General features: G+C 60.6%; 54 protein-coding genes and 2 pseudogenes (1 of these 56 running past the window's edge). 22 read left to right on the top strand and 34 right to left on the bottom strand.

All coding sequences use genetic code 11. The annotated features are described in order from the left end of the window. Positions 1 to 104 precede the first annotated feature (104 nt). Positions 105 to 1,295, top strand: coding sequence for an IS4 family transposase (locus BFP92_RS25275; RefSeq protein WP_065931622.1), 1,191 nt, complete (start codon positions 105 to 107; stop codon positions 1,293 to 1,295). 225 nt (positions 1,296 to 1,520) lie between these two features. On the opposite strand, the gene BFP92_RS25270 is transcribed toward BFP92_RS25275, so the two are convergent. The 3 genes from BFP92_RS25270 to BFP92_RS25260 all read right to left on the bottom strand — a co-directional run bounded on the left by BFP92_RS25270 (position 1,521) and on the right by BFP92_RS25260 (position 3,440). Beyond that, positions 1,521 to 1,727 carry a hypothetical protein gene (locus BFP92_RS25270; RefSeq protein WP_065931621.1) on the bottom strand — a complete coding sequence of 69 codons (207 nt, stop codon included), beginning with the start codon at positions 1,725 to 1,727 and terminating at the stop codon, positions 1,521 to 1,523. Between the two features lie 286 nt (positions 1,728 to 2,013). After that, positions 2,014 to 2,901 carry a YghX family hydrolase gene (gene yghX, locus BFP92_RS25265; protein ID WP_065931620.1) on the bottom strand — a complete coding sequence of 296 codons (888 nt, stop codon included), beginning with the start codon at positions 2,899 to 2,901 and terminating at the stop codon, positions 2,014 to 2,016. A 44-nt stretch (positions 2,902 to 2,945) separates the two neighbouring features. After that, positions 2,946 to 3,440 (bottom strand): PaaI family thioesterase, encoded by a 495-nt coding sequence (locus BFP92_RS25260; protein WP_065931619.1) that lies wholly within the window; start codon positions 3,438 to 3,440, stop codon positions 2,946 to 2,948. A 124-nt stretch (positions 3,441 to 3,564) separates the two neighbouring features. Between BFP92_RS25260 and BFP92_RS25255 the strand changes: the two genes are divergently transcribed. Beyond that, on the top strand, positions 3,565 to 4,125 hold the full coding sequence (locus BFP92_RS25255) for a YceI family protein (RefSeq protein ID WP_065931618.1): 561 nt from the start codon (positions 3,565 to 3,567) through the stop codon (positions 4,123 to 4,125). Here BFP92_RS25255 and BFP92_RS25250 read toward each other — a convergent pair. Then, a complete protein-coding gene (locus tag BFP92_RS25250; RefSeq protein WP_065931617.1) occupies positions 4,122 to 5,012 on the bottom strand; it encodes a DMT family transporter in 891 nt (296 codons plus the stop codon). The genes BFP92_RS25255 and BFP92_RS25250 overlap by 4 nt on opposite strands. An 88-nt stretch (positions 5,013 to 5,100) precedes the next feature. Between BFP92_RS25250 and BFP92_RS25245 the strand changes: the two genes are divergently transcribed. After that, entirely contained in the window at positions 5,101 to 6,426 is a 1,326-nt protein-coding gene (locus BFP92_RS25245; RefSeq protein WP_065931616.1) for an aminotransferase-like domain-containing protein, read from the top strand. Between the two features lie 16 nt (positions 6,427 to 6,442). Here the strand turns inward: BFP92_RS25245 and BFP92_RS25240 are convergent, their stop codons facing one another. Next, positions 6,443 to 6,874: a nuclear transport factor 2 family protein gene (locus BFP92_RS25240; protein WP_056860201.1), complete on the bottom strand. Its 432-nt coding sequence runs from the start codon at positions 6,872 to 6,874 to the stop codon at positions 6,443 to 6,445. Between the two features lie 258 nt (positions 6,875 to 7,132). Here BFP92_RS25240 and BFP92_RS25235 point away from each other — a divergent pair, with 258 nt between their 5' ends. Genes BFP92_RS25235 through BFP92_RS25225 form a run of 3 tightly spaced genes read left to right on the top strand, consistent with a single transcriptional unit; the run spans position 7,133 to position 8,563 of the window. Next, positions 7,133 to 7,351 (top strand): DUF6434 domain-containing protein, encoded by a 219-nt coding sequence (locus BFP92_RS25235; protein WP_056860200.1) that lies wholly within the window; start codon positions 7,133 to 7,135, stop codon positions 7,349 to 7,351. Beyond that, positions 7,348 to 7,818, top strand: coding sequence for a RidA family protein (locus BFP92_RS25230; protein WP_065931615.1), 471 nt, complete (start codon positions 7,348 to 7,350; stop codon positions 7,816 to 7,818). Before BFP92_RS25235 ends, BFP92_RS25230 begins: the two co-directional genes overlap by 4 nt. Before the next feature lie 7 nt (positions 7,819 to 7,825). Beyond that, a complete protein-coding gene (locus BFP92_RS25225) occupies positions 7,826 to 8,563 on the top strand; it encodes a CPBP family intramembrane glutamic endopeptidase (protein ID WP_065931614.1) in 738 nt (245 codons plus the stop codon). Between the two features lie 205 nt (positions 8,564 to 8,768). Here BFP92_RS25225 and BFP92_RS25220 read toward each other — a convergent pair whose 3' ends face one another. After that, a complete protein-coding gene (locus tag BFP92_RS25220) occupies positions 8,769 to 10,469 on the bottom strand; it encodes an amidase (RefSeq protein WP_170875871.1) in 1,701 nt (566 codons plus the stop codon). Between the two features lie 55 nt (positions 10,470 to 10,524). Further along, positions 10,525 to 11,307, bottom strand: a complete 783-nt coding sequence (locus tag BFP92_RS25215) for an MmyB family transcriptional regulator (protein ID WP_065931612.1) — start codon at positions 11,305 to 11,307, stop codon at positions 10,525 to 10,527. A gap of 83 nt (positions 11,308 to 11,390) precedes the next feature. Between BFP92_RS25215 and BFP92_RS25210 the strand changes: the two genes are divergently transcribed. Continuing rightward, complete coding sequence (locus BFP92_RS25210; protein ID WP_065931629.1) at positions 11,391 to 11,705, top strand: DUF2834 domain-containing protein; 315 nt, start codon at positions 11,391 to 11,393, stop codon at positions 11,703 to 11,705. A gap of 47 nt (positions 11,706 to 11,752) precedes the next feature. On the opposite strand, the gene BFP92_RS25205 is transcribed toward BFP92_RS25210, so the two are convergent. The 3 genes from BFP92_RS25205 to BFP92_RS25195 are packed head-to-tail and all read right to left on the bottom strand — an operon-like array spanning position 11,753 to position 14,688. Continuing rightward, positions 11,753 to 12,676, bottom strand: a complete 924-nt coding sequence (locus BFP92_RS25205) for a sugar ABC transporter substrate-binding protein (RefSeq protein WP_065931611.1) — start codon at positions 12,674 to 12,676, stop codon at positions 11,753 to 11,755. Between the two features lie 42 nt (positions 12,677 to 12,718). Continuing rightward, positions 12,719 to 13,843, bottom strand: a complete 1,125-nt coding sequence (locus BFP92_RS25200; protein WP_065931610.1) for a phytanoyl-CoA dioxygenase family protein — start codon at positions 13,841 to 13,843, stop codon at positions 12,719 to 12,721. After that, the gene (locus BFP92_RS25195) at positions 13,843 to 14,688 is read right to left on the bottom strand and encodes an SDR family oxidoreductase (RefSeq protein WP_065931609.1); all 846 of its coding nucleotides are present in this window, start codon (positions 14,686 to 14,688) and stop codon (positions 13,843 to 13,845) included. Before BFP92_RS25195 ends, BFP92_RS25200 begins: the two co-directional genes overlap by 1 nt. A gap of 123 nt (positions 14,689 to 14,811) precedes the next feature. Between BFP92_RS25195 and BFP92_RS25190 the strand changes: the two genes are divergently transcribed. After that, the gene (locus BFP92_RS25190) at positions 14,812 to 15,837 is read left to right on the top strand and encodes a LacI family DNA-binding transcriptional regulator (RefSeq protein WP_065931608.1); all 1,026 of its coding nucleotides are present in this window, start codon (positions 14,812 to 14,814) and stop codon (positions 15,835 to 15,837) included. Positions 15,838 to 15,870: 33 nt separating this feature from the next. Beyond that, entirely contained in the window at positions 15,871 to 16,875 is a 1,005-nt protein-coding gene (iolG, locus tag BFP92_RS25185) for an inositol 2-dehydrogenase (RefSeq protein ID WP_065931607.1), read from the top strand. A 150-nt stretch (positions 16,876 to 17,025) separates the two neighbouring features. Here iolG and BFP92_RS25180 read toward each other — a convergent pair whose 3' ends face one another. Together BFP92_RS25180 and BFP92_RS25175 are read right to left on the bottom strand one after the other, a co-directional pair. Continuing rightward, the gene (locus BFP92_RS25180) at positions 17,026 to 17,775 is read right to left on the bottom strand and encodes a M12 family metallopeptidase (RefSeq protein WP_065931606.1); all 750 of its coding nucleotides are present in this window, start codon (positions 17,773 to 17,775) and stop codon (positions 17,026 to 17,028) included. A gap of 161 nt (positions 17,776 to 17,936) precedes the next feature. Next, positions 17,937 to 19,148, bottom strand: a complete 1,212-nt coding sequence (locus tag BFP92_RS25175; protein WP_017138958.1) for an MFS transporter — start codon at positions 19,146 to 19,148, stop codon at positions 17,937 to 17,939. Between the two features lie 97 nt (positions 19,149 to 19,245). On the opposite strand from BFP92_RS25175, the gene BFP92_RS25170 reads away from it, so the two are divergent. Genes BFP92_RS25170 through BFP92_RS25160 form a run of 3 tightly spaced genes read left to right on the top strand, consistent with a single transcriptional unit; the run spans position 19,246 to position 21,853 of the window. After that, positions 19,246 to 20,067 (top strand): AraC family transcriptional regulator, encoded by an 822-nt coding sequence (locus BFP92_RS25170; RefSeq protein ID WP_065931628.1) that lies wholly within the window; start codon positions 19,246 to 19,248, stop codon positions 20,065 to 20,067. Positions 20,068 to 20,109: 42 nt separating this feature from the next. Beyond that, complete coding sequence (locus BFP92_RS25165) at positions 20,110 to 21,102, top strand: ComEC/Rec2 family competence protein (protein WP_163005518.1); 993 nt, start codon at positions 20,110 to 20,112, stop codon at positions 21,100 to 21,102. A 7-nt stretch (positions 21,103 to 21,109) separates the two neighbouring features. After that, positions 21,110 to 21,853, top strand: a complete 744-nt coding sequence (locus BFP92_RS25160; protein WP_065931604.1) for a hypothetical protein — start codon at positions 21,110 to 21,112, stop codon at positions 21,851 to 21,853. Positions 21,854 to 21,889: 36 nt separating this feature from the next. On the opposite strand, the gene BFP92_RS25155 is transcribed toward BFP92_RS25160, so the two are convergent. Together BFP92_RS25155 and proP are read right to left on the bottom strand one after the other, a co-directional pair. Further along, a complete protein-coding gene (locus BFP92_RS25155) occupies positions 21,890 to 22,396 on the bottom strand; it encodes a GAF domain-containing protein (protein WP_065931603.1) in 507 nt (168 codons plus the stop codon). 52 nt (positions 22,397 to 22,448) lie between these two features. After that, positions 22,449 to 23,951: a glycine betaine/L-proline transporter ProP gene (gene proP / locus BFP92_RS25150; RefSeq protein WP_065931602.1), complete on the bottom strand. Its 1,503-nt coding sequence runs from the start codon at positions 23,949 to 23,951 to the stop codon at positions 22,449 to 22,451. Positions 23,952 to 24,104: 153 nt separating this feature from the next. On the opposite strand from proP, the gene BFP92_RS25145 reads away from it, so the two are divergent. Both BFP92_RS25145 and BFP92_RS25140 read left to right on the top strand, forming a co-directional pair. Further along, positions 24,105 to 24,635 carry a GNAT family N-acetyltransferase gene (locus tag BFP92_RS25145; RefSeq protein WP_065931601.1) on the top strand — a complete coding sequence of 177 codons (531 nt, stop codon included), beginning with the start codon at positions 24,105 to 24,107 and terminating at the stop codon, positions 24,633 to 24,635. Between the two features lie 143 nt (positions 24,636 to 24,778). Next, positions 24,779 to 26,182 (top strand): MFS transporter, encoded by a 1,404-nt coding sequence (locus BFP92_RS25140; RefSeq protein ID WP_065931600.1) that lies wholly within the window; start codon positions 24,779 to 24,781, stop codon positions 26,180 to 26,182. Positions 26,183 to 26,313: 131 nt separating this feature from the next. Here the strand turns inward: BFP92_RS25140 and BFP92_RS25135 are convergent, their stop codons facing one another. Further along, on the bottom strand, positions 26,314 to 27,606 hold the full coding sequence (locus BFP92_RS25135; RefSeq protein WP_065931599.1) for a PQQ-dependent sugar dehydrogenase: 1,293 nt from the start codon (positions 27,604 to 27,606) through the stop codon (positions 26,314 to 26,316). Continuing rightward, on the bottom strand, positions 27,603 to 28,028 hold the full coding sequence (locus BFP92_RS25130) for a DUF2231 domain-containing protein (protein WP_058420446.1): 426 nt from the start codon (positions 28,026 to 28,028) through the stop codon (positions 27,603 to 27,605). Before BFP92_RS25130 ends, BFP92_RS25135 begins: the two co-directional genes overlap by 4 nt. A gap of 307 nt (positions 28,029 to 28,335) precedes the next feature. Between BFP92_RS25130 and BFP92_RS25125 the strand changes: the two genes are divergently transcribed. Both BFP92_RS25125 and BFP92_RS25120 read left to right on the top strand, forming a co-directional pair. Further along, positions 28,336 to 28,815: a P-loop nucleotide/nucleoside kinase family protein gene (locus BFP92_RS25125; protein WP_065931598.1), complete on the top strand. Its 480-nt coding sequence runs from the start codon at positions 28,336 to 28,338 to the stop codon at positions 28,813 to 28,815. After that, complete coding sequence (locus BFP92_RS25120; RefSeq protein ID WP_065931597.1) at positions 28,812 to 29,573, top strand: nucleotidyltransferase domain-containing protein; 762 nt, start codon at positions 28,812 to 28,814, stop codon at positions 29,571 to 29,573. The genes BFP92_RS25125 and BFP92_RS25120 overlap by 4 nt, the downstream gene beginning before the upstream one ends. A gap of 58 nt (positions 29,574 to 29,631) precedes the next feature. Here the strand turns inward: BFP92_RS25120 and BFP92_RS25115 are convergent, their stop codons facing one another. Continuing rightward, a complete protein-coding gene (locus BFP92_RS25115) occupies positions 29,632 to 31,572 on the bottom strand; it encodes a methyl-accepting chemotaxis protein (RefSeq protein WP_065931596.1) in 1,941 nt (646 codons plus the stop codon). A gap of 215 nt (positions 31,573 to 31,787) precedes the next feature. Here BFP92_RS25115 and BFP92_RS25110 point away from each other — a divergent pair. The 3 genes and pseudogenes from BFP92_RS25110 to BFP92_RS25100 all read left to right on the top strand — a co-directional run bounded on the left by BFP92_RS25110 (position 31,788) and on the right by BFP92_RS25100 (position 32,961). Then, positions 31,788 to 32,091, top strand: a pseudogene (locus BFP92_RS25110) (hypothetical protein). Next, entirely contained in the window at positions 32,088 to 32,519 is a 432-nt protein-coding gene (locus BFP92_RS25105) for a bleomycin resistance protein (protein WP_065931595.1), read from the top strand. Before BFP92_RS25110 ends, BFP92_RS25105 begins: the two are co-directional and overlap by 4 nt. Further along, positions 32,512 to 32,961, top strand: coding sequence for an NUDIX hydrolase (locus BFP92_RS25100; RefSeq protein ID WP_065931594.1), 450 nt, complete (start codon positions 32,512 to 32,514; stop codon positions 32,959 to 32,961). The genes BFP92_RS25105 and BFP92_RS25100 overlap by 8 nt, the downstream gene beginning before the upstream one ends. Here the strand turns inward: BFP92_RS25100 and BFP92_RS25095 are convergent. Together BFP92_RS25095 and BFP92_RS25090 are read right to left on the bottom strand one after the other, a co-directional pair. Then, complete coding sequence (locus BFP92_RS25095; protein WP_065931593.1) at positions 32,958 to 33,518, bottom strand: cysteine hydrolase family protein; 561 nt, start codon at positions 33,516 to 33,518, stop codon at positions 32,958 to 32,960. The genes BFP92_RS25100 and BFP92_RS25095 overlap by 4 nt on opposite strands. A gap of 266 nt (positions 33,519 to 33,784) precedes the next feature. Next, positions 33,785 to 34,417: a TetR/AcrR family transcriptional regulator gene (locus BFP92_RS25090; protein ID WP_065931592.1), complete on the bottom strand. Its 633-nt coding sequence runs from the start codon at positions 34,415 to 34,417 to the stop codon at positions 33,785 to 33,787. Between the two features lie 129 nt (positions 34,418 to 34,546). Between BFP92_RS25090 and BFP92_RS25085 the strand changes: the two genes are divergently transcribed. Continuing rightward, on the top strand, positions 34,547 to 35,203 hold the full coding sequence (locus BFP92_RS25085) for an O-methyltransferase (RefSeq protein WP_065931627.1): 657 nt from the start codon (positions 34,547 to 34,549) through the stop codon (positions 35,201 to 35,203). 103 nt (positions 35,204 to 35,306) lie between these two features. Beyond that, the gene (locus tag BFP92_RS25080) at positions 35,307 to 37,505 is read left to right on the top strand and encodes an OsmC domain/YcaO domain-containing protein (RefSeq protein WP_065931591.1); all 2,199 of its coding nucleotides are present in this window, start codon (positions 35,307 to 35,309) and stop codon (positions 37,503 to 37,505) included. 124 nt (positions 37,506 to 37,629) lie between these two features. Here the strand turns inward: BFP92_RS25080 and BFP92_RS25075 are convergent, their stop codons facing one another. From BFP92_RS25075 to BFP92_RS31525, 6 genes and pseudogenes are all read right to left on the bottom strand, one after another. Next, positions 37,630 to 38,796: a cystathionine gamma-synthase gene (locus BFP92_RS25075; protein WP_065931590.1), complete on the bottom strand. Its 1,167-nt coding sequence runs from the start codon at positions 38,794 to 38,796 to the stop codon at positions 37,630 to 37,632. Continuing rightward, positions 38,793 to 40,169 carry a pyridoxal-phosphate dependent enzyme gene (locus tag BFP92_RS25070; RefSeq protein ID WP_065931589.1) on the bottom strand — a complete coding sequence of 459 codons (1,377 nt, stop codon included), beginning with the start codon at positions 40,167 to 40,169 and terminating at the stop codon, positions 38,793 to 38,795. Before BFP92_RS25070 ends, BFP92_RS25075 begins: the two co-directional genes overlap by 4 nt. 139 nt (positions 40,170 to 40,308) lie before the next feature. Continuing rightward, on the bottom strand, positions 40,309 to 41,160 hold the full coding sequence (gene dapA, locus BFP92_RS25065; RefSeq protein ID WP_065931588.1) for a 4-hydroxy-tetrahydrodipicolinate synthase: 852 nt from the start codon (positions 41,158 to 41,160) through the stop codon (positions 40,309 to 40,311). A 285-nt stretch (positions 41,161 to 41,445) separates the two neighbouring features. After that, a complete protein-coding gene (locus tag BFP92_RS25060; protein WP_065931587.1) occupies positions 41,446 to 42,420 on the bottom strand; it encodes an alpha/beta hydrolase in 975 nt (324 codons plus the stop codon). Between the two features lie 194 nt (positions 42,421 to 42,614). After that, on the bottom strand, positions 42,615 to 43,094 hold the full coding sequence (locus BFP92_RS25055) for a VOC family protein (protein ID WP_065931586.1): 480 nt from the start codon (positions 43,092 to 43,094) through the stop codon (positions 42,615 to 42,617). 135 nt (positions 43,095 to 43,229) lie between these two features. Then, a pseudogene (locus tag BFP92_RS31525) lies at positions 43,230 to 43,307 on the bottom strand (LysE family translocator); the annotation flags it as partial. A gap of 236 nt (positions 43,308 to 43,543) precedes the next feature. Here BFP92_RS31525 and BFP92_RS25045 point away from each other — a divergent pair. Further along, a complete protein-coding gene (locus BFP92_RS25045) occupies positions 43,544 to 44,032 on the top strand; it encodes a DUF2867 domain-containing protein (protein ID WP_065931584.1) in 489 nt (162 codons plus the stop codon). Between the two features lie 154 nt (positions 44,033 to 44,186). Here the strand turns inward: BFP92_RS25045 and BFP92_RS25040 are convergent, their stop codons facing one another. From BFP92_RS25040 to BFP92_RS25000, 9 genes are all read right to left on the bottom strand, one after another. Next, on the bottom strand, positions 44,187 to 45,680 hold the full coding sequence (locus BFP92_RS25040; protein WP_065931583.1) for a methyl-accepting chemotaxis protein: 1,494 nt from the start codon (positions 45,678 to 45,680) through the stop codon (positions 44,187 to 44,189). A 185-nt stretch (positions 45,681 to 45,865) separates the two neighbouring features. Next, a complete protein-coding gene (locus tag BFP92_RS25035) occupies positions 45,866 to 48,028 on the bottom strand; it encodes a TonB-dependent siderophore receptor (RefSeq protein ID WP_065931582.1) in 2,163 nt (720 codons plus the stop codon). Between the two features lie 158 nt (positions 48,029 to 48,186). Further along, entirely contained in the window at positions 48,187 to 49,206 is a 1,020-nt protein-coding gene (locus BFP92_RS25030) for an alpha/beta fold hydrolase (RefSeq protein WP_065931581.1), read from the bottom strand. A 139-nt stretch (positions 49,207 to 49,345) separates the two neighbouring features. Continuing rightward, positions 49,346 to 51,895 carry an autotransporter family protein gene (locus BFP92_RS25025; protein ID WP_065931580.1) on the bottom strand — a complete coding sequence of 850 codons (2,550 nt, stop codon included), beginning with the start codon at positions 51,893 to 51,895 and terminating at the stop codon, positions 49,346 to 49,348. A 245-nt stretch (positions 51,896 to 52,140) separates the two neighbouring features. Beyond that, positions 52,141 to 52,902: a PIG-L deacetylase family protein gene (locus BFP92_RS25020; protein WP_065931579.1), complete on the bottom strand. Its 762-nt coding sequence runs from the start codon at positions 52,900 to 52,902 to the stop codon at positions 52,141 to 52,143. Between the two features lie 177 nt (positions 52,903 to 53,079). Then, positions 53,080 to 53,739, bottom strand: a complete 660-nt coding sequence (locus BFP92_RS25015; RefSeq protein WP_065931578.1) for a glycosyltransferase family 2 protein — start codon at positions 53,737 to 53,739, stop codon at positions 53,080 to 53,082. Next, on the bottom strand, positions 53,736 to 54,335 hold the full coding sequence (locus BFP92_RS25010; RefSeq protein WP_065931577.1) for an SAM-dependent methyltransferase: 600 nt from the start codon (positions 54,333 to 54,335) through the stop codon (positions 53,736 to 53,738). Before BFP92_RS25010 ends, BFP92_RS25015 begins: the two co-directional genes overlap by 4 nt. Then, positions 54,332 to 55,090 (bottom strand): PIG-L deacetylase family protein, encoded by a 759-nt coding sequence (locus BFP92_RS25005; protein ID WP_065931576.1) that lies wholly within the window; start codon positions 55,088 to 55,090, stop codon positions 54,332 to 54,334. The genes BFP92_RS25010 and BFP92_RS25005 overlap by 4 nt, the downstream gene beginning before the upstream one ends. Further along, on the bottom strand, positions 55,087 to 55,481 hold the 3' end of the coding sequence (locus BFP92_RS25000; protein ID WP_065931575.1) for an acyl-CoA dehydrogenase family protein. The gene runs 604 nt beyond the window's last position; the window shows 395 of its 999 coding nt (coding positions 605-999); the start codon falls outside the window, past its right edge — the gene reads right to left on this strand; its stop codon occupies positions 55,087 to 55,089. The genes BFP92_RS25005 and BFP92_RS25000 overlap by 4 nt, the downstream gene beginning before the upstream one ends.

Genomic DNA, 55,481 nt, shown 5'->3' with positions numbered 1-55,481 from the left:
ATCCCCGATTTTTCTTACGAAAAATCAAGAAGTTGGAATTATTGAAGAAGCCTGCATGAGTCGGCAACTTGGTTTGCACCACACAAAAACAAGATCCCCGACCCATGCAAGCCATCCGATTTTTACACAGAGCGCTCGCTCAAGCACTGCCTTCAATCCATTCTCGTCGCCTGACAACACTGATGAGTTGTGTCAGTTCGTTACTGCAAGGCCGCCGCCTGACGCTGACAGCACTCGGACGTTTTATGCCAGGTCAGGCGTACCCCAAACATGCAATCAAGCGGGTCGATCGGTTGCTGGGCAATCAACACCTCAGAGCAGAGCGCCCGCTGTTCTACTGGGTGATCCTGCGGGCATTGCTGGGGTCGGTGAAGCACCCATTAATCTTGGTTGACTGGTCACGAATTGATGCTCCCGGTAATGCTTTTTTGTTGAGAGCCGCGATACCGCTGGCGGGGCGCTCATTTCCAATTTATGAAAGTGTTCATGAGCGCGAGGGTTGCCCCAAATATCAAAACCGCCTGCTCAAAACACTGGCTGAACTACTGCCCGATGGATGTGTTCCAGTGATGGTTACTGATGCAGGTTTCCGGCGACCATGGATGAAAGCAGTGGCTGCGCAGGGCTGGTACTACGTGGCTCGCATACGAAATCGTGAGCTATATCGTGGTGACGAAAATGAGTGGCTGCCCGTGAAAAACTTGTATGCGTTGGCCACCTCGTCACCCAAGTCGATTGGCCGGGTCGAGATGACACGTAGCGCTCCGCACTTGATCGATTTGTACTGCGTGCGACATTCAGCCAAGGGCCGCAAGCATCAACGAGTTACCGGCTCAATCGCCAAAAGTAAGCTCAGCCGGCAGTCAGCCAGGCGTGAACGGGAGCCTTGGTTGCTTTCCAGCAATCTGAAGCAAGACGAATGGAATCCAGCAAAGATCGTAGCGATTTATAAGCGCCGCATGCAGATCGAAGAAGGCTTTCGAGATGTAAAAAATGAGCACCTGGGATTGGGCCTTAATCTGCATCGAAGCCATTGTCCAAAGCGTATTGAGGTGTTGTTGATTGCTGCTTTGGCCAACTACCTTCTGTTTTTGACAGGGCTGCAGGCACGAGAAAGCGGTTTGGAACGACGCTACCAGAGCAACAGCATCAAAGAAAAGCGAGTTCTCTCATTGTGGCGACTAGGCTTGGAATACTGGCGAAGCTGCACAGGTTTTGGGGGCCGAGGACACTTGGAAATATTGGAGCGGGCTCTGCGTGATGAGGTAAGCCATCAAGCGCAGAGTTTAGGGTAAATTTGTGGGGATCCCTCAGGGCCGGATCCTGAGGGATCCCCGATTTTTCTTACGAAAAATCAATAAGTTGGAATTATTGAAGAAGCCTGCATGAGTCGGCAACTTGGATAGTTAGGGAAAGTGCTCATCTCGGCTTGCTGGCTACGACGGTGTATCAGTCAGTAATCCGCCACTAACACACCGCCTTCGCAGGCAAGCCAGCTCCCACAGTTGGTTTGTGGTGTGTCAGCAGGTTTTGGGTTGCAGGCACTCCAGTGCACGGTCGGCCAGGGTTCGGGCCATGTCGATCAGGTGTTCGGTGGCGCCGGCCATGTGGCGTTGATCGCCTGTCAGGCCTTGGGTGGTGTCGGCAGCGGTGGCGGGTTGCAGGTAGTGGCTCAGGGCGCGTTCAAATATTTCGCGGCTGGGGGTGAAGCGCGTTGTATTGCTCATGCATAAGCTCCTGATAAGGGGCCTACTTGTTTCAGGTTTCCACACCTGTTCGCTGATAGGCAGCGACAGCACACAATGCATGTCGATCAGGCAACACCGATCAAAGCTGAGAGGCGGGATGTTGTGGCGAGCGGGCTTGCCCCGCGTTGGGCTGCGCAGCAGCCCCAGGAGAGTCAACGCGGTTTTCCAGATGTATCGCGTCGTGAGGTGTCAGGGCCGCTTCGCGCCCCAACGCGGGGCAAGCCCGCTCGCCACAAGAAGTTAGCTCCCACAGTTCTGAACGTGTTCAGACCAGGTATTTGCGGAACCAGCCCAACGTGCGCTCCCACGCCAGATTCGCCGCTGCCTCGTCATATCTCGGCGTCGAATCATTATGAAAGCCATGATTGGCGCCCTTATAAATAAACGCCTCATAGGTCGTGCCTGCGGCCTTCAACGCCTGTTCATACACCGGCCAACCCTCGTTGATGCGCGTGTCCAGCTCGCCATAGTGCAGCATGATCGGCGCCTTGATACGTGGCACATCCTTCGCATCCGGCTGCCTGCCGTAGAACGACACCGCTGCGCCCAGTTCCGGATACGCCACCGCCGCCGCATTGGTCACGCCGCCGCCATAGCAGAAGCCGGTAATCCCGACTTTGCCGGTGCTGCTGTCGTGGTGCATCAACCATTCGATGGCGGCGAAGAAGTCGTTCATGAGTTTGGTGGGGTCGACTTTTTGTTGCAGTTCCACGCCTTTTTCATCGTTGCCGGGGTAGCCGCCCACGGAGGTGAGGCCGTCGGGTGCCAGGGCGATGAAGCCGGCTTTGGCCAGGCGCCGGGCGACGTCTTCGATGTAGGGGTTAAGGCCACGGTTTTCGTGCACCACCACCACGGCGGGCAGTTTGCCGCTGGCCTTGGCCGGGCGTACGAGGTAGCCGCGCACGGTGCCGTTGCCTTTGGGCGAGGGGTAGGTGATGTAGTCGGCGACGATGTCCGGGTCGGTGAATTTGACCTGTTCGGCCAGCGCGTAGTTGGGGCTCAGGGCTGCCAGCAGCGCTGAAGCAGTGAGGCCGCCGAAGGTGAACAGCGCGGCGCGGTCGAGGAATTCGCGGCGGTTGAGCTTGCCGTGGGCGTAGCCGTCGTAGAGTTCCAGCAGTTCGGGGGCGAAGTCTTTCGCGGTGAGACGAGTCATCGGAGCAGTCCTCGATTAGCGGTGGTCATCACTGTAGACCAGGATCAACGTTCGCGGCCATGGGCGGAATCCGACAATTGCCGGGTATCGACGCGCACGAACACCGAGTCGCCGAGGGCGGTGAGCACGTCACCGGCGTACACCTCGCAGACCACGCGGCTTTTACGCCCCACGTCGCCTTCAACCCGCGCGCGCAGGGTCAGCGTGACGCCCATGGGCGTGGGCTTGATGAATTTGATCCCCAGGTTACCGGTCACGCAGTCGATACGCGGCAGGCTGCCGGGCTCGCGCAGTTCGTTGCGGTAGTGGTAGGCCATGGCGGTCCAGTTGGAGTGGCAATCGACCAGCATGGCGATCAGGCCGCCGTAGACCAGGTCCGGCCAGCCGCTGTATTGAGCTTCAGGCAGGTGCTCGGCGATCACATGGATACCATCGGCATCCCAACGGCTTTTGATGTGCAGGCCATGGGGGTTGCTGCCGCCGCAGCCGTAGCAGATGCCTTCGGGCGCGGTGATGTCCTGCAGGGAAGGGGTGTGCATGCAAAGTCCTTATTGTTTGTTTTGGCGACTACTCTGTTTAGCAGGGCACGCTGCGAAAGGGAATAAAACCATGGCATGGCGTGTTAGCTCGGCACATCTATTCATTTGTCTTGCGGAGTGTTGCATGAAGCGTGGTATCTACTTGTTGGTGGTCCTCCTTGGTGTGTTTCTCGGCAGCGCGCAGGCGGTGGAATACAAGGACGTCAACCGCACCGCCAGCCAGATCAGTTTTACCTTCCAGCAATTCGGGCAGCGGGTGTATGGCACTTTCAGCGACTTTGAAGGCACCCTGACCTTTGACACGCAAAAGCCCGAGGCGGCCCATGCGTTGCTCAAGATCCGGCTCGCCAGCATCGACGCCGGCAGCCAGGACGCCAATACTCAATTGCAGCAACCGGCGTGGTTCGACACCGCGGCCTATCCGGTGGGCGTGTATGAGTCCAACGGCGCCACGGCGCTGGGCGATAATCGCTACAAAATCAGCGGCAACCTGACGATCAGGGGCATCACGCGGCCGGTGGATATTGATGTGCAGCTCAAGGAGCAAAGTGGCATCGGCGTGTTTGACGGCGCGTTCATCCTCAAGCGCAGCGACTTCAAGATTGGTGAGGGTGAATGGGCGGGCAACAGCGTGGTGTCCAATGACATCAACATCAAATTCAAGATGGTTGCGCCGCAGCGCTAACGGGCAAACTGCTTGGCCCCGGCCACACAGCCGATCACCGCAACCGTCACCAGCAGCATGCCCAGGCTGACCTGCTCATGCAGCAGGCCCGCCGCCAGCGCCAGGCCGAAAAACGGTTGCAGCAACTGCAACTGGCCGACCGCAGCGATGCCACCCTGGGCCAGGCCGCGATACCAGAACACAAAGCCGATCAGCATGCTGAACAGCGACACATAGCCCAGGCTCAGCCACGCCGGCAGGCTGATGCCCGAGAGGGTAGCCGGCGCCAGCATCACGCTCAACGGCGCCACCACCGGCAACGACATCACCAGCGCCCAGCAGATTACTTGCCAGCCGCCCAGGCTGCGCGACAACGTGGCGCCTTCGGCGTATCCCAGGCCGCACACCAATACGGCCAACAGCATCAGCAGGTCACCGGCCGGCGCGGCGCTCAAGCCTTGGGCAACGGCGTAGCCCATCACCAGCAGGCTGCCAAGGATCGAAAACAGCCAGAACACCGGGCGCGGGCGCTCGCCGCCACGCAGTACACCAAACACTGCGGTGGCCAGCGGCAGCAGGCCGATGAAGACGATGGAGTGCGCGGACGTCACGTATTGCAGCGCGAGTGCCGTGAGCAGTGGAAAGCCGATCACCACACCCAGGGCGACGATTACCAGCGGCCCCCATTGATGGCGTGCAGGGCGTTTTTCCCTGAACAACCACAACAACAGCACGCCGAGCACGGCGGCGATGGCGGCGCGGATCATGGTCAGAAACACCGGGTTGAACTCCATCACCGCCAGGCGCGTGGCTGGCAGTGAACCGCTGAAGATCACCACGCCGATAAACCCGTTGATCCAGCCTTGGGTGATGTTGTGCGGCGCAGTGAGGCTTGAGGTGCGTTCCATGGTGAGGGCTCGAACTAGGTGGTTGCGTAAACACCATCCTAGGGGCCAGGATTAAGACAATCAAAAAATTGTCATGGATACACCGCCTATGCCGCGCGCCCGCTATAAGTCACTGGTCGACACCTTTGCCCAAGACATCCGTAGCGGCGCACTGGCGCCCGGTACACGCCTGCCCACGCACCGGCAATTGGCCGCTGCACATGGCCTGGCGTTGGTCACCGCGAGCCGGGTGTACACCGAGCTTGAAGCCATGGGCCTGGTCAGCGGCGAAACCGGGCGCGGCACCTTTGTGCGGGAAATCGCGTTGCCGCCGGGGCAGGGCAGTGGGCAGATGAATGTGGCCACCGGCATGCTCGACCTGAACTTCAATTACCCCTCGCTGCCCGGTCAGGCAGACCTGCTGCGCACCGCTCTGCGCCAATTGGCACTGTCGGGCGACCTGGAAGCGCTGTTGCGTTACCAGCCCCATGCCGGCCGGTTGCACGAGCGCGCTGCCGTGGCACGGCATCTATTGAACCGAGGCCTGACGGTTGAGGCGGAGCAGGTGCTGATGGTCAGCGGCGCCCAGCACGGCCTGGCGGTGACGATGATGGCGTTGCTCAAGCCTGGGGATGTAATTGCCGTGGATGCGCTGACCTATTCAGGCTTCAAGGTGCTGGCCGAAACCCTGCACCTGGAAATCGTCGCCATTCCGGCCACCGCCAGCGGCCCGGATCTGGCGTTTCTGCACGCGCTGTGCCGCAAGCGCCCGGTGCGTGCGGTGTACAGCATTCCAACCCTGCATAACCCGTTGGGGTGGGTGATGAGCCTTGGGCAACGCGAGCAACTGATCGCCATCGCGCGTGAGCACCATCTGATGCTGATTGAGGACGCGGCCTACGCGTTTTTGGCCGAAGACGCGCCACCACCGCTGGCCACGTTGGCGCCTGAGTGCACGGTGTACGTGGGCGGGCTTTCCAAAAGCGTCGCTACGGGGTTGCGCGTCGGGTTTATCGCCGCGCCACCAGCCTGGGTAAAAAAGCTGGAGCGCACGATCATGGCCACCACCTGGAACGTGCCCGGTGTAATGAGCGCAATTGCGGTGGGCTGGATCGAGGACGGCACTGTCGCGCAACTCGAAGCACAAAAGCGCCAGGATGCACGGGCACGCCAAGCCTTGGCTGCGCAGGTGCTCAAAGACGTGCCTTACATCAGCCACCCGTCTTCGTATTTTTTGTGGTTGCCGCTGGGGGACGAGGCGCGAGCCGATCAGGTGGCCATGGCCTTACAGCGCGAGGCGATTTCCGTGTCCACCGCCGAGCCGTTCGCGGTTTCAGCCACGGTGCCGCACGCGCTGCGCCTGGCACTGGGTTCGGTGAGCATGGCCGCGCTGGGTGAGGCGCTGCTGAAGGTCCGGGAAGCGGTGCAGTGGTGAGCCGCACCGCTTGGCGTCAGTATTTGTACGCCTGACGCCCGATCAGCAGCCAATGGCCTTTTTGCTTCTGCCAGACCTGGAAGTTGTCGATATCGGTCGGCACTTCGACGCCGCTGTTCACGGCCAGGGCGTGAAAGTGGTTACGCACCAGCGCAGTGTCGCCGTCCAGGGTGATGGTCTGGTTTTGCATTTCGAGGGTTTTGAACGCGCTGGTGTGGGTTTCCAGGTCAGCGATAAATTGCGCCTTGTTCTGCACCTTGCCGCTGGAGTGGCCATAAGTGAGCTTGTCGGAAGTCAGGGCGTGCAGCGCCTTGAGGTCCAGGTGCAGCATGGCTTGGGTCAGTTGGTCGACCGCTTGGGCCACATCCTTTTCGGCGGGGGCAGGCGCAGCTGCGACGTAGCCGGTGAACAGGCACAGAAAACCGATCAGCACTTTGACGTTTGGCATGGGTGTTTCCTTATTGTTGTTGGGGGTGAACACGACAAGTTAAGTCGTCGTACAACCATGCAATATTTTCGAGCGGGAAAGAAAGTGAAATTTTGAAATATCTCGAAAAGATTAGCCTTGATGACGTTATAAACAACTCGGGTTCTTGTACGACGTCTCAACACATCAAATAAGTGCGGGCGGCACACCTTGTCGCTTCCAGCCCGACAAGCCGATCGCTATGCTACTGCGCAACTAACAAACCTCCCGAGAGACAACATGGATTTTGACTGGCACAGCGACGTCATCACCCGCGCCACTCCCGTGACCCCTCACTACAAAAATACCCAGAACGTTCGCCGTTTCATGCTTGAACACTGTGGCCCGACGTTCAAGTTCGACCGGCCGTTCATGGCCTGGATCCGCAACGACTTGCCCAAAACCCTGGGCGATGTGGTGGATGAGTGGCAACGCCGCAACGAGGACACACGCCCATGACCCGCGACGAAAAATACCAGGCTGCTCAAGAGCGCATCGGCTACCGGTTGGAAGAATTCAAAGTCGGTGGCAACTACACGCCGTTGGTGCGCGATGGCAACCTCCTGTACATCAGCGGTCAGATTCCGCGTGTCGGTGACACCCTTATGCTGCCGGGCAAGGTTGGTGAAAGCCTGACCCTGGCCCAGGCGCAAATCGCTGCCAGTATCAGCGCGTTGCGTTGCCTGGGGTTGCTCAAGCAGGCGCTGGGTTCGCTGGATCAGGTCAAGACCCTCGCGCGTATCACCGTGTATGTGCGCAGCGCCGAAGACTTTGATCAGCAGAGTGAAGTGGCCAACGCCGCGTCGGACCTGTTCCACGAAGTCCTCGGGGCTGCCGGTGTGCACACGCGCACGTCGGTGGGGGTGGTGCAGTTGCCCAAATCGGCGGCCGTCGAGATCGACATGATCGCTGTTGCACACGATTGAACCGGCGATGATCACCCAAGGGCTCGAGGTACTGATCGACTACGGCCTGCACTTGGCGCCGGGGCTGCTGCTGTTTGGCGCGTGGTTCGCGTTGACGCCAAGGACGCAGGTGGCGATGCGCATCCTGATCCTGCTGGCGGCGTTTGTGCTGATGCGCGACGTGATGACGCCGCTGGGCATGTGGGCGGTGAGCCGCGATGCGCAGATTGCGTTCAGTGGCAATGCCTTCGTGCTGGCGGTGCTCGGCGGGCTGTCGGTGCTGCTGATCATGCTGCTTTCACGCCTGGCGCCGGAGTTGTGGCGGTTGATGCGTTGGACCCTTGGCAACCCGTGGGTTGGCATGGCGGCAGGCATCGTCGTCGGCTGTTTGATCGGCGTGCCGTTGCGGGTTTATCAAGGCATTGATGCAAGCCAGCTCCACGGCTACTGGGTGTGGCTGCCGGGCATGGTGGTATTGGCCTATGGCGCCAATGCGTTGGAGGAAGTGCTGTTTCGCGGTTTTTTGCAGGGTTATCTGGAGCAACAGGTTTCGCCATTGCGCGCGGCATTGATCAGCGGCGTGGCCTTTGCAGCCTGCCACGCGTTCCTGGCCTTAAGCGTTACCCAACTGGGCTGGCCGGTGTTGCTGTTCACCCTGCTTGAAGGGTTGGCCTGCGCGCTGGTGCGCATGCGTTACGGCGTACTGCCCGCAGCACTGGCGCACGGTACCACGATCCTGCTGATCGCCGTGCCCTACATGGCTTGATCTGAAGCACAACCAGCACTCACATCGCCCGACTTGAAATACAGTCAACCTGTGGGAGCGGGCTTGCTCGCGAAGAGGGTGTATCAGTCGCCTGATGCATCGCCTAACCCGGCGCTTTCGCGAGCAAGCCCGCTCCCACAGGTTGACCTCGTTCAGGCCGTTGTGGCTCTGCATGGGTTGATGTGAAATACAGTTCCCACAATGTTTACAGCGGCGGTGTGCGCGGTGGAATCATGCGTTTGCTGCCGGTGGCCTCATACGCGCTGGCGAAGCTCAGCAGCGCCGAATCATCGTACGCCCGGCCGGCAAAGGTCAGGCCGACGGGCATGCCGATGTCGGCCATCACGCCCATCGGCACGGTGACGGTGGGCACGCCGAGGTGGCGGATGGCGAGGTTGCCATTGGCGACCCACACGCCATTGCTCCAGGCGATGTCGGCACTGGCTTCATTCACGTCGGCATCCGCCGGGCCTACATCGGCCACGGTCGGGAACAGCACCGCATCCAGCCCAAGCCTGTCCATCCAGTCTTCCAGGTCGATGCGCCGGGTTTGCTCCAGGCCGCGCAGGCCGTCCGGCACTGTGCTGATCGCGTTCCACGGCGTGATGCCGCGCTGGGCCATGCGCACGTATTCGTCCATGCCTGCGGCCAGGTCATCTTCACGGTTGGGCAGGGTGCCCGGGTCGTGCGGGAAGATTTTCGGCCCGTCAACATCCGCCAGGCGGTTGAGCGCCGGGTCGTTGTTGGCGCGCAAAAAGTCATCGAAGGCCCAGGCCGACAGTTCCCACAGTTCATCGTGCAGAAACTCCTTGGAAACCAAGCCACGGGTAAACACGGTCGGTGCGCCAGGGCGATCGCCTTCACAGTTGGACACCAGTGGGAAATCCACGTCGATCACTTCAGCACCGGCAGCTTGCAGCGCCTGGCGTGCATCTGCCCACAGGTCGATCACGCTGGCGCGGGTGTTGATCTTCTGCCCGGTCGGCCCGCCAATGCCGGGCTTTTCGCTGGTGCCCGCCTCGGGGTCGGCATTGATGTACATGCGCGGCACGCCGAAACGTTTACCGGCGAGGGCTTCGCTGCTCACCGCCAAGTCGGCGTAAGACGCGGGGCGCACCGACGCCACGCTCGGGATCGGTACCCAGGGTTGCAGGCGCCACAGGTCGCCACGGGTGTCGGGATCTTCGGCGACCACCACATCCAGCACTTCCAGCAGGTCGGCCATGGTGCGTGCATAGGGCACCACCACGTCCATGGTCGGCGTGAGCGGCCAGTTGCCGCGTACCGAAATCACCCCACGGGACGGCGTGTAGGCGCATAAACCGTTGTTGGACGCCGGGCCACGCCCGCTCGACCAGGTTTCTTCAGCTACACCAAAGGCGGCGAAGCTTGCCGCCGTAGCAGTGCCTGCGCCGTTGGACGAACCGGAGGCAAACGGTGCAGTCAGGTAGTCGGCGTTGTAAGGGCTTTCGGCACGGCCATACACACCCCGCTGCATCCCGCCATTGGCCATTGGCGGCATATTGGTCTTGCCCAGGCAAATGGCGCCGCCCGCTCGCAGGCGTTCGATGGTGAAGGCGTCGCGCTGCGCAACCAGCTTGGCAAAGGCCGGGCTGCCGGATGCGGCCGTCAGGCCCTTGACCAGGTAGCTGTCCTTGGCGGTATAGGGAATGCCGTCCAATGGCCCCAACGTTTCGCCCCTGGCCCGGCGTGCATCGGACGCCTCGGCTTCTTTAAGGGCTTCGGGGTTGCGCACCACCACGGCGTTCAATGCGGTGGCGGTCTGCGGGCCGTCGTAGGCATCGATCCGCGCCAGGTAGGCGTTTACCAGTTCAACGGCAGTGGTCTGGCCGGTTTCAAGCGCCGCGCGCAGTTGGGCAATGGAGACTTCGGTAACTTGCATCACGTTTTTTTCGCCGCCTTCAAGTGGGAGGTATGGCGGCAGTCTACGGACAGATATTTCACAAAACCAGCGCGGCATGCTCCGCGTAGGCGGCGCGCATCACTTGCCACGTCGGCTCGTCAGCCGGAATCAGATGCTCGATACGCAGCGAGGTGAGGGTGATGTCCTGGGGCATGCCGAACGTGGTGAAGGTCGACAGAAAGCTCAGTTCGCCCCGGGGTGAGCGGATGCGCGTCAGCGCCAGGGGCGGCATGTGTTCGGGCGGTTCGGTGTGGGTGGGCGTCGGCAGGCTCGCTAATAAAACCGCCAACTCGGGATTGCCCAGCGCCTCACGGCTGGCGCGTTGCCAGGCGAGCGCGCGGATCGCTTCGGCGTTGATCAGGTGGTCGCCCAAGCCGCCGGTTTGCAACAGCGTGGTCAGCAGGTTCAGCCCATTTGCTGCATCCGGTTCAAGCCCCAACAATTGAAACAGAACGCCGGTGCTGGCATTCGCCGCCAGCACTTGCCACTGGCTGTCCAGCAGAATCGCCGGGGCCGGGTTGTTGGCGTGCAACACATGGCTGACGGCTTCGCGAATCGCGGCCATGGCCGGTGAGGCGAGCGGGGTGGCGGTGTAGCGTGGCGCGTAACCGGCGGCGAGGAACACGCGATTGCACTGCTCAAGCGGCACATCCAGCGCGGTCAATACGTTGTGCAGCGTGCCCGGGCTCGGCTTGGCGCGGCCGGTTTCGATGTAACTGAGGTGACGTTGCGAAACCCCGGTGATCAAGGCCAGGTCCAGCTGGCTGAGCTTGGCGTGGCGACGCAGTTGGCGCAGCTGGTCGCCGGCAGTACTTTCCATAGTGGGTTCATAACCTGTGAGGTCATTGCGAGGGCCACGACCTTATCACTATGGTGAGCTTCATTCACTTCAAGGACGAGACCATGCACAGACCCTCTATTGCCCTGGTCGGGTTGGTTGGATTTTCGCTGTATACGCTGGCGACGATGCTCACCGCCGAGCAATCGCTGCTGGCCTTCGGGCGGCAGTTGATGTCGCGGCCGGACACCGCGCAGGTGGTGATTGACCTGTACCTGATGGCAGTGCTGGCGTGTGTGTGGATGTATCGGGATGCGCGTGGGCGCGGGCGGTCGGTGGTGTCTGTGCTGCCGTATTTTGCGCTGACGGCGGTGTTTGTTTCGGTGGGGCCGTTGCTTTATATCGTAGTGAATGGGTTCACGCGTCAAACAGAACGCTAGGGTCGAGCCGACTCTTGTGACAAGCCCGCTCGCCACCAGGGTATGGGTTAGGGGTTCAAAAACGCCTGGTAATTGTCTTTGGTGATCTGCTGATAAGGAATGGTCAGCTCAGCCACATAGGGTTCCTTCTTGACCATCTTCACCGCCAGATCAATCGAGCCAACGGCCTGGCCCTTATTGTCCTGATACACCGTCACCAGCAGCTGGCCCTTCTTCACCGCGTCCAGCCCCGCTGCGCCGCCATCGCTGCCGGCCACCAGGATATCCTTGCCCGGCTGCATGCCCGCCTGGCTGATCGCCATGGCGGCGCCAATCGCCATTTCATCGGCGTTCGCCGCCACGGCATCGATTTTGCGCCCGGATACAATCCAGTTGTTCATCAGGTCAATCGCCTTGCCGCGCTGCCATTCGGCGCTTTGCTCCTCGACAATCTTGATATCCGGGTAGTCCTTGAGCACCGTCTTCACCCCCAGCGTGCGGTTGTGCGTGGCGTTGTTGGACAGCAGCCCGAGCATGATCGCAAGGTTGCCCTTGCCACCCATTTTCTCTGCCAGGTAGCGCATCTGGATTTCCCCGGCCTTGATCTCATCCGAGCCAACATAACCCACACCCGGCGGCACGTCCTTGAACTCCGGGCGGCGGTTGACGTACACCAGCGGGATCTTGGCCTGCTGGGCATTGACGGTCATTTTCTGCGTGGCCGCCGTGTCCACCGCGTTGACGATAATCGCGTCCATGCCCTGGGCAGTAAAGTTCTGCACTTGGTTAAGCTGGCGCACCACATCGCCCTGGGCGTCTTCAAATTGCAAGGTCACGCCGGGTAACTCCTTGGCGTGGGTGGCCATGTAGTCACGCATTTGCGCGAGGAACACATCGTCGACCTGGGCGATGCTCACGCCGATGCGAATATCCGCCCAGGCCCAGGGCGTAACAGCGAGGGTCAGCAGTGCTGCGAGAAGTTGCTTCTTCATGGTGATGCTCCGTTTTTTTTGTTGTTGTAAAAGCAGTGGGATTCACGCCTGGCGCTTGGCCCGCAGCTGCGCCACGGCAGCGGCGAAGTCCGCATAGGGCCAACGTTCGTTGAGGGCTTGTTGCATGAGTTGTTGCCCGGTTTGTGGGGCCAGCCCGTGCAAGGGCGGGTCGGTGTCGAGGTTGGTGGGGAAGGCATAACCGTCGGCCGTACAGGCGATCACCGCTTCGGCATTCAACGCAGGGTTGGCCAGCAGCACCGGGTACACCGCCAGCATCATGCGGTCACGGTCGAGGGCTTCCATGGGCTTGCCGAACGCCGAGGAGATTTGCAGCAGGTTGGCCATGCGACGGTGGTGGGTGGTGCGGTTGGTGCCCGCTGCGTGGAACAGCGCCGGGTTGAAGAACAGCAGGTCGCCCTTGTTCAGTGGCAATTGCACGGCGTGCTGCTGGAAGTAATCGATAAACTCCGCGCGGCGCCAGGCCAGGTAACCCAGCGGGTATTGCTGGGAGAAGGGCAGCAGTTGGGTCGGCCCGCTTTCCAGCGGCATATCCGAATGGGCCACCGCGCCTTGCAGCGTCAGGTATTGCGACAACAGATGCAGCGGCAGCGGAAAGCGTTCAACCACCTCAGTGGTCTGAAAGCCCAGGTGATAGTCACGGTGCGGCTGTTGCGCCTGCCCGCCAGGGTGGACCACGTTCACTTGCGCGGTCATCTGAAAGCTCGGCCCCAGCCACGCTTCGGCGATCAAACCGAGCAGCGGGTTGGCGTAATACTCGGCAAACGATTCCGGCGACTGCAGCGCGGCTTTTTGCAGTGAATTCCAGATGCGCCCGTTGCTGCCGGCCTGGGCAAAATGGTCGGCGGCCACGCCTTGCGCAGCCTCCTGGGCAAAGATCGCCTCGAACACCTGGCTATGGCGGTCGACCACTTCCAGGTCTTCATAGGCCTGGCGCACCACCATCACCCCAGGCCCGTCGCGGAACAGGCGGTGCAGCTCATCCATGACGCGCAGGCGTTCGCTGTTGCGTAAAGTGCCGGCCTGATAGATCGGCACATTGCTCACCACTTCGGCACACAGCGGGTAATCCTCGGCGCTGGTCCGTTGGGTGCAGATGCGGCTGAAATCCGCCAGGCGCACCGCCGCGCCGGTCACGAACGCCGACATCACACACCTCCCGGCAGGCTCAGCGCCTGGTGCGGTTGCGGGCTGCCGCTGTCGGTGCAGCCGACCACGCCTTGCTCCAGGTCGATCACCGAGCCGGTCATCATCCCGGCTTCACGCGAGAGCAAAAACGCCACGCTTTGCGCCACCTCTTCGGGCTTGAGCAGCCGTCCGAACGGCTGCGCGCGTTCGGCCTCGGCCAGCCAGCCGTCCTGCGCGCCGTGGTATTGGCGCTGGATCTGATCCTCGTGAGGCGTGTCCATCCAGCCGATATTCAGGCCATTCACGCGGATGCGATTACGCAATGCGCTGAACGCCACGTTCTTGGTCAATATCCCCAGCGCGCCCTTGGACGCCGCATAGGCGCTTAAAAACGATTGCCCGCCATGCCCGGTGACACTCTGGATATTCACCACCGCGCCTTCCACGCCGGTGCTGATCATCAGCTTGAGTGCTGCCTGCATCAGAAAAAACGGCGCCCGCACGTTCACCGCAAACAGCCGATCAAACAGCTCGGGCGAGGTGTCGAGAATGGTGCCGCGATCCGACATGCCGGCGCAGTTCACCAGCCCGTGCAAGGTGCCGAAGTGGGTGCGGGCCGCGTCGATGATCGCACGGCAATCCTCGACGTTTTCCAGGTCGGCCTCGACAAAAAATGCCTGGCAATCGAGCAGTGCCAGTTGCCGGACCTGTTCTTCGCCCTCGGCGCGGCGGCGCCCGCAGATGATCAGTCCGGCAGCGCCACGCTGCGCCAGGGTATGCGCCACGGCAGCGCCCAAACCCTGGGTGCTGCCGGTGACGACAAAATATTGGCCGTTGAATGCGCTGGCGAGATCGGTGTGAGGCATGGGGTTCTCCTGAAATTTTTGTTGTTTTGTCGGCCTGGCTCGACGCCGGGCAAAACTGAGACTAGCATTGCAAAACCTCAGTAACGCCCAAAAAAGACCTCAAAAACACCTCAGGCGAACCGCATGCTCGAACGCGCAAAACACTTCTCCATCAAGCAACTCGCCACCCAGGCCGGCGTGAGCAAAGCCACGGTCGACCGCGTGTTGCACCAGCGTGGCAGCGTGCATGCGCAGACCTCTCGGCGCATCGAGCAGGCGCTGGATGAGTTGGAGGCCCAGGAAAAAAACGGCCTGGCGGTGGGGCGCACCTTTCACGTCGATGTGATCATGCACACGCCCCAGCGCTTCAGCGCGGCGGTGCAAGCGGCAATCACCGCGCAATTGGGCAGCCTGGCGCCGTTTCGCATCGCGCCGCGTTTTCACCTGTTTGAAGAAATCGAACCCCAGGCCATGCACGATCAGTTGCTGCGTTGCCTTGAAACCGGCAGCCAGGGCGTGGTGCTCAAGGCGGCGGATGAGCCGGCGGTGAATCAGGCCGTCAAGCAGTTGATCGCGGCGGGCATTCCGGTGGTGACCCTGGTCACTGACCTGCCGCAAAGCGAGCGCATTGGCTATGTGGGCATGGACAACCGCACTGCCGGCCAGACCGCGGCCTACCTGATGTCGCGCTGGCTGCCGGCGCAACCTCAGGATGTGGCGGTGGTGATCGGCAGCGAACTGTTCCGTGGTGAAGAAGAACGCGAGATGGGCTTTCGCGCCTGGCTGCGTGGGCGTGCCGCGCACCTGCGGGTGCTGGATATCAGCGGCGGCTACGGCGTGTACGACCGCACCTTTGAGCGCGTCACCCAGGCCCTCAAGCAACACCCCGACCTCAAGGCGGTGTACAGCGTCGGCGGCGGTAACCGCGCGATTGTCGACGCCTTCGCCGCCCTCGAGCGCCCGCTGGAGGTGTTTATCGGCCATGACCTGGACGAAGAAAACCGCCAGCTGCTGCTGGAAGAAAAAGTCGCCGCGATCATCGACCACAACCTGCAAATCGATGCCCGCAGCGTGTTTTTGCACATCCTGCAACACCACCGGCTATGGAAAGCCGGGCCGATTGCGCCGTCACAGGTGCAGATCGTTACACCGTTCAACCTGCCGGACTGAAGCTCCCTCAATAACAACGCCAGGAGTTCGACCATGCTACGTATTGCCGTTTTAGGTGCCGGGCGCATCGCCAAAATCCACGCCGCCAACGTCGCCGCTCACCCCAACGCCACGCTGGTGCTGGTGGCCGACCCCTGGCGCGAAGGTGTCGACGCGCTCAGCACGCAATTAGGTTGCGAAGCGGCCTATGACTGCGCCGCCGTGCTTGCCCGCCAAGACATAGATGCCGTGGTGATCGGCACGCCCACCGACACCCATATCGACCTGTTGCTGGCGGCGGTGGCCGCAGGCAAGGCGGTGCTGTGCGAAAAGCCGATCGACCTGGATATCGCCAAGGCCCGCAGCGCCGCCCAGGCCGTCGAACGCCTGGGCGGCAAGGTGATGCTCGGTTTCAACCGGCGTTTTGACCCCGACATGCTGCGCCTGCGCCAGGCGCTGGACGCCGGCCAGATCGGCGCCGTGCGCCAGGTGATCATCACCAGCCGCGACCCCGGCCTGGCGCCGCGTGACTACCTGGAACACTCCGGTGGCATCCTGCGCGACATGACCATCCATGACTTCGACACCGCCCGCCACCTGCTCGGCGAGGAACCGGTGGAGGTCAGTGCCTTCGCCAGCCGCCTGGTGGACCCGAGCCTGGCAGACATCGACGACTACGACAGTGTCATGGTGCTGCTGCGCACCGCCTCCGGCAAGCAATGCCACATCAACTGCTGCCGTCAGGCGGTGTATGGCTATGACCAGCGTGTAGAAGTGTCCGGCGCCACGGGCGTGCTGCTCACCGACAACCACCGTCCCAGTACGTTGCGCCATTGGAGTGCCGACCACACCGAAGCGCTGGAGCCGTTGCAGCACTTTTTTCTCGAACGTTATGCCGATGCTTATCGTAATGAGCTGGCGCAGTTCATTGATGCACTGAGCGCTGGCCGCGCGTTACCGACCAGTGTGCGTGATGGCTTGTATGCGTTGCATCTGGCGGATTGCGCGTTGGTGTCGGTGAAAACCGGTAGAAGTGTGGCGGTCAATTACGACCTTTAGTGGTACGAGCGGGCGTCGAGACAACGCGTCTGGCGAGTGCCGCGACGCCCGCAATGCTTGAATTTTACGCGAGAAAGTCGGTACCTCGGAAGTGAGGCTGCTGTATGTTTCGATGCATGTGTCAGCCAGTCAATCGGCGCGCCTTAAACCTCAGCGTGGTCGCCGCACAGACCCAGGTTTGGGGCGTGGATAAATGGATTGTAGAAGGGCTTTATCGTCGTTAGAAAGCGTGAAGTTGTAGCCCGTTGTCTTCTGCTTCCAGAGTATCAGCCTGCTCAGGTTGTAATGCATGATGGACTTCGGATCGTAATCGGAGGCTATGATGTCCGCAGGCTTCAGCTTTTCAAGGATTTGCTCATGAACGTCTATTGTATCTAACTTAAACTTTTTCTTATAAAGTTCGTATAACCTGGGCAGGTTGAAGTCCAGTGTTCTGTCCGGATGTTGATGTTCGTGACGCAATCCCAACGCGTGACCAAACTCATGAAGAATATTCATTTTAAATATGTCTTCGGCTTTATGAGGGTCCAAATGCATCGTCGGCTCATTGGCGGGCTCGGTTAACGCCCCCGTCCCAACGATGGACCAGTCACCCGCTATATCTGCGCTGGTCGATATGCGAATATCGCCTTGGGTACCCTCTACGAACTTGAGCTTCAAATTAATCAGGGGTGCGTAATTTTTCTCAATGTGTTTTTGTATGATCGCTCTATGGGCGGGAGAAGTGTCCATGAAGGCAATGGTAATGGTCGAGTTTTGTGGCCATAGACGATATTTGTCAGCGATCCCGCGTTTAGTTCTGATGGCAATCGGCGCGTCAGCCACTTCGTTGTTCGTCGGTGGACTATCCGAATTAATCGAGTACAGGGAGTGATGTATCGCAGGTGGGGAAATAATCATTCGTTATCCTCATCAGACTAAAAGAAAACAGGCACTGCCCAGTTGCGTTAAGTCAGTGGCTTTAGCGATGATTGAGTTCCAATTGCAGGTAGGACGGTTCTGTATTTTTATGTAAAAAGCCGCCTGGGCTTTGTAGGCCCAAGGCGGCTAATAGATACGTTTTAAACGCCTTTGGTCGAGGGCAGCAATATGGTGAGGATGCCCGCCAGTGGCAGGAACGAGCAGATCTTGTAGACGTACTCAATGCCATGGTTGTCAGCGAGCAAACCCAGCAATGCGGCGCCAATCCCGCTGAAGCCGAACATCAGGCCAAAGAAGATCCCGGCGATCATCCCCACATTGCCCGGTACCAGTTCCTGGGCGAAGACCACGATGGCCGAGAAGGCCGAGGCGATGATAAAGCCGATGACCACGCTGAGTACGGCGGTCCAGAACAGGTCGACGTAGGGCAGGGCCAGGGTGAAGGGCGCAGCGCCGAGGATCGAGAACCAAATGACTTTCTTGCGCCCGATCTTGTCGCCGATCGGGCCACCGGCGAAGGTGCCCACGGCCACCGCCCCAAGGAACAGGAACAGGTACATCTGCGAACTGGCCACCGACAGTTGGAACTTCTCGATCAGGTAGAAGGTGAAGTAGCTGGTCAGGCTGGTCATGTAGAAGTATTTGGAGAACACCAGCAGCGCCAGCACCACCAGGGCAAAGGTCACGCGGCCTTTGGACAGGCCGTGGGTGGCCTTGCCGCCTTGCTTGAGCTTGAACAGGTTGAGGTGGTTGCGGTACCAGCGGCTCAGGCCATAGAGCACCAGAATCGCAAACACGGCGAACAGCCCGAACCAGGCGATATGGCTTTGGCCATAAGGAATGATGATTGCCGCCGCCAGCAACGGGCCGAAGGCGCTGCCGGTGTTGCCACCGACCTGGAAGGTCGATTGCGCCAGGCCGTAACGCCCGCCGGAAGCCAGGCGCGCGACGCGCGAGGTTTCCGGGTGGAAGGTCGACGAGCCGACGCCCACCAGGGCCGCCGCCAGCAAAATCGCCGGAAAGGTGCCGACAAACGCCAGCATCAGGATACCGATCAAGGTGCACACCATGCCGGCCGGCAGCAGCCAGGGCTTGGGATGGCGGTCGGTGTGGTAGCCGATCCAGGGTTGCAGCAGCGAGGCAGTCAGTTGGAAGGTCAGGGTGATCAGGCCCACCTGGGTGAAGCTCAGCCCGTAGTTGGCCTTGAGCATCGGGTAGATCGAAGGCAGCACGGCCTGGATCAGGTCATTGATCAGGTGGGCCAGGGCGCAGGCGCCGAGGACGCGCATGACCAAGGGGCTCACTTGGGGCGTAGTGGTTGCAGCGGCGGGTGACGCGGTAACGGTCGTCATGCAGGCATTCCATACAGGGCAGCAAACTGAGGTGGCGAGTACTTGAGCCCGCCAGCCATTTCTAATTGTTTCAGCGGTTATGCTAAATTCGGTGCCAATGCCTGTCTCACGAAATTCGGGAGGCAACTGTCGCAAAAAGGGCGAAATGATCAAACCACTGAATGAATTTTTGCAGGAAATCGACGCAGGCGACTGGGCTGTGATCAGTTCCGCCACCGATTACCCCGAAAACTGGGTGATCCCCGAGCATAGCCACGAAAAGCACCAGTTACTTTACGCCATCGAGGGCGTGATGGTGGTGCACTCGGCGCACAACCAGTGGACGGTACCGTCCAATCGTGGCTTCTGGATGCCGTGCGGGCAGGTCCACTCGTTGCGCTGTGTGGGCCCGTTGAAAATGCGCAGTGTGTTTGTGCGCCCCGATGCGTTCCCGAACCTGCCGACCGAGACCAAGGCGGTGAGCGTTTCGCCGTTGCTGAGTGAGCTGATCAAGGCGTCGGTGAGTTTGAAGCCGCCGTATGCCGAGGATTCACGCGATGCGCGGATCATGCACCTGATCCTTGATGAACTGGCGATTCTGCCGGCGTTGCCGCTGTCGCTGCCACAACCGGGCGACCCGCGTATCAACCGGATTTGCCTGGCGCTGCAGCAGGACCCTGGGGATGCCTCGACGGTGGAGGATTGGAGTGGGCGGCTTGAGCTGGACCAGAAGACCATCCAGCGTCTGTTTCGCAAGGAAACCGGCTTGACCTTCGGCCAATGGCGCCAGCAAGCGCGGTTGCTGCTGGCGCTGGAGCGCATTGCGGTGGGGCAGAAGATTATCGATGTCGCCATCGAATTGGGTTACGAGAGCCCGAGCGCCTTCACCAGCATGTTCAAGAAGCAGTTTGGCAAGACGCCGAGTCAGTTTTTCAGATAACAGGCATACCCCTAGATGGGGCCGGATGGAGTAGTGAGGCAGTTGGACAGTTCCCGTAATTTAAAAATTTCTTTCCTGCCTGTTGGGGCGGGTGATTGCATCTTGCTGCAGTTCAACGATGCAAGTTTTAACATGCTGATTGATGCAGGGCCCAGTCGCCCTGATGCTAAGGTCGAGAAAACGTACAACGCTCTTCTGGCGTTGGTACCCAATGGCATTATTGATCTGGCAATCGTTACGCATCACGATGATGATCATATTGGCGGTTTTCTGTACTTGCTGTCTGAGGGGCGTGCGTTGGTTATCAATGATCTGATTTTCAATTCATCGATGATGGTGGATAAACTTCGGAACTTGTCGGGGCTGGCTGAGATATCACCTCGACAGGCACGCAAGCTTTCCGCGACCAAGACGACTTATAATTCGCGCGTCGTGTGCGCGGGGCAGATCGAAACTGTGTATGACGGCCAGATTGAATTGGTCTATCTTTCGCCGATCGAAAAACACGTATCCAAGTATGGTGTCGGGACGGTCGTCGAATTGCCCCCTCCACGAAATATCAGCGTGCGTAGACCGTTTCGCGCGTACGCGGATTTGCACGGCACGGCCGACGAATTCAAGGAAGACTCATCAAAGTCGAACCTGCTGAGCCTTGCGCTTGAGGTAAGATTCAACGGGCGCTCATGGTTGTTTTTAGGCGATGCCTGGCCATCTGTCGTGAGTGACGCGCTCGATACACTCTACCCGAATTCAACGCCGCATTATGAACTCGTCAAAGTGTCGCACCATGGCAGCAATGCAAATACGACGGCTGCCTTGCTGTCCCAATGGTCCTGCTCCAATTACGTATTTCTTGCTGATGGGAGAGTGCATCCGCACCAAGAAGTTTTTCGCCGCATCCTCGATGTTCCGGCAAATACCGGCGTAAAGTTTTATTTTCCGGAAAGAACGCCTTATTTGGAAGGGTTGCTCCAACACTACGTCAACCTGGTTAATTACCCCCCAGCGGGTACGATTCTGACATTCAACTATTGAGACTGAAATGAATAAGCTATTGAAGGAACTCGACAAAATTGGCCAGCATGGCGGGCAGGCTGTTTTGGCGATCAGGGATTTTTCTGCCCTCGTTCCATTGGATGTGCTGGGTACAGGCTTTCTGGGGAGTTTTGAGGGTAAAAGCTATTTTGTGTCCGCGCTCCATAACTTCAAAGAGGATGCAAAGTCGTGCGCGTCTATTGAAATCAGAGGACAGCGTTATTCGCTGGCTCACCGAAAATTTTATTATAGCGAACAAGACGACATTGGTTTTTTTGAGTTGGATGAAGAGTTGGAACAGGCCATGGCCGGCTTGACGCGACTTCCTATTGGCCGTGATTTGGGGATTTTTTCCAACGCTGCTCATCATGTCGTGGTCGTAGGGTTTCCTGCGGATTTACGGCCCAATGGTGCGCTCACTGCTTTGCCGGTTTCTACGCGCCTGGAAGTCAGGGACATTCAAACCAGCACGCAGATACCGGATGCAAGACTCTATGAGCTTGAAAACGAAGATTTGGTTTGTAGCAATGGCGTGACGCTCATAAGTCTTCTCGAGCCTGAAGGCATGAGCGGTGGTCCTGTTTTGGCGTGCATCAATGCGGGCACCGTGGCCGAGCCGGAACTTTACACCAAGCTTCACTCCGTATTGGTCCAGTGGCATGACCCGCACGGTTACCTGGTGGGTTCTGCTACGGCAAGGCTCGTCGCATTGATTGATTCTCACAGCGCTGGGACGGCGCGTTTTCTTTAAGGTTATCCGCGCGGCTACGACGCGCGGCAGTTGGCGTTAGTGATCAACCGAGCTCAAGTTAGCGAAGAAAATACAGCCGATCAGCCGCGCAAACAGGCTCAGGGTTTCCGGCAGATTGGGGTCTTCAAACAGCATCGCTCGCGAATCCAGCGCGCACAATGCGCCGAACAGGCGGCCATCGGGCAGGAAGATCGGCGCACCGGCGTAGCTTTCGATGGCGAACTGCTTGACCACCGGGCGCGCGGCGAAGCGGCCGTTGTGGCTGATCTGCGGGATGAACAGGGTCTGCGGGTTGATGCAGAACTCACTGCACAACGTGGTTTCGAGGTCGAGCACGTCGTCGACGTGGATGCCCATGTCGGCGGTGTCATGCACCGAACAGACGACCCACTCAAGGTCGGTGAACTTGGCGATGCCGGCAAAGCGCATGCCGGTCAGGCGGGTAACCAGTTGCAGGATGCTGGTGGTGGCTTCTATTTCGGCGATGGCAGCGCGTTCGTCGGCGCTGAGTAGCGAATGTGCTGCGGTGACGCTTGGAACCATGTTCAGGCACTCCAAAGGCATGGCGGCAGGGGCCGCCACACCGGGTCAGTAGTCAGTTGATGCGTGGGTGCTGCTGCACCAGGTTCTGGCGCTTGGCTTCCAGTTCGGCAATCTGAGTGTCGATGTCTTCGATCTTCTGCTCGATATTGTCGTGGTGCTCTTGCAGTATTTCCTTGGCTTCTGCCATGTCCGATGCCGCAGGCGCGGCGCCGCGCAGGGGCTTGTTGGCGGTTTCCTTCATGGTCAGGCCGGTGATCAGGCCAACCACGGCAAACACCATCAGGTAGTAAGCGGGCATGTACAGGTCGTTGGTGCTTTCCACCAGCCAGGCCACTGCGGTGGGAGTAACACCGGCGATCAATACCGAGACGTTGAAGGCACTGGCCAGCGCGCTGTAGCGCAGGTGCGTGGGGAACATCGCCGGCAGGGTCGAGGCCATTACGCCAATGAAGAAGTTGAGGACCACCGCCAGGATCAACAGGCCGGCGAAGATCAGGCCGATCTTGCCGCTGGTGATCAGCATGAACGCCGGAATGGACAGGAACAGGAGGCCCACGCTGCCGGCGATGATGAAGGGCTTGCGGCCAATCTTGTCACTCACAAAACCAATGAACGGCTGCACAAACAGCATGCCGACCATGATCGCGATGATGATCAGCACACCGCTGTTTTCTTTGTAATGCAGGTTATGCGACAGGTAGCTGGGCATATAGGTGAGCAGCATGTAGTACGTCACGTTGGTGGCCGCGACGATACCGATGCAGGTCAGCAGGCTGCGCCAGTGCTGGGTGGCGACTTCCTTGAAGGAGACTTTGGGGCCGTGGGTCAGGCCTTGGCGGTCGCCTTGTTCGAGCTTGTCCATGTGCTGCTGGAAGGCCGGGGTTTCTTCCAGCGCGTGACGCAGGTAGAGGCCGATGATGCCGAGCGGCAGGGCCAGGAAGAACGGCAGGCGCCAGCCCCAGGCCTCGAAGTCGGCTTCACCGAGGATTGTCGAGATCAGCACCACGACGCCGGCACCGAGCACGAAGCCGGCGATGGAGCCGAAGTCCAGCCAGCTGCCGAGGAACCCGCGTTTACGGTCCGGCGCGTATTCGGCGACAAAGATCGACGCGCCGGTGTATTCACCGCCCACCGAGAAGCCCTGGGCCATTTTGCACAACAGCAGCAGGATCGGCGCCCAGATGCCTATCGAGGCGTAGCCGGGGATCAGGCCGATGGCGAAGGTGCTCAGGGACATGATCACGATGGTGGCGGCCAATACTTTCTGCCGCCCGTACTTGTCGCCCAGGGCACCGAAGAACAGGCCGCCCAGCGGGCGAATCAGGAAGGGTACGGAGAAGGTGCCCAAGGCAGCGATCATTTGTACGCTGGGCGAAGCGTCGGGGAAGAACACCTTGCCGAGCACGTAGGCGACGAACCCGTACACACCAAAGTCGAACCACTCCATGGCATTACCCAGTGCGGCGGCGGTGATCGCCTTGCGCACCTTGGTATCGTCGACGATGGTGATGTCTTTCAAACCAATGGGTTTGACGCTTTTCTTACGTAATTTCATGCGGGTCACTCTAAAACTGAACAGGGGAGGTGCCATCGTTGCGATGGCACCGCTCTGTCACTTCAGATACAAGCCGACACCAAATAATTCACCGCTATTTGCGTTTTTTTGCTGATGGGTTGAACTTTATGGCTTCAAGAAGGAATTGTGCACATGCCTGACACCTCTTCACGGCTGATCTATCGCAAGCCAGAAGCCAACGATGTGCAGCGATTATTCGCAATCTTCGGTGACCCGCGGACAAACCTGTTCAACCCTGCCGGGCCGATGGCCAACCTGGAGCACGCCCGGCGCGTGCTCAACCACTGGCTGGAACAATGGGCCACCCAGGGTTATGGCTGGTGGGCGATTGCCCGCAAGGAACAGCCCGCACACCTCATCGGTTTTGGCGGCATCGCGCCGCTTAATTACCTGACCGAGCGGCGCATCAACCTGGGTTATCGCTTCGCGGTGGAGGCGTGGGGGCAGGGCTACGCCACCGAGCTGGGTCGGGATGCGCTGGCGCTGGCCTTCCAGACACTGAATCTACCGGAGGTTTTCGGCCTGGTGCGGCCTGATCACGCGGCTTCGATCCGTGTATTGGAAAAGCTCGGCATGCAGCCCTACGGCCTGCTCGACGATGTACCGGGCAAGGCGCCTAGCCGGGTGTTTAGCATTCGTCGTCCTACAACTGCTTTGCGCTGATTGTTTGCACGCCCTTGTAATACCTGAGTAAACGCCAATCTTTCAGATTGACACCGCCAAGGCGCCCGGCTATAAAAGTCGCAGTTGTACGACGACATATGACGTTACATATGTCCTATCTAACAAAAATAAAAAGTGATGCCATGAATTTGAATGAGCCCATCAACGCCCACCGCGTCGGCCAGGCCGTCGGCAACTATCGCTGGACCATCTGCGCGATGTTGTTCTTTGCCACCACCGTCAATTACCTCGACCGCCAGGTGCTCAGCCTCTTGGCGCCGCAACTGTCGACCCAATTTGGCTGGAGCAACACCGACTACGCCAACATCGCGGCGGTGTTCCAGTTCGTTTATGCGATTTCCATGCTGTTTGCCGGGCGGTTTGTCGACAAGATCGGCACCAAGGCTGCCTATGTGGTGGCCATCGCCATCTGGTCCACCGGCGCGATCATGCATGCGTTCTCGGTGCCGATGGGCGCGGGGATTGCCTCGCTCAGCGCCGCCATCGGCCTGGCGGTGATTCCGGTATCGATTGCCGGCTTTATGCTCTCCCGCGCGGTGCTGGCGATTGGCGAGGCGGGTAACTTCCCGATTGCGATCAAGGCCACTGCCGAATATTTCCCAAAGAAAGAACGCTCCCTGGCCACCGGCATCTTCAACTCCGGCGCCAACGTGGGGGCGATCCTGGCGCCGATCTGTGTGCCGCTGATTGCCGGCATGTGGGGCTGGGAAGCCGCGTTTATCGTGATCGGCATGCTCGGGTTTGTGTGGGTAGCGGTGTGGTCGATGCTCTATGAGAAACCGGAGCAGCAAAAGCGTTTGTCCGCCGAAGAACTGGCCTACATCCGCAGTGACCAGACCGTACAGCCTTTCGCGCCTGAGCCTGTAGGAGCGACGCCGAAAAAAGTCTCGTGGTTCAAGCTGCTGACCTATCGCCAGACCTGGGCATTCGCCTTCGGCAAGTTCATGACGGACGGCGTGTGGTGGTTCTTTCTGTTCTGGCTGCCCACTTACCTGTCGGCGCAATACAACATGAAAGGCGCGGACATCGTGATGCCGTTGGCCGTGCTGTACAGCATGACCATGGTCGGCAGTATCGGCGGCGGCTGGTTCCCCAGCTACTTTATGGCGCGGGGTGATGCCCCGTATGACGGCCGCATGAAAGCCATGCTGGTGATCGCGCTGTTCCCACTGGTGGTGTTGCTGGCGCAACCGTTCGGTTACCTCGGGTTCTGGGTGCCGGTGTTGCTGATCGGCGTGGGCGCCTCGGCGCACCAGGCGTGGTCGTGCAACATTTTCACTACCGTGTCGGATATGTTCCCGCAAAAAACCGTGGCGTCGGTGGTCGGCATCGGCGGGATGGCGGGTGGCCTGGGCGGTGTGGTGATGACCAAGATCGGTGGCTGGGTGTTCGACTACTACAAGTCCATCAACGACATTCACACCGGCTACATGATCATGTTTGCGATCTGTGCCCTGGCGTACCTGGTGGCGTGGAGCGTGATGAAAGCGCTGGTGCCGCGCCATAAGGAAATCACGGATTTGTGAGTGACCACGGGTAATCGTTAGTTCCTGTGTGGGAGCGGGCTTGCTCGCGAATGCGGTGAATCAGTCAATCCATCGGGTGACTGTCACAACGCCTTCGCGGGCAAGCCCGCTCCCACATTTGCTGTAGCGGGTTACTGATTGCGCGTCACCCGCCAAACGGTGTTGGCCAGGTCATCGGCAATGATCAGCGCACCTTTGGGGTCCACCGTCACGCCCACCGGGCGGCCACGGGTCTTGCCGTCATCGCCGCGAAAGCCGGTGGCGAAATCAATCGGTTCGCCCGCCGGCTTGCCGTTGCTGAACGGCACAAAGATCACCTTGTAGCCCACCGGGTTGTCGCGGTTCCAGCTGCCGTGTTCGCCGACAAACACGCCGTCGGCAAATTGTTCACCCATGGCCGGGATCGAAAAATCCACGCCGAGCGCGGCAACGTGGGAGCCCAGGCTGTAATCCGGCTTGATCGCGGCTGCGACTTTCATCGGGTTCTGCGGTTGCGCGCGCGGGTCGACGTTCTGGCCCCAGTAGCTGTAGGGCCAGCCGTAAAAGGCGCCTTCGCGCACCGAGGTGAGGTAGTCCGGCACCAGGTCGGGGCCGAGTTCATCGCGTTCGTTGACCACCGTCCACAACTGCCCCGAGCCCGGCTGAATGGTCAGTGCGGTCGGGTTGCGCAGGCCGGTGGCGTAGGGCTTGTGTGCGCCGGTGGCCGCGTCGATCTGCCAGACCATGGCGCGGTCGATTTCCACTTCCATGCCGCGCTCGGTGATGTTGCTGTTGGAGCCGATGCCCACATAGAGCTGGCGCCCGTCTTCGCTGACGGCCAGGGATTTGGTCCAGTGATGGTTGATCTGTGCCGGCAGGTCGGTGATTTTGGCAGGCGGGCCGCTGGCTTTGGTTTGGCCGTCGGCATAGTCGAAGCGCACCAGGGCATCCTGGTTGGCCACGTACAGCTTGCCGTCGGCGAAAGCCAGGCCGTAGGGCGCGTTGAGGTTGTCGGCAAACACGGTTTTGAGTTCGTAGTTGCCGTCACCGTCGGCATCGCGCAGCAACGTGATGCGGTTACCGCTCTTGACCTTGGTGTTGCCCTGGGCCTTGATCACGCTGGCGATCACGTCCTTGGGCTTGAGCTTGGCCGCACTGCCGCCACGGCCTTCGGCGACGAGGATATCGCCGTTGGGCAGCACCAGGGTTTGTCGTGGGATGGCCAGATCGGTGGCGATAGCGGTGACGCTGTAGCCTTGCGGCACTGTGGGTTTTTGCTCGCCCCAGGGTGTCGGTTCGGCAATCTTCATGCTCGGCAGCAGGCTGCTCTGTTGCGCGGGCAGTTTAGGGTCGGGGCCGCGTGCCTGGGTCTTGTCGCCGGCGTCGCCACAGGCGCTTAGCAGCAGGGCTGCGCTCAGTAAGGTCAGCGTATGGAGTGGGTTCATTTGGCAGCTCCCGAGCGCAGGTTGGTCAGGCCGATCCACGTGGCAACGATCGCCAGAACCGTCACGATCACCGACAGCACCAGGCCCACAGGCATCATGGCGTAGGCGTCCTTGGCATGCTGAAATGCGTTGACCAGCCCGAGTACCCAGGTGATCAGCAACAGCAGGAAGTACGCGGCGGGGCGTCCGCCTTTATGCTCGGCGCGCACCAGGTTGACCAGCGCGAACAACAATGCAAAGCCACAAAACACCAAGGCTCCGGCGATCAGCCAGGAGGCGAAGTTGGCCCATTGGATCTGATAGGTCTGGCCGTAGGCGATGTCACTGAGCAACGCGCCCAGAAACAACGGCACGGTGCCGGCCAACAGGGTCGAATGCAGCGGGCCAGGCCTGACGAGTGGGTAGGCGGGAAGGGTGGTCATGGGGTCGCGGCTCCTTGTTTTATCCAACGCCCCGGGGCGGGGCAGCGCATAGGGAAGGAGCCTGGAGCCTGGCGGATAGTTCAGCGTAATTCGTGTCGAAATATTATTTGAGGGTTTGCCCGGGGCTTAAGAGGTCCACACATAGCGCACCTCTTCCAGCGTCACGCCACCGCGCACCAGCGTGCGACGGCTGCCGGGTTCTTCAGTGCCGCCAAGGCGTGTATAGAAACGAACGGCTCTTTGGTTTGCGGCATGCAGAGGCCTGAAATCTGGCATGCTTCAGGGCCTGACAAAAGGAACCCTGTCCATGCCAACCCTGCACCTGCTGTGCGGCAAGATCGCCTCCGGCAAATCCACCCTGGCCAACACTTTGGCCGCTGAACACGCCGCCATCCTGTTGAGCGAAGACCATTGGCTCGCCACACTTTACCCCGGCGAAGTCCGCTCGATTGCCGATTATGTGAGCTGCGCCCAGCGTATTCGGGGTGTGCTGGGGCCGTTGGTGATCAACGTGCTGCAAGCGGGCATCAGCGTGGTGTTGGACTTCCCGGCCAATACGCTGGCTAATCGCGAGTGGCTGCTGAGTTTGGCCCAGGCGGCGCAAGCGCCGCACTGCCTGCACTATGTGGAGCTGGATGACGCCACCTGCCGCAGCCGTTTACAGGCGCGCAATGCCCAGGGCGAGCATGATTTCGCCGCCACCGACGCCGAGTTTGACCTGATCACCCGCCATTTCTGGGTACCGAGTGAAGCCGAAGGCCTGGTGATCGAGGTGCATCACCCATGAGTACGGTGACCGGTGTGGATGCCCAGGGCTGTGTGCTGACGCTCGACAATGCCGCCTTCCAGCCTGAGTTTGAGTCGCTGCTGGCGGATGTCTGCGCCAGCCTCTCCCAGTCTGGGCTGGACGGCATTTATGTGTATGGCAGTGTCGCCAGGGGCGAAGCAAGGCCCGGCGAATCGGACCTGGACCTTAGCCTGATTCTGCTCGAACCGCCGGATGCATCGGTATTGGCCCACCTGCAAGCGCTGCGCCAGAGCCTGGAGCAACGCCACCCGGAGGTCACCAAGATCGACTTCGATGTCGGCCACCGCGCCGAAGTGCTGGCGCCTGAAAACGCAAATAAATGGGGTTTCTGGCTCAAGCATCATTGCCGTTGTGTGTGGGGCGAGGATCTTTCGCTGCGCTTTGAACGCTTCCAGCCTTCGCGCGAAATCGCCCTGGCGTTGAATGGTGATTTTGAATCCGTGCTGAGCGGCTATCTCAACCTCATCCATCAGGCCAATACTTCAACCGAGCGCCTGCGGCTGCAACGCGAAGCGGCGCGCAAACTGATTCGAGTGACCAACATATTGCGCGCCCCCGACGCGCCCTGGCCGTACACCCTCGAAGAGCACGTTGCCTTGTTCGTACAGCACCACCCCGCGATGCGCATCCAGATCGCGTATTTCCTGTTCGAGGCGCGCAACCCAAGCGCCGAGGGCGAGCCCTTCAGCGTGCGACTGCAAACCTTTATCGCGTGGATGGTTTCACAGCAGGTATAGACGGCAGGCATAGGCAGGTAATGTGGCACTCAGGCTCACTTTACCTACGCTGCGCACATCAGGATTTAAAGCGCCCCACCAAACCATTCAGCTCCTGCGACAGGCTCGATAACCGCCCCGAATCATCCTGCGCAGCATTGGCCAGGCTCTCCACCAACCTTGCCTCGTCATAGATCTGCTGGATATGCCGGTTGATCTCTTCGGCCACGCTGTGTTGTTCCTCGGCGGCGGCGGAAATCTGCAGGTTCTGGTCGCGGATCTCGTTCACCGACAACTGGATGCCCTCGAAACTGTCCCGCGCGTTTTCGATGGACGACACGCTGGCGCGGGACAGGTCCAGGCAACTGCTCATCTTCTGGGTGACTTCTTCGGTCTTGCTGCCGAGGGTGCCGAGCAGTTGCTCGATCTCGCCGGTGGAGTCGGAGGTGCGCTTGGCCAGTGCGCGCACTTCGTCGGCCACCACGGCAAAACCACGGCCCTGATCGCCGGCGCGGGCGGCTTCGATGGCGGCGTTGAGGGCCAGCAGGTTGGTCTGTTCGGCGATGGCGCGAATGGTGCCGAGGATCTGGTTGATGCTGCGGCTGCCGGCTTCCAGCTCGACCATGGCCTGGGAAGACTCGGTCAGGCGGCGGCCCAGGCGGTTGACGTTATCGGTGGTGACTTCGATCTGCTGTTTACCTTCGGCCACACGGCGATGGCCGTTCTCGGCCGACTCCGCCGCGCCACTGCACGAGCGCGCCACCTCGTTGGCGGTGGCGACCATTTCGTTGAACGCGGTAGACACCAATTCCACTGCCTCACGCTGGCGCCCGGCGGCTTCGTTCATGTTGTGCGCCACTTCACTGTTGACCCGTGACGCGTCCTGAAGATTGGTGGAGGCCGCGCCAATATGCTGGATCAGCTGACGGATCGCGGCGAGGAATTTATTGAACCAGCCCGCCAGCTCGGCGGTTTCATCCTTGCCCTGTACTTGCAGCTCATGACGCAAATCGCCTTCACCCTGGGCGATGGACTGCAAGCCGGTGCTGACCTGGCCGATCGGTTTGACGATCACCTTGGAAAACGCCGCGGCGATCAGTCCGAAGATCAGCACCAGCACGGCCACGATTGCCGTGGTCAGGTAGGTCATGCGCGTCGCCGCCGCCATGACTTCGTTGTATTCGATCAGCCCCACATACCGCCAGCCCAGGCCCGGCGAGGTCCACACGTTGGCCATGTAGCGCACACCGTCGATGACCACCTCGGTTGAGCCCTGGGGCGTCTCGGCCAGGTGCGCATACGGCGCGCCGAGGTCCTTGAGCGGCTTGAAGTTGTGTGCGGCGTTGCGCGGGTCGACCAGCACCACGCCGTCCTCGATCAACATCACGTAGCCGCTTTCTCCCAGCTTGATGCTCTTGAGCAATTCGGTGAGGTTCTTCAGCGACACGCTGACCACGAACACGCCCTTGGCCTTGCCGCTGCTGTCGAGCAGCGCACGTGCGGTGCCCACCAGCGCCACATCATCCTTGTCATAGTAGTAAGCCGGCGTGCGCACGGTCTTGTTGGGGCTGGCCATGGCGGCCTTGTACCAGGGGCGGGTGCGCGGGTCGTACTTGGCCAGTTGGGGGTCATCGGGCCATTTGGCGTAGGTGCCGTCTTCAAGGCCGATGGACAGAATGGCAGCGGAAGGGTGGGTGGCGCCGAAACGGGCAAACTGGTCGATTACCTGCTGCGCCAGGGCGGGCATTGGTTGGCTCGCGGCGTTTGCAGGTTGATAATCCTTTAGAGTGTTCACGGAAGTGTATACAGGATCAGCGGACATTTGATCGACGTTCTGCAAGGTGCCGTCGAAGAATTGCCGGATATTGCCATCGATCTGACGTATTTCGCGGGTGCTGCCATCAATAAACTGATCGACCGCTTGAGTCCGCGTGTTCATGACGGAGATGACCGCAACCAGGCTGACCGGAATAAAGGCGACAGAGACGAACGCGAGCACGAGCTTGTTTTTTATTTTCATCGAGACGACCATCGGGCGAAGAGGCGATTTGATATCACTGACTGTTTCGGCCTGAGGGTTATAAAGCTTTAGCTTTATTTTGTGTACAACAAAAAATGTTTTTGTCCTGAAAAGTTAACCTCTCCAAGTATGGCGGCTCGCCAGGTTGAAAGTGTTGAGCCCCGTGGTGTTTTCACCGTTAAGATGCCTTCGATATTTCTCATTAGGGACGAGGCATGCCACTGATCACGGAACGTGTAGCGCTCGCCTGCAACGGCGCCAACGATAAGGTTATTTGCCGCATGGCCTCAGGCTGGGCGGTGATGGGCGATGTGCATGAACTACGAGATTCTGGGCAACTCGGAACCGGAGCTGCATTGCCATATTTTCCCGCGTTACGCCTCGGAGCCGGAGGACAAACGCAAGATGCCGGTGTGGTTTTACGACTGGAAAACCGCGCCACCTTAGGCTGAAGATCAACACGGTGAGTTGCGCAACACGATCGCGCAGTTACTCAAATCCGCCATGGAAGCTGGATGATGCAAAGAAATAATCTGGTCCCGGAATTGATGGTGACCGACCTGAACCGCAGCCTTGAGTTCTGGGTCGGTTGTTTGGGGTGCACGGTGGCTTATCAGCGCCTGGAAGACGGCTTCGCGTATCTTGACCTGGACGGCGCTCAAGTGATGCTTGAGCAAGTCGACCCACGCGCCAATCAATGGCTCACGGCGGCGTTGGAACGCCCGTTTGGGCGCGGCATGAACCTGCAGATTGATGTCGTGGCGGTGCATCCGGTCATTCAACGGCTGGAGAGGGCGGCACACCCGGTGTTCAAGGCCAGCAAAGACGTGTGGTACCGGGCGGGCGAAGTCGAGGTCGGGCAGCGTGAGTTTCTGGTACAGGACCCGGATGGTTATCTGGTCAGGCTGGTGGAGCGTCTGGGCGAAAGGGCTGCTGCCCATGCGTGAACGTCAAGCCGCGCGGCTGCTGGTGATCAGCCCTGCGCGAAAAGTGCTGCTGTTTCGGTTCGTCCACAACAAAGGTGCGCTGGCCGGCAGGAATTACTGGGCGACACCCGGCGGCGGCGTCGAAGCCGGGGAGAGCTTCCACACGGCGGCGATCCGTGAGCTGCGCGAAGAGACCGGCATTGTGGTCAGTGACGTGCAAGCGCCGGTAGCAGACCGCCGATTTGAGCTGATGCTGCCCAGTGGCGAAACCGTGTTGGCCATTGAACAGTACTTTGTTGTTCCGGCGAAAAACGAGCGCCTTTCGCGAGACGAATGGACGGCGCAGGAAGCCCAGGTCATGGCGGATCATCATTGGTGGTCGATTGAGGAGCTGCGATCGACGGCAGACACGGTATGGCCGGAAGGGCTTGTCGACATGCTCGTGCAGGCAGGCGTTTTTTAAAGCATGCTCAGGATATCGGCAGTGTCGATAACCCTGGCGTAATCCATCGCCAGGTTGCTCAGAGACAGCGCATGCACATCCTCGGCAGGCCAGAGGCGGCCCGACAAATCGGTTTGATCAAAGGTGTAGCAGGCATCCGCCGCCACAGTGACGTCAAAACCCAGGTTGCCGCCGGAGCGCGCCGTAGACTCGACAGAGTTGTTGGTGATCACCCCAACGATCACCACTTGCCGGATCCCACGCCCATGCAGCCAGCGCTCCAGGCCGGAGGCGGCGAACGCATCCGGGACGTTTTTTTCCACCACATGCTCATGCTTGAGCGGCGCCAGTGCCGGCTGGAACTCACAGCCCGGTTGGCCTGGCCAAAACACCGAGCCCTGGCTGCGGGACATATGCCTTACATGCACCACGGGGCGCTTGGACTGCCGCCAGGCACCCAGCAGGTGCCGTATCTGCACCTCGGCGTCGGGGTTATTGCGGCGCCCCAGCGTGGGGTCGTGCATGCCTTGCTGCATGTCGATGATCACCAATGCGGCGTTTGTGGCTAACGGTTTCATGGCACATCCTTTGGCTGGGTCAGAGGCGAAACATAGCAGCGATTGGGCGTGCTTAAACAGGGCTGTTGTTCGAAGCTCATTTGCACGATGCGCATCGATCCAAAGTGGGAGCTGGCTTGCCTGCGAGAGCGGTCTATCCGTGCATGCATCGGTGACTGACCCACCGCCATCGCAGGCAAGCCAGCTCCCACAGTCGCCTATACTCCCCTCGAGCGCTGGTGCCTTCAATCGCCGTGTGAACCTTGCGCTACGGCTTTGTTAAACAATCAGGGCCGATTGAGTGCATTCACATAAGCGCTGAACATGGCGGCCATGCCATCGGCATACACCTCGATCTCGGCGGCGGTGCGCGGGCTGGAGGAAAAGTCCTTGCCCACGCAACCCAGCGTGCTGCGGATCAGGTCGCACGCCAGTGCGCGGGTTGCGTCGGGCACCTCGGGCAGCAACTCGAGCATGAAGGTCTCGAAGGCCTGCCGGCCGGCTGCGCGCACTTGCACCGCCTGCGGCGCATCGCGGTACAGCGGCGCCGCGTCGTGCAGCGCACCGCGCATCAGCGCCTCTTCGCATTCGGACTTGATAAATGCATGCACCAGGGTGCGCAGGCGGGTCAGCGGCGCTACGGCGGTTTTTTCGAGGATGTCGCGCAGCAGTTGGGTGGTCTGCTGCCACTCATCGCTCTGCAATCGAAACAGGATCGAGGCCTTGTTGGGGAAATATTGATACACCGAGCCGACACTCACGCCGGCTTTTTCCGCGACCCGCGCGGTGGTGAAACGCGTGGCGCCTTCCTTGGCCAAAACCTGAATAGCGGCTTCGAGAATCGCCGCCACCAGCTCGGTGGAACGTGCCTGTTGTGGCTGTTTGCGCGAGGCAATACGGGTCGTCTGGCGGGTGGTCATTGTGGGCTCCGAGCGCTGGGCGAACGCGAATAGCGAAGGCGATGAATCCCTCGCATACTTTTAATGCGACGAATTAGTCGCATCTTAGTCCCCATCCAACGGAAATCAATCATGACCACCCTGACCACCCTGACCACTCTGACTACCGCGCCTCTTGCCGCCTTGATCGAACGCCTCTACGCCCAAGCCAATGCGGCGACCAGCCCGCTCATCGACACTGTGTCGCCGCAAGAGCGCAACCGCCTGATGCACAGCAAAACCGAGTACCTTGAGCTTTACACGATGCTCAAGGATCTGTGGCTGCCTGTATCGCGTGACACCGGCAACCTGCTCTATATGCTGGCCCGCAGCAGCGGTGCAAAAGCCATTGTCGAGTTCGGCACCTCGTTTGGATTGTCCACCTTGTTCCTGGCTGCCGCACTGCGTGACAACGGCGGCGGCGTGTTGATCGGCAGCGAATTCGAACCGTCAAAGATCGCCCTGGCCCGTGAGCATTTCATTGAAGGCGGCGTCAGCGACCTGATCGAAGTGCGTGAAGGCGACGCCCTGGTTTCACTGGCGACAAACCTGCCGCCATCGGTCGACCTGCTGCTGCTCGATGGCGCCAAGTCGCTGTATGGCGATGTGTTGAACCTGGTAGAGAAGCACCTGCGGCCGGGCGCGCTGGTGGTGGCTGACAACACCAACTACTGCCCTGAATACCTGGCGCACGTGCGCGAACCTGGGAATGGTTACCTGTCGGTGCCGTTTGCCGATGACATCGAACTGTCGATCCGCCTCGGCTGAACGGGCACCGATCGGCAGCCGATTCGCAAAACCCTGAGACTTCCCGGCGAAAATCTTCATAATGGCGGCCAATTTGTTTAGCTCGTTATTCTGGTGTGCCCGCATGGAAATTAAGGTCAACTTTCTCGATAACCTTCGGCTTGAAGCCAAGTTCGATGACTTCACGGTGATTGCCGACCAGCCGATTCGCTACAAAGGCGACGGTTCGGCCCCGGGTCCGTTCGATTACTTCCTGGCTTCGTCGGCGTTGTGCGCGGCGTACTTTGTGAAGCTGTACTGCGCAACACGCAATATTCCAACCGAGAATATTCGCCTGTCGCAGAACAACATCGTTGACCCGGAAAACCGCTACAACCAGATCTTCAAGATCCAGGTCGAGTTGCCGGCGGACATTTCCGACAAGGACCGCCAGGGCATCCTGCGTTCCATCGACCGTTGCACGGTAAAGAAAGTGGTGCAGGCCGGGCCGGAATTTGTCATCGAAGAAGTGGAAAACCTCGACGCAGATGCCCAGGCGTTGTTGATGCCCCATTCCACCTCCGAGGCAGGCACCTACATCGCCGGCAAGGACCTGCCGCTGGAGCAGACCATCGCCAACATGTCCGGCATTCTCGCCGGCCTGGGCATGAAGATTGAAATCGCCTCGTGGCGCAATATCGTGCCCAACGTGTGGTCGCTGCATATCCGCGATGCACACTCGCCGATGTGTTTCACCAACGGCAAGGGCGCGACCAAGGAAGGCGCACTGGCGTCGGCGTTGGGCGAGTTTATCGAGCGACTCAACTGCAACTTCTTCTACAACGACCAGTTCTGGGGTGAGGAGCTGGCCAACGCGCCGTTCGTGCATTACCCGGACGAGCGCTGGTTCCAGCCTGGGCCCAAGGATGAGCTGCCGAGTGAAATCCTCGATGCCTATTGCCTGAAGGTCTACAACCGTGAGGGCGAGCTGCGTGGCTCGCACTTGTTCGACACCAACTCGGGCAATGAACAACGCGGGATCGTTTCACTGCCGTTCGTGCGCCAGTCCGACGGCGAGGTGGTGTATTTCCCGTCCAACCTGATCGAAAACCTTTACCTCAGCAACGGCATGAGCGCGGGCAACACCTTGGCTGAAGCCCAGGTGCAGTGCCTGTCGGAGATTTTCGAGCGCGCGGTGAAACGCGAGATCATCGAAGGCGAGTTCGCCTTGCCGGATGTGCCCGCAGAGGTGCTGGCCAAATACCCCGGCATTGTCGCGGGGATCGAAGGCCTTGAGGCCCAGGGTTTCCCGGTACTGGTCAAGGACGCGTCCCTGGGCGGCGAGTTTCCGGTGATGTGCGTCACCCTGATGAACCCGCGCACCGGCGGCGTATTCGCCTCGTTCGGCGCGCACCCGAGCATGGAAGTGGCGCTGGAACGCAGCCTCACCGAACTGCTCCAGGGCCGCAGTTTTGAGGGCTTGAATGACCTGCCGCAGCCGACTTTTGAAGGCCAGGCAGTGACCGAGCCAAACAACTTTGTCGAGCACTTTATCGACTCGAGCGGCGTGGTGTCGTGGCGCTTCTTCAGTGCGCAGTCGGACTATGAGTTTGTCGAGTGGGACTTCTCGGGCGAAGGTGAAAACTCCAACGCCGAAGAAGCCGCTACCCTGTTCGGTATTCTCGAAGGCATGGGTAAAGAGTCCTACATGGCGGTGTACGAACACCTTGGCGCTACAGCTTGCCGGATCCTGGTGCCGGACTACTCGGAAATCTACCCGGTGGACGACTTGATTTGGGACAACACCAACAAGGCGTTGTTTTTCCGTGCCGATATCCTCAACCTGCACAGCCTTGACGAGGAGGCGCTGCAGGCGTTGGTCGAGCGTCTGATCGAAAGCGAGCTGGACGATTACACCGACATCACCACCTTGATCGGCATTGAGTTCGACGACAACACGGCCTGGGGCCAGTTGACCATCCTGGAGTTGAAACTGCTGATCTTCCTGGCCTTGCAGCAATATGAGGAGGCCAAGGAGTGCGTGGAGATGTTCCTGCAATACAACGACAACACCGCTGAACGCGGCCTGTTCTACCAGGCCATGAATGCGGTGTTGGAGATGCAGTTGGACGACGACCTGGACCTCGCCGATTACGAGGCCAACTTCCGCCGCATGTTCGGTCACGAGCGGATGGATGCGGTGATGGGTTCGGTGGACGGCAGTGTGCGGTTTTATGGCTTGACCCCGACCAGCATGAAGCTGGAAGGCCTGGATCGGCATTTGCGCTTGATCGAGAGCTATAAAAAACTGCATTCGGCGCGGGCCAAGATCACCTCGGCCTGACTGATCGTTCCCACGCTCCGCGTGGGAATGCCGCATGGGACGCTCCGCGTCCCGCTGTTGCCTTGGTGACGCGGAGCGTCACAGGATGCATTCCCACGCAGAGCGTGGGAACAATCGTGTGGGGTTAGATCAGGGCCAGCGCCTGGGCCAGATCGGCTCTCAAATCTTCCACATCCTCAACCCCCACCGACAACCGTACCAACCCATCGCCGATCCCCAGCTGAGCCCGCGTCGCCGCTGGAATGCTCGCATGGGTCATGATCGCCGGGTGTTCGATCAGGCTTTCCACGCCGCCGAGGCTTTCGGCCAGGGCGAAAATCTTCACGTTTTCGAGAAAACGTGTAGCACCCGCCAGGTCACTGTTCAAGTCCACCGAAATCATCCCGCCAAACCCGCGCATCTGTTGGCGCGCCAGTGCGTGCTGTGGGTGCGAGGCCAGGCCTGGGTAGTACACCCGCGACACTTGCGGCTGCTGTTCCAGCCAGGTGGCCAGGTCCAGGGCGTTGCTGCAATGGCGCTCCATACGCAGTGCCAGGGTTTTTACCCCGCGCAGGGTCAGGAAGGCGTCGAACGGGCCGGCAATCGCGCCGACCGAGTTTTGCAAAAAGCCCAGGCGCTCGGCGAGGTCCGGGTTGTGGCCGACGATGGCGATACCGCCGATCACGTCGGAGTGGCCGTTGAGGTATTTGGTGGTGGAGTGCACCACGATGTCGAAGCCCAGCTCCAGGGGGCGCTGGATCCATGGGCTGGCGAAGGTGTTGTCGGCCACACAAATAATGCCGCGATCGCGGCAAATGCGCGCAATGGCGCTGAGGTCGGTGAGGCTCAGCAGCGGGTTGCTCGGGGTCTCGACCCAGACCATGCACGTGTCGCTCTGCAGCGAGGCTTCAAAAGCCGACAGGTCGCTGAGGTCGACAAAGCTGAAACGGTGCCCGGCGCTGCGTTGGCGCACCTTGTCGAACAGGCGGAACGTGCCGCCATACAGGTCGTTGCCGGAGACAATATGCGCACCGGCGTCCAGCAGTTCCAGCACAGTGGAAATCGCCGCCAGCCCGGAAGCAAACGCGAACGCCGCGCTGCCGCCCTCCAGGTCGGCGACGCAGCGCTCCAGGGCAAACCGCGTGGGGTTGTGGGAGCGCCCGTAATCAAAACCCTTGTGCACGCCGGGGCTGTCTTGCAAATAGGTGGAGTTGGCGTAGATCGGCGGCATCAGCGCGCCCGTGGTCGGGTCGGGGGATTGCCCGGCGTGGATCACGCGGGTGGCAAACGCGCTTTTATCGGGCAGGCTCATGCAAGGGATCTCCGTAGGTGGTTAAGCAGGTCGACGCGGGTGATCAGGCCATGGAAGCCGGATGTGTCGGCAATAATCGCGACCAGGCCGCGATCGAGTTCCGCTTGCAGCTCAGCCAGGCTGGCGCTGGGGGCCAGGGTTTGCAAGGTGTTGCTCATGGCGTCTGCTACCACCATGGAAAAATGTGTGGCGTCCTGATGCAGGCCCAGCAGGATGTCGGATTCGTCGATGACGCCGACCAATTCTCGGCCATCGACCAGCACCGGCAGTTGCGAGACATCCGCCAGGCGCATGCGCTGGAAGGCGGTGAGCAAGCTGTCGTCGGGGCTCACGCTGATCACCCGGCCGTCTTCGAAGCGCCGCGCGATCAGGTCGCGCAGGTCGCCGTAGTGTTTGTATTGCAACAGGCCTGCGTCGTTCATCCATTGATCGTTGTAGACCTTGGACAAGTAGCGCGTACCGGTGTCGCAGACGAAGGTGACCACGCGCTTGGCCTCGGTTTGTTCGCGGCAGTAACGCAGTGCGGCGGCAAGCAGGGTGCCGGTGGATGAGCCGCCGAGAATGCCTTCGGCCTTGAGCAGTTGGCGGGCGTGGTCGAAGCTTTCTTCGTCACTGATGGAGTAGGCATGGCGCACGCTGGAGAGGTCGGCAATCGAGGGGATAAAGTCTTCGCCGATGCCTTCCACGGCCCAGGCGCCGGGCGTTTCCATTCTGCCGCTGCGGCTGTATTCGGCCATCACCGAGCCCACGGGGTCGGCCAGCACCATTTCCAGTTCGGGCTGCACGCGTTTGAAGAAGCGCGTAAGCCCGGTGAGGGTGCCGGCCGAACCGACGCCGACCACAATCGCGTCCAGATCATGCTGGGTTTGCGCCCAGATTTCCGGGGCGGTGCTGGTTTCGTGGGCCAGCGGGTTGGCCGGGTTATTGAACTGGTCGGCGAAAAATGAACCGGGAATGTCGTTGGCCAGGCGCGCGGCCACATCCTGGTAATACTCGGGATGGCCCTTGCCCACGTCGGAGCGCGTGATATGCACCTCGGCGCCCATGGCCTTGAGGTGCAGGACCTTTTCAGTCGACATTTTGTCAGGCACCACCAGCACCACACGGTAGCCTTTGGCCCGGCCGACCAGCGCCAGGCCCAGGCCGGTGTTGCCGGCGGTGGCTTCGATGATGGTGCCGCCCGGTTGCAGGCGGCCGTCGCGTTCGGCGGCGTCGATCATCGCCAGGCCGATGCGGTCCTTGATCGAACCTCCGGGGTTCTGTGATTCAAGCTTGAGAAACAGCGTGCAAGGGCCAGTATCGAAACGGCTGACCTTGACCAGCGGCGTGTTGCCGATCAGCTCAAGCACGGCGGGACGAGGAAGGCTGGGCATGAATTCACCTTGGTTGCGAGCAGACAGAGGTGGAGCAGCAAAGTAAACGCGTGCCTTGGAACATAGGCCGGGATCGCGCCGGTCGCAACCGGGCGGTCCGTTGGATGTCTTTTTTTGGCGCATGAACCCGACAGGGCGTTTACAGCAGCTCGCCCAACGCCTGCTTTACGCGCGCACTGGCCGCTTGCATCGGCGCGCGCAGCTCGCTGCCGATCAAGCCCTGCAAGGCCAACGCCGCCTTGACCGGCGCCGGGTTGGGCTCCATAAACAGAGTGTTGATCAGCGGCAACAGCGTGAAAAACGTCGCCCTGGCCTCGGCCAATTGGTGATCGCGCACTTGCTGGCACAGCGCTACAAAGGCCTCGGTGCGCACATGCGCCGAGGCTGCAATCGCGCCACTGGCGCCCAGGCACAGCGCGTTGAAGATCTGGATGTCTTCGCCGCACAATACATCCACGTCACCACTGGCCAGCAGCGCCAAGGTGTTGGCCAGGTCGCCGCCGCAATCTTTGATCGCAGCGATTCGCGGGTGTTTGACGATGTTCAACAACGTAGCCTGCTCGAAGGTTACGCCGGTGCGGTAGGGAATGTCGTAGAGGACAATCGGCACGCTGGAGGCATCCGCCACCGTGCGAAAAAACGCCTCAAGGCCAGCCTGGGAAGGGCGGATATAACTGGGCGCGGGCACCAGCAGACCGGCGACCGGGCGCTGGAGAATTTCGCTTTGAAAGTGCAGCAGTTCAATCTGGTTGCTGCCCGCCAGGCCCATCACCACTCGTTGTGCGGGCACCCATTGCAGCACGGCATCGAGCACGGCGAGCTGCTCCTGACGGCTCAACGCCGCGGCTTCTCCGGTGGTGGTGCAGACCATGATCCCGGCCACGTGTTTTTCCAGCAGGTGGCTGACCAGCCGGTGCAGGCCGATAAAGTCGATGGCGCCATTGTGAAACGGCGTGACCACGGGCACCCAGATACCTTGAAACGATGACATGCACTTTCTCCTGATGGTTGACCGCTAAAGTCACCGTCAGAAGGCCAGAGGGGATTGTGCAGAAGGAGGAGTGGTCCGTCGCGCTCAATGTCCTGTCAGCTCATCTGACGGGACAGCGCGCCCCGGTCACATGAGCGACTGTTTCTTCGATTTGAGGGCGTGCGCCACGCAACCTTGCGCCTTGGCAATCAAGCCAATCACGCAAAGGTTAACGAAAGACGCTGCTGACATGCGCTGGCACACCCTGAATAAGATCTGCATCTTCAGGGGATGTGACTGAATGTGTCAACCCCGCCGCAGGTGCTCGCGCACAAATGCGGCGACCTCGGCTGCCAGCTCCGCATCTTCCGGTGCGCCCATGAAGCCACCATGGGGCATGGCCTCGAACACATGCAGCACCGCCGGCACCCGCGCCTGGCGCAGGGCACGGTGCATGCGCACGGTGTTGGACAGGAACAGATCCCGTGTGCCGCTTTGCAGAAAGGTCGGCGGGAAGCCAGTCAAATCAGCAAACAGTGGCGACAGGTACGGGTGGGACAAATCCGCGCCGTTGGCATACAGCAGGTTGGTGCTCATCAGCGGCATGGGCAGAACCACGTCGACGCTTCGGTTGACTTGGAAACTGTCGCCGGATTCGGTCAGGTCAACCTCCGGCGAGAGCAGCACCAGCGCCGCCGGCATCGGCAACCCTTCATCACGGGCGCGCAAGACCATTGCCGCCGCCAGGTTGCCGCCTGCCGAACGGCCGCCAATCACGATGTGTTCAGGCGCATGGTGCTTGAGTACATGGCGGTAGGTGGCCACACAGTCATCCAGCGCCGCCGGGTACGGGTGATCGGGCGGCATGCGGTAGTCGATGCCGTAGCACATCACGTTGTGCTGGTCGGCCTGCTTGCCGGCGGCAATACGGCAGTTTTCGCCGCCACCGAACACCAGTGCGCCGCCGTGCAGATCAATGTAGGCAAAGGGTGTGTGACCTGGCGGTGTGGCCACGTGCACGGTGGCGCTTTCTACCGTGATGGTGTGCAGGTTGGCGCGCAGGGCGTCCGCTTGCCCTGCATTGGCGCTGGCGTAATTCTGGGCGACGACGGCTTGCAGCTGGCGCCAGCCATCGTGGTCGTGCGGTGCGGGCATGCTGTGCAGTGCGTTCAGCGGCACGCCATCAGCCCCGACCAGGCGCTGGAGTGTCGCCTGAGCTGGGGCGCTGATCGAGCTTGGGACCGGGATGGTGCGCTGTTCAAGTTTTACACCGTGGTTCATGGGCCTGAGACTCGCGTTCGACGACTGAGGCCGTAAGGATGCCAGAGTGCGGGCGGGTGTGGGAGCCGGCAGGCCTTACTCGGTCAACTGTGGGAGCGGGCTTGCTCGCGAAAGCGATGTATCAGTGGCCGTTAAATTGACTGACCCACCGCTTTCGCGAGCAAGCCCGCTCCCACATTAGGCCTGCGTCGCGTTCAACGCCCAGCTACCGCAGCTTCGATGGCGGCCACGTCGATCTTGGTCATGGTCATCATCGCCTCGAACGCACGCTTGGCGATGTCCGGGTCGGCGTGAGTCACCGCCTCAGACAAAACGCGCGGGGTGATCTGCCAGGACACGCCCCACTTGTCCTTGCACCAGCCGCAGGCACTGGCCTGGCCGCCGTTGTCGATAATGGCGTTCCAATAGCGGTCGGTTTCGGCCTGGTCGTCCGTGGCCACCTGGAACGAAAACGCTTCGGTGTGCGGGAACGCCGGGCCGCCGTTCAGGCCCAGGCAGGGAATGCCCAGCACGGTGAACTCGACGGTCAACACATCGCCTTGCTTGCCCGCCGGAAAGTCGCCGGGGGCGTGATGCACGGCCTTCACCACGCTGTCCGGAAACGTCTCGGCGTAGAACTTCGCCGCCTCCAGGGCGGTGCCGTTGTACCAGAGGCAGAGGGTGTTTTTGTTCATCTTGGGTCTCCACGGATTGGTCGGGTGTAGAGAGTCTAGACGACGGTCGATCAAGGCTAATTGTGTGTCAGCTGTTGAGCTATCGCGGCTTTGTCGATGACTGACCAGACCTGCGCAATTTTGCCGTCGCGGCTACAACAGGTTGTTCGGGCCGGGCGCCATGTTCAGGGCAAAGCAGGCGGGGAGGAAGAGGGCGAGGGTGGCGAGGTCCATGGCGGCTCTGGGTTGGGGTGGATGGAAGCGTTGAGGATAAATGCAGTTGAGGCGCTTGAGCAATTAGCGCGTGAGCCCCCGCGCGCGTGGGGCACAATCACGAAGTCAGCCCCTGAGGTCAGATTTATCTTGGCTTACTACGATACCCAGCCTGCCCCGCGCTTTACTTGAGTCGCCATGCAAAATAACCTGCGCCCTGCGTCATCACACACCGCGTTTTTCAGGGAGAAAATCAGTTGGTTACCACGAACATTGTTCACACGCTGGGTGTACCGACAGCGCTTGATTACTACGACCGCAGGTCGGTCCTGTTGCCCGCTGATATCACTGCACTGGAGGCGTGGAACATCATGACCGCCGAACCTGGGATGTTCATGCAGTGGGCCTTTCGGATCCGCGACGGGATTTCTTCGCGGTTCGGTGTGAAACGTATCGGTGGGTTCTCGGGCTCACCGCGAAACACCGTGCAGGCGGGCGAGCGGCTGGATTTTTTCCTGGTAGAACACAGCGCCCCGGACGTGTTGGTGCTGACCGAGCGCGACCGGCACCTGGATGTGATGATTTGTCTGTCGATCACTGATCGGGTGTTTACGATTACCTCATCGGTGCTTACCCATAACACCTTTGGGCGTCTGTACATGTTGCCGGTGGGGCCGGCGCACAAGCTGATCGTCAACAGCAACCTGAGGCGACTCAAACGCACGCTGGATGCACTGGAACAGTAGCCTGTCGCCAAGCTGCGTACCTGAAGAACCTGGTACTCAGAGGCACGCTTGTGTCAGTGGCTGGCGCACCCGCACGGTGTATGCCTTGGCGCGGATGCGGGCAAGAAAATCGGCGATTCTGCCAGGCTGAGCCATCCTCACGTTGAGGCTTTTTTCAGGAGTGAAACCTGCGCCCCAACGCATCCAGCCTTACCGCAATCGGCGGCAACTGCTCGCTGCTGCGCGCCAGGGTTTCCACATCATCGGCGGTGTTTTGTGCAATGTTCTGCACTGACTGCAGGCGCCCGACTATCTCCAGGTTGGCCGAGGTCTGTTCGCGGGTGGTCGTTACGATTCGCCCGTTCAGCGCGTCGATATGCGCGATGTCGGCGCCCACGGCCTGCAACATGTCCACCGCCAGTTGGCTGTCCTCTACGCAACGCGCTACACCTGCCTGGCTGTCGTGCATGGCCTCGACGGCCTGGCGGCTGCCGTGTTGCAGGCCCTCGATGATCTGTTTGATTTCCTGAGTGGAGACGGCGGTGCGTTGTGCCAGGCTGCGGACCTCATCGGCGACCACCGCAAAGCCTCGGCCTTGCTCGCCGGCGCGGGCGGCTTCGATGGCGGCGTTGAGCGCCAGCAGGTTGGTCTGGTTGGCGATGCTGCTGATCACTTCGAGTACGGAGCCGATCTGCTCGGCTTGCGTGGCCAGGCCTTGCACCGTCTCATTGGTGCCGTTGATACGTGAGGCCAATTGGGTGATTTCATGCTGAGCACGACCGACACTGTCCTGGCCGCGTGCAATCTGTTGGCTGGCCTTGCCCGCGTGTTCCACGGCTTGTTCAACGTGTAGGGTAATGTGGCCGGTGGCGTCTTCCATGCGCTGCATTGAGTCGGTCATCTGGTTGATTTCGACCAGTTGATGGCGTGCACCTTTTTCCAATGTGCCGCTGGCGCTGGCCAGGGCCTGGCCGAGTTGGCCGAGACCGTGGGAGTCGCGGGTCACGCCATCGATCAGGTGGGTGATCTGCTGCAGGAAGTGGTCGAAACGCTTGGCCAGGGACACATGCGCCTTGCCTTCACCCTGGGCGGTTTCTACCGTGAGCTGGGACGTCACGGCGAGCATTTTTTCCAGCATCTCCTGGCTTTCGACCGCCTCGGCCTGGCTATGAATGGCGAGGTAGAGCAGGGCGACCGTCTCCATCACTACGTAAAAGGCGTGTACGAACACCATGTTCCAGCCGCCATGATGGTCCATCACAAACACCGGGAAACCCTGATGCTGCAACGCGTGAAACACCACATGGTGGACGGCGATGGTCACCGCCGCGACGAGGATCGGCAGCCAATCGCGGTAAAACGTCAGCACCGCCAGCAGCGCGAAGATACCGAAGTGCGCTTCGATCAGGCCCTGCGCCTGGTTGATATGCAGCGCGGCCATGACCATCAGGCCGGCGCCGAGCAAACAGCGCATCAAACGGGTGCCACTGAGGGCGCGATAGAGCAGGGTAAGCACCACACTGGCGCCGCCGCCGACGAGCACGGCTTGCAGCCAGGTGTCGTGCCAGAAGGCCAGGCCCAGGGAGAATAGAAACATCAGCCAGATCAACGCCAGCATGATGCGGTCGGCTTTGCGGTAGTGCTCCAGGAAGCGTGCGCGTGCGGGCATTCACTTTTACTCCATGTGGTCGAGCCAGGAACAAAGCATGCGGCGTGCCACGATGGGCCGCCGGTAAAAAGCAAAGCAGGTATCAGGGTTTTTTTGCCGGATCAGCTGTAACAAATCGTTATCGGCAGTGAATAGGAAGACTTAAGAGTGGTCGCCCGAGCGGGCGACCGAAAATACAAACAGGATCAGAAGCTATATTTGGCGGTCACCATCATATTGCGCGGGGCGCCGTAGGAATCACCGCCGTAGCTCACGGAGTTGGAGATGGACTGGTAATAGGTGCGATCAAAGATGTTGTTGGCATTGAGCTGCAGGTCCAGATGCTGGTTGACCTGGTAGCCAGCCATCAGGTCGGTCACGGCATAGGCGCCTTGCTTGAGGCGGTAGGTGCTGCCGTCCGCGACTTTGAAGTCGTTGTACAAACGGCTTTGCCAGTAGACGTTGCCGCCTATGCGGAGTTTTTCCAGAGCGCCCTGGAAGTGGTAGTTGGTGGTCAGTTTGAACAAGTGTTCCGGGATGTCGGTGTCGAACTGTTTGTTAACATTTTGCGGGTTGGCGTCATCCTTGATGGTGTGGGTGCGCGCATAGGTGTAGCCGCCGCCAACCTGCCAATTGGGGGTCAATGCGCCCTGCAGTTCCATGTCGATACCCTGGCTGCGAATTTCGCCTGAGGCTATCGCGCAGGATGCCTGCGGGCAGTTCGGCACCACCACCGCCACGGCACGGTTTTCCTGGTCTACACGAAACAGCGCGACGCTCGCATTCAATGCGCCGCCCAGGTATTCGCCCTTGATACCGACCTCATAATTCTTGCCGACAATCGGTTTGAGCGGTGTGCCGGTGCTGTCCTTGTCACTCTGCGGGGTAAAGATGTCGCTGTAGCTGACATACACCGAGTGGTGGTCGTCCAGATCGTAGATAAGTCCGGCGTAGCGGGTGAGGTTGCGCGTTACATGGTAATCGCCATCGTTGCTGCCATGGGCATCGTAGTCATACCAGTCCAGACGGGCGCCGAGGATCAGCTTCAGCGGGTCCGCCAGGCTCAGGCGTGTGGTGAGGTAGACGCCGTCCTGGGTGGTGACGTCGCGGTCGTTGGTGGTGTGGACGAAATCCGGTTTGCCCGCCGTCAGTGGCCAGTTCAAGTTGTACGGGCTGTAGTTGTGGGTGGTCATGTCATAGATGCGGCGGCTGGCGCCGACCACCAATTCGTGGGTACGCCCGAAGGCCTGAAAGGGGCCGCTGGCAAAGGCGTCGACGCCGGCCTGGTCTTCATCGTAAGAGGCCTGGTAAACCGTTCGCGCCAGGGTGTTATTGACCCAGCGCGACTGATAGGAGCCCGAAAACAGCGCGTCCTGCTCAGCGTAGTTGGCGTTGATCTGCAGTTTCCAGTCGTTGGCCAGGCGCTGACGCAGTTCGGCAAACACCGTGTTGATCTCCTGGTCCTTGTTCTCCCAGCTGGTCCCTGGGTTGTAGGAGCGCGGCAGGTTCAAGTGATGGCCGTCCTGGCCGACCATCGAAGAACCCCAGAAATAGTTGGTTTTGTCCTTCTGGTTCGAGAAACCGAGGGTCAAAGTGGTGTCTTCGCTCAGGTCTGCCTCGGTGACGGCATAGAACAGGCCATGGTCTTCCTTGGCTTTGTCGATAAAACCATTGGCATCACGGTAAGAGGTCACAACCCGGCCGCGCCAAGTGCCGCTGTCATTGAGTGGGCTGGAGGCATCCAGTTCGCCACGGTAGTCGTCCCAGCTGCCGGCGGCGCCGGTGAGGGTGACCTTCTGCTCGTCCAGTGGTCGCTTGCGTATCAGGTTGATGGCCGCCGAAGGGTTGCCTGCGCCAGTCACCAAACCGGTGGCGCCGCGCACGATCTCGACGCGGTCGAACATTGCCAGGTTCGGCTGGGCGCCGACTGAAACGCCGTTATAGCCGGTGGGGATGCCGTCATACATCAGGTTGTCGATGTCGAAACCACGTGAGGTATAGGATTCCCGCCCAGGGCCACTGGAGAAATTCAGGAACAGCCCCGGCGTGGCTTTTACCACGTCGTTGATGCTGGTCATCGCCTGGTCGTCCATCCGCTGACGGGTAATGACCGTGACCGCTTGCGGGGTTTCACGCAGGGTAAGCGGCAGTTTGGTCGCGGTTGCCATCGAGCCGGTGGTGTAGGACTGGCTGCCTTCGGTCGTCGCACCGAGGACTTGCTCAGTGTTGATCTGCGTCGCACCCAGCTCAACCACCTCTGGCGGCTGTTGCGCGTCGGCGGCGAAGGCCGCAGGTGAGGTGGCAAGACAAACCGCCAACGCCATCAAACTGGGTGTAAAAGCTTTGCCACCATGAAGTTGTACAGACATGAAACGGAGTCTCCCCTGAACGCCGTCCCTGGCTAATAATAAATCTGTTGATAATCATTCGCATTAGTGTGGCAGATCGGTGCGAAGCAAAAAAGCCTTTGGGGAGGCATAGTTAACAAAAATTTCACATTTTCCAGGGTGGCATATGGCTAGAACCGTCACAGCTGGTCGGCGTCTATGACGGCCTTGGCAAACGCTGCCGGCGCTTCTTGCGGCAGGTTATGGCCGATGCCGCCGCTGACCAGACGGAACTGGTACTTGCCGGTAAAACGTTTGGCGTAGTCCTCGGGTAGCGGGTGCGGCGCACCGTTGGCGTCGCCTTCAAGGGTGATGGTCGGCACGCCGATGCTCGGCGACTGCGCCAGTGTTTGCTGCAGGGCCGCGTATTGCGCTTCGCCCTGCACCAGGCCGAGGCGCCAGCGGTAGTTGAACACCGTGATGGCCACGTGATCGGGGTTGTCCAGGCCTTTGGCGCTGCGCTCGAAGGTGGCGTCGTCAAAGGCCCACTTCGGCGAGGCGGTCTGCCAGATCAGCTTGGCGAAATCGTGGGTGTTTTTCTGGTAACCGGCGGCGCCGCGTTCGGTGGCGAAGTAGAACTGGTACCACCACTGCAATTCCGCTGTGGGTGGCAGCGGTTTTTTGCCGGCGGCCTGGTTACCGATCAGGTAGCCACTGACGGACACCAACGCCTTCACGCGTTCGGGCCACAGCGCCGAGACAATATCCGCCGAACGTGCCCCCCAGTCATAACCGCCCAGCACCGCTTGCCGGATCTTCAGCGCGTCCATGAAGTCGATCACATCCTGGGCCAACGCTGCCGGTTCACCGTTGCGCGGGGTCTTATCCGACAGAAAACGCGTGTCGCCATAACCACGGGCATACGGGATCAACACGCGATAGCCCTTGGCGGCCAACAGCGGCGCGACGTTGGCGTAGCTGTCGATATCGTAGGGCCAGCCATGCAGCAGAATCACCACTTGGCCATTGGCCGGGCCGACCTCGGCGTAGGCTACATCCAGCAGGCCGGCCCTGATGTGCTTGAGCGTGCCGAAACCGGCTGGGTACTGCGTTGCCGCGGGTTGCGGCTCGCTCATCTCGGCATGGGCCACGCCCACGGCAGCGAAGGGCAACAGGGCAAAGGCGAGGAAAAGTGGACGGCGTTTCAACTGAGCGTGCATGGCGAGCCTCCTTGGGCTTGATGTGTGCCTTGTGCTCAGTTGAACGTCGTGCTGTGTCGGCTGTGTTTCAGGAAGTGGCATGGGTTAAACACTGTGTATCGCAACGCGTTCTGTACACAGTGCGATACACCTACGCGGATCAGAAATCCATTCGAAGCCCCAGTGTGCCTTGGCGACCATTCAGCGCGTTGCTGTCCAGGTTGCGGTTGTAGCCCAGTTGGCCGTACAGGCTGATGCCTTGGGCAACGGTCAAGGTGGCGCCGAGGTTGAGGTCCAGCGTGGTCGATTTTTGCTCGGTGTCTATGTCGGTAGCATCGTCGAATCTTACGCTGTTGGTGCCGGCGCGGGCATGCCAGACGTTGGCGCGCACATACGGCTGCAGCGGCATGCCACGCAGCTCATAACTGCCGCGCAGGCGGGCACCCAGGCGGGTGGTGAGGTGGGTGTCGGCGTCGTAGGTGACGGCGGAGATCCGGTCTTGCTGGCTGTCCAGTCGGGTGCGGTCGACGATGAGCTGGGCTTGTGGCTCCAGTTCCCAGTGTGCGCTCACGGTAAATGGCCAGCCCACCTCGGCGGACGCCAGTGCATTGCTGCCTTTGGTTTTCATCTTGATGCCCCGGTCGGACTCATTGTTGCCTGTGAAACGAGTGCCCATCACCACCAGGTCCAGATAAGCGCGGTTGGCGCCGATCAGTGTCCAGTAGACGCCCAGGCTGTCGCCGCGCAAGGTGAGGCTGCCCGCATCCTTGCCCTGCAAGCCACCGTTGAAACCCTTGACGTCACCTTGCAAACGGCTGTGGCCGACAAAAAAGCCGACTCGATGAGCCTGGCCGCTGTCCGTGGTGGTGGCGTACAGGTCGCTGCCCACCTGAAACGCCGACACTGAGCTGTCCAGCGTCGGGCTGACCGTTCCGGCGAAGCTTTGGCGACTGTTGCCGCCATACACCCTGGCCCAGCCCGTGGGGAAAACTCCGGTTTGTTGCTGCTGGCGCTGATCGCCCACGCGTTCGTGGTAAGTCCCCAGCATGCCTTGCACGATTTGCTCGGCGGCCTCAAAGAGCACCGAGTAAACCGGCACTTCGGCGCGGTAGAGGGGGATGGCAGCGCTGCCCGAGCTGGGTGGCAATGCCGGTGTGCCAGGCGCTGGGGCGGGCGCCGCTATCACCGCACCGGGTGCGGGGATGGCAGGCACGGTAGAGCGCAGGTAGTAATTTTGCTCGGTACCTGCGGTCACGCCGCCTTTAAACAAGTGATAGTCAAATGCACCGGCAGACACGGGGCCTGCCAGCGAGAAGGCACCGACGCTGCTGGTGGCGCCCTGGTTTGCCTGCACCACCTCAATGCCATCCTGCACGGTCAATGCCCCTGCACCGCCCAGGTTGGTGATGCTGATCGCCGTGGTGCCTTGCAGGGTGCCGTGGCTGACCACCAGTTTGTCGCTGGCGGAGTTATCCGCGCCCAACACCGTTTGCAGTGCAAGTCGGCCGCCCGCGCCCAGGTAATTGCCGTTGACCGTCAAACTGTCGGCGGCGCTGGAACTGTCGCTGGTCATGTCGATCAGTCCGGCGTTGTTCAAGCTCGCCAATTGCCCGGCCGTGAAGGGTGAGAGGGTGCCGGTGGTCACGTTCAACCGGCTCGTTGCATCGATGCTCATTGCGCCGGTACCGGTGTCGCTGCCTCCCAACACAAATACGCCGCCTAATGTCAGGGCTGATCTATTGACTAACAACACCCGTTCCCAGCCGGTGTAGCGGTTCGGGGCACGGGTTTGTGTGGCGTCAAAGGTCAGGGTGTCGTTACCCAGGCCACCGTCCAGCTGGGGGTTGGAGGCCAACACGGTTTCGCTGAGGTTTTTCAGCAGAGCGGTATCATCGTCGGCGCCCATGAGAACTGCCCCGTTGAGGGTTCCGCCATCGGTCCAGATGAACTGATCGGCGCCGAAGCTGGTGAGGATCTGGCCGTTGACCCTGCCACCACTGATCTGAATCAGATCCACGCCGGCGCTGGTGCTGATGTTGCCACCGATGGTGCTGGTGCCCGACACGAGAATGGTGTCCCGGCCAAGCCCTGTGACCAGGTTGCCGACGATGGTTCCGCCGCGCATATCGAAGACGTTGTTATCGAGTTTCATGTCGACGCGGCCGATGGTGCCGCCGGTCATCAAGGCTTGATCGCCGTCTTCAAAGGCGCCCTTGATGGTGCCTCCGGTCAGGGTAAAAGTGTCATGTCCATCGCCTTGGGCCAAGGATTCGATGGTTCCACCGCTCATGACAAAATTGTCGATACCCCCGCCCTGGACGATCGCCCCCGCCTGCCCACCGCTGATCTGTACCCGATCAGCGCCATCTCCTTGGGTGATGGACCCCGTGACAGTGCCCAGGGTCAGGCGAAAAGTATTCTCACCGTCACCCTGGTTCAGCATCCCATTGATTGCAGCTGTCGCACCGTTGATCTCTACCGAGTCGTTGCCGGCACCGAAGGTGACATCGCCATTAAGGGTGCCGTTGCCGCTGAGGTTCAGCGTGTTGTTGCCGGCCGTGTCGGTAAAGCCCGGTGCGCCGCCGCTGTCGCAGGTTGAGGTGTCATTGTCGGCGGTGAGGTTGATCGTGCAGGCGCCAAGCGACGGCAGCGGCCAAGCCGCCATCAACGTGATACCCAGGGAAGTCAAAAAAATCGGCAGTGTGCGCATGGCGTGTCCTTGTCCAAGGGAAGTGCCTGCACCTGGGCAAACAGGTGCAGTTCAAGCCATGGCAAGCAAACGTGCGATACGGAGCGGGGACGGCGGTTTACCTGTTCGGTGAAAACCCCGGCTAGTGCAACGAGTTGGCATGGCTTTCTCGACTGCACATCAAGCTGTGCAGGTTTTTTTGCACCTTAGTCGCAGAGTCAACCGGACGCTACTGTGAGAACTGACAGGTACAGACCAGTGCTGCCCTAGGCAAACACGATCTCATAGGGCTCACGCATCCGCTCCAGCAATTTCTGGGCAAGCATCGGCGCCAGGCCGATCTCCGGGTCGCCGAGCAATTGGCTGGCATACGCGTGGGCGGCGTGAAGTTTGCGCGCGACGCTCCAGCTGTCCAGGCGCACTTTGCGCGCGCGTTGCCAGGGGATTACCGAGCCTTCGCGCAGCGGCCAGTGCCAGGCCCATATCGGCAGCTCATACAGGCGCGCGCCGGTGAGCATGCACGCTTTGGCGCTGGCGCGGCCGACGGCGTCATGGTCGTCGTTGCCGTCGTGGCGCCAGGTGGTGAACACCACGTCGCCCGGTTGCAGGTAGCGCGCAATGAACTGGCTCATGGGCTGCTCGCGGGCGGCGAGGGCGTTGTCACAAAACCCGCCGCGAATCCACTTCAGGCTGTGCAGCGGCATGCCCAGGCGCCGCAACGCTTCGGCGCTTTCCTGTGGGCGGATCACACTCAGGCGGCTTGCCGGCCAGGCATTCGAGCCTGGGTGGCTGGCGCTGCCGTCGGTGATCGAGATCAACTGCAGTGGGTGGTTGAGGGTGCTCAGCAGTTGCAATAAACCGCCACACGCCAGGACCTCATCGCCGGGGTGAGGCGCAATGACCACCACACGCGCACCGCGTGGCACCAGGGAGGAGGGCTTGATAACGGGGATGTGCGCCAACTGCGGCGCACTGTTCCAGATTTGCGCAGGGCCGCGACGGCCCTCGCTCAATGAGGCAGATTTCATGGGTGTCACGTCCTTGTCGAATGATGCCGGGTCGTACCCCGTTGACGGGACGACGCTCTTGTACTCAGCACAGGCTCCGCTGCGATGAACTGCGGCCATCCAACCCTGGATGACCAGCAAGGCGATTTCAGCATAGTCAAGGATTCAGCGTTTTTACATCGTGCACGGCGGAAATTTTCAGGTGGCCTGCATCAGGCTTTTGAGGTAGTCACCAAAACCGCCCTGTGCACGGCAGTTCAGGCGCGCGCTGGTGATCACCTGCGGTGTGTGGCTCCAGGCGATTGAGGCGCCGCAGCGTTCCAGGTTGCGCACCAGCTGCACATCCTCGTGGCAGGCCAGCGGCTCGAAACCACCGGATTGCACATAGGCAGCGGCGCTCACGCCCAGGTTGGCACCGTGAATATGCCGATGGCCGTCGCGGGCCTCGTAGGCTTGGGTGTAGCGGATCTGGGCGGCGGCGTCGAAGCCTTCGCTCCAGGCATCCACCGTTACCGTGCCGCACACGGCATCGGCGCCCAAGGCCAGTTGCGCCACCAACCAGTCGGGGGCGACACGGCTGTCGGCGTCGGTGCACGAAATCCAGCGCGCCCCCTGGTTCAACAAGTGCCGCGCACCCACTCCACGCACATGCCCGACGTTACGTGCCTGCACCTGCAAACACTGCACCGGATACGCTTGGGCAATCGCCGCGCTGCCATCGCTGCAACTGTCGAGCACGGCCAGGATCTGCACCGGTTCGCCGAGCAAGTCCGGGTGGCGGGCGGCAATCATTGCGGCTTTGAGGCACTCGCCCAACAGCGCTTCCTCGTTATGCACCGGGATCAGAATGCCGATCATCGCAAGCCCTCATGGCTGGCGACCGAGGTGCCGTCACGGCTCCACAGGTCGAGTAGAAAGTCAGTGTCGTGATGCTGGACGAGGTGGGCCATGCTCAGGCGTTGCGCGAGCATTTCGTGCACCTGTTCAGCCGTTTGCGGGCAGCCGTCGATGCGGGGGCGCCAGTGGCAGGCGAGCAGTTGGCCGTTGTCGGTCAGTGCGTTGAGCGCGCAGTCGATCAGGCGCTGTAAGTCTTCGGCATCGAGGTAGTAGCAAAGCTCGCTCAACACGATCAGTTCGAACTGGCCGGGCGTCCACTCCTGAGGCAGGCGGCTTTGCCGGACTTGGGCATGGGGAAACGCCATCAAGCGGGTCTGCGCCAGCGCCACGGCCGCGGCGGCGGTGTCGCAACACACCAGGCGGTCGCAGCGCGCTGCCAACTCGGCACTCAGCTCACCGTTGGCGCAGCCGGGTTCAAAGATCGACGTGTAATGGGGGCGGGTCAGCACGGCCAGGGTCAACGCGCGCTTGCGCTGTTCGTACCAGCGCTGGCGAAAGGCCCATGGGTCGTCATTGCCGGCGAACAACTGATCAAAATACGGCGTGGCCACACTCATACAAACACCACTTCAAAAGGTTGCAGCAAACGCTCCACCACATAGGGTGCCAGCACCGGTGCCAGGCCCACCTGCGGGTCGCCCTCCAACTGGCTGGCAAAGGCATGAATGGCGTGACGTTTACGCGCCACGGCTTCAGGTGTCAGCGCGATCTTGCGCGCACGGTGCCACGGCACCTGACTGTCTTCGGGCGTTGCCCAATGCCAGGTCCACACGGGCAGCTCGTAAAGGGTGGCACCGAGCGCCTGCGCCGCCTTGGCGCTGGCGCGGCCAACGGCTTCATGGTCGCAATGCCCGTCTTCGCGCCATGTGGTGAACACCACGTCGGTGGGCTTGAGATAACGCTCTATGAATGCGCTCAACTCATCTTCACGGGCCGCCACCTGGCTGTCGGCAAAACCTGCACGCAGCCATTTCAAGCTGTGCAACGGCAAGCCGAGGCGGTGCAGGGCCTGGGCCGATTCCTGCGGGCGCACCACGCTCAAACGCTGGACCGGCCAGCGCCTGGAACCTGGGTGACTGGCGCTGCCATCGGTGACGGAAATCAGCTGGATCGGCCGGCCCAGCAGGGCCAGGCCTTGCAACAGGCCACCGCAGCCCAGCACTTCGTCATCCGGGTGCGGAGCAATGATGACAGCGCGATGCCCTGCCGGCACCAACTGCTCGACACTGATCTGCGGCAACTGAGCCATCAGGGAGGAAGCTTGCCACTGGTGCAGTGGCGTGCCCTGGCCAACGATGGGGTTGGGTTTCATAACAGCCACCTCCCTGTGGGTTCGTCTGCCACCAGCTTTCCCAACGCCGCCAGGTCGCGCTCGGCGTGGCTTTGGCGTACATACACGGGTAAGTCCGCCATCAACTGGGCGAAGTGCGGATCCTTGCAATAAGGCCCGGCACCCACCGCGCGACCGACATGGTGCATGACCTGTTCGACCGTTTCCTCGATACACGCCCGTGCCTGTTGGGCCAACAGCTGCGCATTGGCGCGAGGGTCGCGGTCAATCTGCTCAGCGGCGTCGCGCAGCACACAGGCGGCGCTGTTGAGCACGCTGTCGACCGCGCCCAAATGCGCTAACGCATGGGGTTCAGGACGTTGGCTGCACTGCGCGCGCAGCACTTCCGCCAGGCGTTGTGCACCGCCATACC

The organism is Pseudomonas sp. 58 R 3 (assembly GCF_900006605.1).
Lineage (GTDB): Bacteria > Pseudomonadota > Gammaproteobacteria > Pseudomonadales > Pseudomonadaceae > Aquipseudomonas > Aquipseudomonas salomonii.
This window is presented reverse-complemented; position numbering and strand designations above follow the sequence as displayed.

Coding starts and splice junctions, on each gene's coding strand:
- BFP92_RS25005 (WP_065931576.1), bottom strand. CDS start 55,090: ATGAAACCCAACCCCATCGTTGGCCAGGGCACGCCACTGCACCAGTGG.
- BFP92_RS25155 (WP_065931603.1), bottom strand. CDS start 22,396: ATGGTTCCAAGCGTCACCGCAGCACATTCGCTACTCAGCGCCGACGAA.
- BFP92_RS25250 (WP_065931617.1), bottom strand. CDS start 5,012: ATGGAACGCACCTCAAGCCTCACTGCGCCGCACAACATCACCCAAGGC.
- BFP92_RS25190 (WP_065931608.1), top strand. CDS start 14,812: ATGCTCGAACGCGCAAAACACTTCTCCATCAAGCAACTCGCCACCCAG.
- BFP92_RS25100 (WP_065931594.1), top strand. CDS start 32,512: ATGCGTGAACGTCAAGCCGCGCGGCTGCTGGTGATCAGCCCTGCGCGA.
- BFP92_RS25020 (WP_065931579.1), bottom strand. CDS start 52,902: ATGAAATCTGCCTCATTGAGCGAGGGCCGTCGCGGCCCTGCGCAAATC.
- BFP92_RS25115 (WP_065931596.1), bottom strand. CDS start 31,572: ATGAAAATAAAAAACAAGCTCGTGCTCGCGTTCGTCTCTGTCGCCTTT.
- BFP92_RS25240 (WP_056860201.1), bottom strand. CDS start 6,874: ATGCCAAACGTCAAAGTGCTGATCGGTTTTCTGTGCCTGTTCACCGGC.
- iolG (WP_065931607.1), top strand. CDS start 15,871: ATGCTACGTATTGCCGTTTTAGGTGCCGGGCGCATCGCCAAAATCCAC.
- BFP92_RS25075 (WP_065931590.1), bottom strand. CDS start 38,796: ATGAGCCTGCCCGATAAAAGCGCGTTTGCCACCCGCGTGATCCACGCC.
- BFP92_RS25195 (WP_065931609.1), bottom strand. CDS start 14,688: ATGCCTCACACCGATCTCGCCAGCGCATTCAACGGCCAATATTTTGTC.
- BFP92_RS25245 (WP_065931616.1), top strand. CDS start 5,101: ATGCCGCGCGCCCGCTATAAGTCACTGGTCGACACCTTTGCCCAAGAC.
- BFP92_RS25205 (WP_065931611.1), bottom strand. CDS start 12,676: ATGAAGAAGCAACTTCTCGCAGCACTGCTGACCCTCGCTGTTACGCCC.
- BFP92_RS25200 (WP_065931610.1), bottom strand. CDS start 13,843: ATGTCGGCGTTCGTGACCGGCGCGGCGGTGCGCCTGGCGGATTTCAGC.
- BFP92_RS25120 (WP_065931597.1), top strand. CDS start 28,812: ATGAGTACGGTGACCGGTGTGGATGCCCAGGGCTGTGTGCTGACGCTC.
- BFP92_RS25030 (WP_065931581.1), bottom strand. CDS start 49,206: ATGCACGCTCAGTTGAAACGCCGTCCACTTTTCCTCGCCTTTGCCCTG.
- BFP92_RS25035 (WP_065931582.1), bottom strand. CDS start 48,028: ATGTCTGTACAACTTCATGGTGGCAAAGCTTTTACACCCAGTTTGATG.
- BFP92_RS25270 (WP_065931621.1), bottom strand. CDS start 1,727: ATGAGCAATACAACGCGCTTCACCCCCAGCCGCGAAATATTTGAACGC.
- BFP92_RS25175 (WP_017138958.1), bottom strand. CDS start 19,148: ATGACGACCGTTACCGCGTCACCCGCCGCTGCAACCACTACGCCCCAA.
- BFP92_RS25160 (WP_065931604.1), top strand. CDS start 21,110: ATGAATAAGCTATTGAAGGAACTCGACAAAATTGGCCAGCATGGCGGG.
- BFP92_RS25105 (WP_065931595.1), top strand. CDS start 32,088: ATGATGCAAAGAAATAATCTGGTCCCGGAATTGATGGTGACCGACCTG.
- BFP92_RS25055 (WP_065931586.1), bottom strand. CDS start 43,094: ATGAACAAAAACACCCTCTGCCTCTGGTACAACGGCACCGCCCTGGAG.
- BFP92_RS25070 (WP_065931589.1), bottom strand. CDS start 40,169: ATGCCCAGCCTTCCTCGTCCCGCCGTGCTTGAGCTGATCGGCAACACG.
- BFP92_RS25010 (WP_065931577.1), bottom strand. CDS start 54,335: ATGAGTGTGGCCACGCCGTATTTTGATCAGTTGTTCGCCGGCAATGAC.
- proP (WP_065931602.1), bottom strand. CDS start 23,951: ATGAAATTACGTAAGAAAAGCGTCAAACCCATTGGTTTGAAAGACATC.
- BFP92_RS25060 (WP_065931587.1), bottom strand. CDS start 42,420: ATGAACCACGGTGTAAAACTTGAACAGCGCACCATCCCGGTCCCAAGC.
- BFP92_RS25225 (WP_065931614.1), top strand. CDS start 7,826: ATGATCACCCAAGGGCTCGAGGTACTGATCGACTACGGCCTGCACTTG.
- BFP92_RS25140 (WP_065931600.1), top strand. CDS start 24,779: ATGAATTTGAATGAGCCCATCAACGCCCACCGCGTCGGCCAGGCCGTC.
- yghX (WP_065931620.1), bottom strand. CDS start 2,901: ATGACTCGTCTCACCGCGAAAGACTTCGCCCCCGAACTGCTGGAACTC.
- BFP92_RS25090 (WP_065931592.1), bottom strand. CDS start 34,417: ATGACCACCCGCCAGACGACCCGTATTGCCTCGCGCAAACAGCCACAA.
- BFP92_RS25095 (WP_065931593.1), bottom strand. CDS start 33,518: ATGAAACCGTTAGCCACAAACGCCGCATTGGTGATCATCGACATGCAG.
- BFP92_RS25210 (WP_065931629.1), top strand. CDS start 11,391: ATGCACAGACCCTCTATTGCCCTGGTCGGGTTGGTTGGATTTTCGCTG.
- BFP92_RS25215 (WP_065931612.1), bottom strand. CDS start 11,307: ATGGAAAGTACTGCCGGCGACCAGCTGCGCCAACTGCGTCGCCACGCC.
- BFP92_RS25145 (WP_065931601.1), top strand. CDS start 24,105: ATGCCTGACACCTCTTCACGGCTGATCTATCGCAAGCCAGAAGCCAAC.
- BFP92_RS25080 (WP_065931591.1), top strand. CDS start 35,307: ATGGAAATTAAGGTCAACTTTCTCGATAACCTTCGGCTTGAAGCCAAG.
- BFP92_RS25025 (WP_065931580.1), bottom strand. CDS start 51,895: ATGCGCACACTGCCGATTTTTTTGACTTCCCTGGGTATCACGTTGATG.
- BFP92_RS25275 (WP_065931622.1), top strand. CDS start 105: ATGCAAGCCATCCGATTTTTACACAGAGCGCTCGCTCAAGCACTGCCT.
- BFP92_RS25180 (WP_065931606.1), bottom strand. CDS start 17,775: ATGATTATTTCCCCACCTGCGATACATCACTCCCTGTACTCGATTAAT.
- BFP92_RS25135 (WP_065931599.1), bottom strand. CDS start 27,606: ATGAACCCACTCCATACGCTGACCTTACTGAGCGCAGCCCTGCTGCTA.
- BFP92_RS25255 (WP_065931618.1), top strand. CDS start 3,565: ATGAAGCGTGGTATCTACTTGTTGGTGGTCCTCCTTGGTGTGTTTCTC.
- BFP92_RS25125 (WP_065931598.1), top strand. CDS start 28,336: ATGCCAACCCTGCACCTGCTGTGCGGCAAGATCGCCTCCGGCAAATCC.
- BFP92_RS25040 (WP_065931583.1), bottom strand. CDS start 45,680: ATGCCCGCACGCGCACGCTTCCTGGAGCACTACCGCAAAGCCGACCGC.
- BFP92_RS25130 (WP_058420446.1), bottom strand. CDS start 28,028: ATGACCACCCTTCCCGCCTACCCACTCGTCAGGCCTGGCCCGCTGCAT.
- BFP92_RS25260 (WP_065931619.1), bottom strand. CDS start 3,440: ATGCACACCCCTTCCCTGCAGGACATCACCGCGCCCGAAGGCATCTGC.
- BFP92_RS25015 (WP_065931578.1), bottom strand. CDS start 53,739: ATGATCGGCATTCTGATCCCGGTGCATAACGAGGAAGCGCTGTTGGGC.
- BFP92_RS25170 (WP_065931628.1), top strand. CDS start 19,246: ATGCCTGTCTCACGAAATTCGGGAGGCAACTGTCGCAAAAAGGGCGAA.
- BFP92_RS25230 (WP_065931615.1), top strand. CDS start 7,348: ATGACCCGCGACGAAAAATACCAGGCTGCTCAAGAGCGCATCGGCTAC.
- BFP92_RS25235 (WP_056860200.1), top strand. CDS start 7,133: ATGGATTTTGACTGGCACAGCGACGTCATCACCCGCGCCACTCCCGTG.
- dapA (WP_065931588.1), bottom strand. CDS start 41,160: ATGTCATCGTTTCAAGGTATCTGGGTGCCCGTGGTCACGCCGTTTCAC.